General features: G+C 32.7%; 43 protein-coding genes and 14 pseudogenes (1 of these 57 cut by a window edge). 16 read left to right on the top strand and 41 right to left on the bottom strand.

Annotated features, from left to right (window positions below):
- Window positions 1-436 precede the first annotated feature (436 nt).
- A complete protein-coding gene (locus tag JFU18_RS28490; RefSeq protein WP_201034985.1) occupies window positions 437-1,819 on the bottom strand; it encodes an alpha/beta hydrolase in 1,383 nt (460 codons plus the stop codon).
- A gap of 256 nt (window positions 1,820-2,075) precedes the next feature.
- Here JFU18_RS28490 and JFU18_RS28485 point away from each other — a divergent pair, with 256 nt between their 5' ends.
- Window positions 2,076-2,492 carry a hypothetical protein gene (locus JFU18_RS28485; protein ID WP_242486497.1) on the top strand — a complete coding sequence of 139 codons (417 nt, stop codon included), beginning with the start codon at window positions 2,076-2,078 and terminating at the stop codon, window positions 2,490-2,492.
- Between the two features lie 1,053 nt (window positions 2,493-3,545).
- Window positions 3,546-4,619: a tyrosine recombinase XerS gene (gene xerS, locus JFU18_RS28480; RefSeq protein ID WP_002169382.1), complete on the top strand. Its 1,074-nt coding sequence runs from the start codon at window positions 3,546-3,548 to the stop codon at window positions 4,617-4,619.
- A 319-nt stretch (window positions 4,620-4,938) separates the two neighbouring features.
- On the opposite strand, the pseudogene JFU18_RS28475 reads toward xerS, so the two are convergent.
- From JFU18_RS28475 to JFU18_RS28405, 17 genes and pseudogenes are all read right to left on the bottom strand, one after another.
- Window positions 4,939-5,131: pseudogene (locus JFU18_RS28475) on the bottom strand (IS4 family transposase); the annotation flags it as partial.
- 138 nt (window positions 5,132-5,269) lie between these two features.
- Entirely contained in the window at window positions 5,270-7,471 is a 2,202-nt protein-coding gene (locus tag JFU18_RS28470; RefSeq protein WP_201034986.1) for a M60 family metallopeptidase, read from the bottom strand.
- A 1,232-nt stretch (window positions 7,472-8,703) separates the two neighbouring features.
- Window positions 8,704-8,795: pseudogene (locus JFU18_RS28465) on the bottom strand (IS6 family transposase); the annotation flags it as partial.
- Between the two features lie 71 nt (window positions 8,796-8,866).
- The gene (locus JFU18_RS28460) at window positions 8,867-9,364 is read right to left on the bottom strand and encodes a DM13 domain-containing protein (protein ID WP_201034987.1); all 498 of its coding nucleotides are present in this window, start codon (window positions 9,362-9,364) and stop codon (window positions 8,867-8,869) included.
- A 76-nt stretch (window positions 9,365-9,440) separates the two neighbouring features.
- On the bottom strand, window positions 9,441-10,520 hold the full coding sequence (locus JFU18_RS28455) for a sensor histidine kinase (RefSeq protein ID WP_201034988.1): 1,080 nt from the start codon (window positions 10,518-10,520) through the stop codon (window positions 9,441-9,443).
- On the bottom strand, window positions 10,517-11,230 hold the full coding sequence (locus JFU18_RS28450; protein ID WP_002069741.1) for a response regulator transcription factor: 714 nt from the start codon (window positions 11,228-11,230) through the stop codon (window positions 10,517-10,519). The genes JFU18_RS28455 and JFU18_RS28450 overlap by 4 nt, the downstream gene beginning before the upstream one ends.
- Before the next feature lie 779 nt (window positions 11,231-12,009).
- Window positions 12,010-14,265, bottom strand: coding sequence for an N-acetylmuramoyl-L-alanine amidase family protein (locus JFU18_RS28445; RefSeq protein WP_201034989.1), 2,256 nt, complete (start codon window positions 14,263-14,265; stop codon window positions 12,010-12,012).
- Window positions 14,266-15,674: 1,409 nt separating this feature from the next.
- Window positions 15,675-16,580 (bottom strand): alpha/beta hydrolase, encoded by a 906-nt coding sequence (locus JFU18_RS28440; RefSeq protein ID WP_063225932.1) that lies wholly within the window; start codon window positions 16,578-16,580, stop codon window positions 15,675-15,677.
- Between the two features lie 128 nt (window positions 16,581-16,708).
- A pseudogene (locus JFU18_RS28435) lies at window positions 16,709-16,960 on the bottom strand (helix-turn-helix domain-containing protein); the annotation flags it as partial.
- Between the two features lie 66 nt (window positions 16,961-17,026).
- Window positions 17,027-17,311 (bottom strand): annotated as a pseudogene (locus tag JFU18_RS28430) (integrase); the annotation flags it as partial.
- A 579-nt stretch (window positions 17,312-17,890) separates the two neighbouring features.
- Window positions 17,891-18,078, bottom strand: a pseudogene (gene hfq / locus JFU18_RS28425) (RNA chaperone Hfq).
- Window positions 18,079-18,393: 315 nt separating this feature from the next.
- A pseudogene (locus JFU18_RS28420) lies at window positions 18,394-18,501 on the bottom strand (IS6 family transposase); the annotation flags it as partial.
- 193 nt (window positions 18,502-18,694) lie between these two features.
- The gene (locus JFU18_RS28415; RefSeq protein ID WP_201034990.1) at window positions 18,695-20,062 is read right to left on the bottom strand and encodes a family 8 glycosyl hydrolase; all 1,368 of its coding nucleotides are present in this window, start codon (window positions 20,060-20,062) and stop codon (window positions 18,695-18,697) included.
- 395 nt (window positions 20,063-20,457) lie between these two features.
- Window positions 20,458-21,222: an ADP-ribosyltransferase gene (locus JFU18_RS28410; protein WP_201050430.1), complete on the bottom strand. Its 765-nt coding sequence runs from the start codon at window positions 21,220-21,222 to the stop codon at window positions 20,458-20,460.
- A gap of 881 nt (window positions 21,223-22,103) precedes the next feature.
- Window positions 22,104-22,358, bottom strand: a complete 255-nt coding sequence (locus JFU18_RS30435; RefSeq protein ID WP_085313117.1) for a SunI/YnzG family protein — start codon at window positions 22,356-22,358, stop codon at window positions 22,104-22,106.
- A 104-nt stretch (window positions 22,359-22,462) separates the two neighbouring features.
- Window positions 22,463-22,585, bottom strand: coding sequence for a hypothetical protein (locus tag JFU18_RS30260; protein WP_274606755.1), 123 nt, complete (start codon window positions 22,583-22,585; stop codon window positions 22,463-22,465).
- 293 nt (window positions 22,586-22,878) lie between these two features.
- Entirely contained in the window at window positions 22,879-23,721 is an 843-nt protein-coding gene (locus tag JFU18_RS28405) for an arylamine N-acetyltransferase family protein (RefSeq protein WP_201033336.1), read from the bottom strand.
- A gap of 748 nt (window positions 23,722-24,469) precedes the next feature.
- Here JFU18_RS28405 and JFU18_RS28400 point away from each other — a divergent pair.
- Window positions 24,470-24,661, top strand: coding sequence for a hypothetical protein (locus JFU18_RS28400; protein WP_201033553.1), 192 nt, complete (start codon window positions 24,470-24,472; stop codon window positions 24,659-24,661).
- A 6-nt stretch (window positions 24,662-24,667) separates the two neighbouring features.
- Here the strand turns inward: JFU18_RS28400 and JFU18_RS28395 are convergent, their stop codons facing one another.
- From JFU18_RS28395 to JFU18_RS30595, 3 genes are all read right to left on the bottom strand, one after another.
- Window positions 24,668-26,398, bottom strand: coding sequence for a methyl-accepting chemotaxis protein (locus JFU18_RS28395; protein ID WP_201034992.1), 1,731 nt, complete (start codon window positions 26,396-26,398; stop codon window positions 24,668-24,670).
- 330 nt (window positions 26,399-26,728) lie between these two features.
- Complete coding sequence (locus tag JFU18_RS28390; RefSeq protein WP_172805416.1) at window positions 26,729-27,580, bottom strand: IS3 family transposase; 852 nt, start codon at window positions 27,578-27,580, stop codon at window positions 26,729-26,731.
- A 23-nt stretch (window positions 27,581-27,603) separates the two neighbouring features.
- Window positions 27,604-27,924 carry a transposase gene (locus tag JFU18_RS30595; RefSeq protein ID WP_374101406.1) on the bottom strand — a complete coding sequence of 107 codons (321 nt, stop codon included), beginning with the start codon at window positions 27,922-27,924 and terminating at the stop codon, window positions 27,604-27,606.
- A 313-nt stretch (window positions 27,925-28,237) separates the two neighbouring features.
- On the opposite strand from JFU18_RS30595, the gene JFU18_RS28385 reads away from it, so the two are divergent.
- Complete coding sequence (locus tag JFU18_RS28385) at window positions 28,238-28,519, top strand: YolD-like family protein (RefSeq protein WP_002187202.1); 282 nt, start codon at window positions 28,238-28,240, stop codon at window positions 28,517-28,519.
- Between the two features lie 461 nt (window positions 28,520-28,980).
- On the opposite strand, the gene JFU18_RS28380 is transcribed toward JFU18_RS28385, so the two are convergent.
- Window positions 28,981-29,586, bottom strand: a complete 606-nt coding sequence (locus JFU18_RS28380) for a cupin domain-containing protein (RefSeq protein ID WP_201034994.1) — start codon at window positions 29,584-29,586, stop codon at window positions 28,981-28,983.
- A 361-nt stretch (window positions 29,587-29,947) separates the two neighbouring features.
- Between JFU18_RS28380 and JFU18_RS30060 the strand changes: the two genes are divergently transcribed.
- From JFU18_RS30060 to JFU18_RS28370, 3 genes and pseudogenes are all read left to right on the top strand, one after another.
- The gene (locus tag JFU18_RS30060; RefSeq protein WP_242486498.1) at window positions 29,948-30,169 is read left to right on the top strand and encodes a hypothetical protein; all 222 of its coding nucleotides are present in this window, start codon (window positions 29,948-29,950) and stop codon (window positions 30,167-30,169) included.
- Window positions 30,170-30,380: 211 nt separating this feature from the next.
- Window positions 30,381-30,608: pseudogene (locus JFU18_RS28375) on the top strand (DinB family protein); the annotation flags it as partial.
- 320 nt (window positions 30,609-30,928) lie between these two features.
- Window positions 30,929-32,359 carry an IS4-like element ISBce2 family transposase gene (locus tag JFU18_RS28370; protein WP_080019313.1) on the top strand — a complete coding sequence of 477 codons (1,431 nt, stop codon included), beginning with the start codon at window positions 30,929-30,931 and terminating at the stop codon, window positions 32,357-32,359.
- Window positions 32,360-32,645: 286 nt separating this feature from the next.
- Here JFU18_RS28370 and JFU18_RS28365 read toward each other — a convergent pair whose 3' ends face one another.
- From JFU18_RS28365 to JFU18_RS28355, 3 genes are all read right to left on the bottom strand, one after another.
- Window positions 32,646-33,533, bottom strand: coding sequence for a DMT family transporter (locus JFU18_RS28365; RefSeq protein ID WP_374101407.1), 888 nt, complete (start codon window positions 33,531-33,533; stop codon window positions 32,646-32,648).
- A 144-nt stretch (window positions 33,534-33,677) separates the two neighbouring features.
- Window positions 33,678-34,424 (bottom strand): SDR family NAD(P)-dependent oxidoreductase, encoded by a 747-nt coding sequence (locus tag JFU18_RS28360; protein WP_002144105.1) that lies wholly within the window; start codon window positions 34,422-34,424, stop codon window positions 33,678-33,680.
- Window positions 34,421-35,161, bottom strand: coding sequence for a 2OG-Fe dioxygenase family protein (locus JFU18_RS28355; protein ID WP_201034996.1), 741 nt, complete (start codon window positions 35,159-35,161; stop codon window positions 34,421-34,423). The genes JFU18_RS28360 and JFU18_RS28355 overlap by 4 nt, the downstream gene beginning before the upstream one ends.
- 751 nt (window positions 35,162-35,912) lie before the next feature.
- Between JFU18_RS28355 and JFU18_RS28350 the strand changes: the two genes are divergently transcribed.
- Window positions 35,913-36,434: a GrpB family protein gene (locus JFU18_RS28350; protein ID WP_201034997.1), complete on the top strand. Its 522-nt coding sequence runs from the start codon at window positions 35,913-35,915 to the stop codon at window positions 36,432-36,434.
- Between the two features lie 145 nt (window positions 36,435-36,579).
- A pseudogene (locus tag JFU18_RS28345) lies at window positions 36,580-38,013 on the top strand (IS4 family transposase).
- A 377-nt stretch (window positions 38,014-38,390) separates the two neighbouring features.
- On the opposite strand, the gene JFU18_RS28340 reads toward JFU18_RS28345, so the two are convergent.
- The 4 genes from JFU18_RS28340 to JFU18_RS28325 form a co-directional block, all read right to left on the bottom strand.
- Window positions 38,391-40,220, bottom strand: coding sequence for an FtsX-like permease family protein (locus JFU18_RS28340; RefSeq protein WP_201050428.1), 1,830 nt, complete (start codon window positions 40,218-40,220; stop codon window positions 38,391-38,393).
- A gap of 16 nt (window positions 40,221-40,236) precedes the next feature.
- Window positions 40,237-40,998, bottom strand: coding sequence for an ABC transporter ATP-binding protein (locus JFU18_RS28335; protein ID WP_201034999.1), 762 nt, complete (start codon window positions 40,996-40,998; stop codon window positions 40,237-40,239).
- Window positions 40,999-41,282: 284 nt separating this feature from the next.
- The gene (locus JFU18_RS28330; protein WP_201035000.1) at window positions 41,283-42,359 is read right to left on the bottom strand and encodes a sensor histidine kinase; all 1,077 of its coding nucleotides are present in this window, start codon (window positions 42,357-42,359) and stop codon (window positions 41,283-41,285) included.
- Entirely contained in the window at window positions 42,356-43,042 is a 687-nt protein-coding gene (locus tag JFU18_RS28325) for a response regulator transcription factor (RefSeq protein WP_201035001.1), read from the bottom strand. Before JFU18_RS28325 ends, JFU18_RS28330 begins: the two co-directional genes overlap by 4 nt.
- A 397-nt stretch (window positions 43,043-43,439) precedes the next feature.
- On the opposite strand from JFU18_RS28325, the pseudogene JFU18_RS30590 reads away from it, so the two are divergent.
- The 3 genes and pseudogenes from JFU18_RS30590 to JFU18_RS28315 all read left to right on the top strand — a co-directional run.
- Window positions 43,440-43,667, top strand: a pseudogene (locus tag JFU18_RS30590) (nucleoside/nucleotide kinase family protein); the annotation flags it as partial.
- Between the two features lie 314 nt (window positions 43,668-43,981).
- Complete coding sequence (locus JFU18_RS28320) at window positions 43,982-44,509, top strand: hypothetical protein (RefSeq protein ID WP_201033357.1); 528 nt, start codon at window positions 43,982-43,984, stop codon at window positions 44,507-44,509.
- A 100-nt stretch (window positions 44,510-44,609) separates the two neighbouring features.
- Window positions 44,610-45,794: pseudogene (locus JFU18_RS28315) on the top strand (response regulator); the annotation flags it as partial.
- 183 nt (window positions 45,795-45,977) lie between these two features.
- Here the strand turns inward: JFU18_RS28315 and JFU18_RS28310 are convergent.
- Window positions 45,978-46,277 carry an ArsR/SmtB family transcription factor gene (locus JFU18_RS28310; protein ID WP_201035002.1) on the bottom strand — a complete coding sequence of 100 codons (300 nt, stop codon included), beginning with the start codon at window positions 46,275-46,277 and terminating at the stop codon, window positions 45,978-45,980.
- Between the two features lie 570 nt (window positions 46,278-46,847).
- Here JFU18_RS28310 and JFU18_RS28305 point away from each other — a divergent pair.
- On the top strand, window positions 46,848-47,240 hold the full coding sequence (locus JFU18_RS28305) for a nuclear transport factor 2 family protein (RefSeq protein WP_201035003.1): 393 nt from the start codon (window positions 46,848-46,850) through the stop codon (window positions 47,238-47,240).
- Between the two features lie 39 nt (window positions 47,241-47,279).
- Here the strand turns inward: JFU18_RS28305 and JFU18_RS28300 are convergent.
- From JFU18_RS28300 to JFU18_RS28285, 4 genes and pseudogenes are all read right to left on the bottom strand, one after another.
- Window positions 47,280-47,671: pseudogene (locus JFU18_RS28300) on the bottom strand (SMI1/KNR4 family protein).
- 14 nt (window positions 47,672-47,685) lie between these two features.
- Window positions 47,686-47,925, bottom strand: a pseudogene (locus JFU18_RS28295) (HNH endonuclease); the annotation flags it as partial.
- A gap of 486 nt (window positions 47,926-48,411) precedes the next feature.
- The gene (locus JFU18_RS28290) at window positions 48,412-48,924 is read right to left on the bottom strand and encodes a helix-turn-helix domain-containing protein (RefSeq protein WP_002187134.1); all 513 of its coding nucleotides are present in this window, start codon (window positions 48,922-48,924) and stop codon (window positions 48,412-48,414) included.
- 21 nt (window positions 48,925-48,945) lie between these two features.
- Window positions 48,946-49,296, bottom strand: a complete 351-nt coding sequence (locus JFU18_RS28285) for a zinc-finger domain-containing protein (RefSeq protein WP_033707514.1) — start codon at window positions 49,294-49,296, stop codon at window positions 48,946-48,948.
- Window positions 49,297-49,529: 233 nt separating this feature from the next.
- Here JFU18_RS28285 and JFU18_RS28280 point away from each other — a divergent pair, with 233 nt between their 5' ends.
- On the top strand, window positions 49,530-50,573 hold the full coding sequence (locus tag JFU18_RS28280; RefSeq protein WP_201033363.1) for a tyrosine-type recombinase/integrase: 1,044 nt from the start codon (window positions 49,530-49,532) through the stop codon (window positions 50,571-50,573).
- 211 nt (window positions 50,574-50,784) lie between these two features.
- Window positions 50,785-51,121: pseudogene (locus JFU18_RS30430) on the top strand (helix-turn-helix domain-containing protein).
- Window positions 51,122-51,631: 510 nt separating this feature from the next.
- On the opposite strand, the gene JFU18_RS28270 reads toward JFU18_RS30430, so the two are convergent.
- From JFU18_RS28270 to JFU18_RS28255, 5 genes and pseudogenes are all read right to left on the bottom strand, one after another.
- Window positions 51,632-51,910 (bottom strand): AbrB/MazE/SpoVT family DNA-binding domain-containing protein, encoded by a 279-nt coding sequence (locus JFU18_RS28270; RefSeq protein ID WP_201033364.1) that lies wholly within the window; start codon window positions 51,908-51,910, stop codon window positions 51,632-51,634.
- Between the two features lie 71 nt (window positions 51,911-51,981).
- A complete protein-coding gene (locus tag JFU18_RS30425) occupies window positions 51,982-52,209 on the bottom strand; it encodes a hypothetical protein (protein ID WP_002187128.1) in 228 nt (75 codons plus the stop codon).
- Between the two features lie 25 nt (window positions 52,210-52,234).
- Window positions 52,235-52,674: pseudogene (locus JFU18_RS28265) on the bottom strand (hypothetical protein).
- Between the two features lie 824 nt (window positions 52,675-53,498).
- Window positions 53,499-53,711 (bottom strand): DUF3006 domain-containing protein, encoded by a 213-nt coding sequence (locus JFU18_RS28260; RefSeq protein ID WP_088030770.1) that lies wholly within the window; start codon window positions 53,709-53,711, stop codon window positions 53,499-53,501.
- 2 nt (window positions 53,712-53,713) lie between these two features.
- Entirely contained in the window at window positions 53,714-55,099 is a 1,386-nt protein-coding gene (locus tag JFU18_RS28255) for an S-layer homology domain-containing protein (protein WP_201033365.1), read from the bottom strand.
- A gap of 179 nt (window positions 55,100-55,278) precedes the next feature.
- Between JFU18_RS28255 and JFU18_RS28250 the strand changes: the two genes are divergently transcribed.
- A complete protein-coding gene (locus JFU18_RS28250) occupies window positions 55,279-55,986 on the top strand; it encodes an IS6 family transposase (protein ID WP_201035004.1) in 708 nt (235 codons plus the stop codon).
- A gap of 246 nt (window positions 55,987-56,232) precedes the next feature.
- Here JFU18_RS28250 and JFU18_RS28245 read toward each other — a convergent pair whose 3' ends face one another.
- On the bottom strand, window positions 56,233-57,444 hold the full coding sequence (locus JFU18_RS28245; protein ID WP_201033367.1) for an aminotransferase class I/II-fold pyridoxal phosphate-dependent enzyme: 1,212 nt from the start codon (window positions 57,442-57,444) through the stop codon (window positions 56,233-56,235).
- 95 nt (window positions 57,445-57,539) lie between these two features.
- A protein-coding gene (locus JFU18_RS28240) for an MFS transporter (RefSeq protein ID WP_201033368.1) crosses the window boundary here: on the bottom strand, window positions 57,540-57,671 show its end. Its footprint extends 1,071 nt past the window's final position; only the last 132 of its 1,203 coding nucleotides appear in the window; its start codon lies off the right edge, out of view — the gene reads right to left on this strand; it ends in the stop codon at window positions 57,540-57,542.

Genomic DNA, 57,671 nt, shown 5'->3' with positions numbered 1-57,671 from the left:
ACGATAGTGAGATAAACCTAGTCATATCAAGTATTATCAATCCAGGTATCCTCTTTTGATAATATTGTTGTTTGACACATTAGAAGGCTTTTGAATGTCTCATATACACTTATCAAAATTAAAAAACATCTTAACGTTGTTAAAATATGAGTATTCTCTAAACTAGAATCCTTACCGTTGTAAATCTGCATTTTCGGGACGCTCAGCCTATTGAAAAAGTAATAAAAAACACTCCTGAAAATTTTGTAATGCAGTTATAACTGGATAGCAATGGGTGCTACCCCATTATAAAGTAGTGAAGAGTCCTGGATGTTCAGGACTCTTCACTACTTTAATTACTATTATGTATATATTTTTTTATTTCTCTCAGGATCCTCCGCTTTAGTAACAACCCCTTCACGCAATGATGATTGCATGAAGATTTTTGCAAGTTTACTTATTTTTTTGTCTCATTGACCCAGTTAATAATGTCCTGAATGACGTACTCGGGAACATTTGCAGGTATTTCATACTCACTAGGAAGACTTAAATCACCATCTCCTTCTGTAAAGGCATGGTTCAATTTCGGATATGTTTTGAACTGAATATTCTCGCGGTTTGAGAGTCCTTCTTGCCATCTTGTAAATTCATCTTTTACTGTTACTTGATAATCGCGTGCTCCTTGCAGAATCAATAATGATTCTTTAAGTGTTTTTGCTTCCTCAACAGGACGCCAGCGAGCAACATCATACATGAAATGCGGGGATGGATAATTGTAACCGGCTGGTGGGTGGTCTGGATCAAAAGTAGGATCCTGGTAATAGGCGAATTGTCTTTTTAGTTCATTGATTACTTCCTTTGGTGCCCCGAGGTATTGATACTGATCAATGAGTACATCAGTTATAGGTCGTGCGGGTGGTGCTAGTAATATACTGCCTCGAACAAGTGAAGAAGGTGCTTTGCTCAGAATACGCGGCATCGCGCCACCTCCTTGGCTATGTCCGAGAATGAAAATGTTACTTGGGTCAATGCCTTCCTGCTGCGCTGCTGATTTTGCTGCGTATATGGCATCTTCTGTTGTATCTCGGTCTAAGGTAATAGGTTCCTCACTCATCTTTAATGTGTGTTCTAAGGAACGTTTTTCATAGCGTAAGACTGCAATTCCGTTAGATGAAAGGCCCGCTGCAAGGTCTCTAAACAATTTTGTCCCCATGTTTGTACTATCACGATCATTCATACCAGAACCATGAACAAGAACAACAACGGGCACCTTTTCACCAGGCTTATGTTTCGGAATCGTTAACGTGGCTGGTAAAGGGTATGTAGAATTTCCAATTACGATTTCTCGTTCTTGATAGGAGTCAGGTCGATCATAGATAGGATGCGGTATGGCATATGTTTTTTTAGGTGTCCTTTGCCCAACTTCATCTACTTTCTCGCCTGGTGTGAATTTAAGCAAAACTGGAATCGTAGTTCCTTCGAACTCTATTGGCATCTCAACTGTCTGATGAACCAAGTTACGTTCTTTTACTTCTGCTGTTCCTATGTTTTTAATCCCACCACCACTACTTTGTGTCCACCAATCTTGCAATTTTTGTGCAGTAAACTTCGATTGAAAAGCAGCGGATGTTAATTGCAGGGCTTCTGCATATTTACCATGCTGGAGATATTCAAAAAATAATGTTGTACGATCGGTTAAAGTGATTTGTTTCTTTTCTACAGATTGTTCCGCGCGTGTATCCGCGTGAATAGGCGATGTAATTGGAAAAGATGAAACCCCTAAAGATAAGAGAAGGGTAATGGAAAGTGCTGATTTTTGTATGTTCCGTTTTTTTGTCATGTTTTAACCTCCAAAATGCGATAGTAAGAAATAGGGATGGTAATTAGTGGAATGGTGCCCTCTTGGAGTTTCGGTACATGTAAGGGGGAATCCTGCATAAATATCATAAAAAGCACGTTTGAAAGAGTAGGGGATTATAGCAACGTATAGATACACGAACCCGCGATATACCATAGAAATCAATAGTTTTTCAGACAACTATTACAACCTCGTTATGATGTAGGGGAAGAAAAGCAATAAGAGATGGAGGAATAAGATGAAGAAATTTTTGTGGATGATTTCTACAATGTGTATCGCTTTAGGATTGGTAACAGGGTGTAGCAGCAAAGGTCACGTTTATACTCAAATAACATACGAGGATAAGGAGTTTGACCAGAAGATAGGAAGCGAAACAAAGGGAAATAATAATGAACAGGATAATTATGAAACCATATCCGTGCCTGTAAAAAAAGAAGAGTATACGGGTAAAATACAGCACCCAGAATTGATTGAGCAAACGATGAGGCCAGTACCAGGGGAAAATAAGAAGCAATACAAGAACAAAATCGTTAAAGCGACGATATCATTTGGTGGAACTATGGTTAGTTATGTTGATACATACGAGTCATGTGGTGTGAGTTTTTATTGTAATCGTGTAATAGTAGGGAAAGGTAGGTTGCTGGAAACCCGCTGATATAAAGGTATCCACAATCAATTACTTATATTCAGTTTACATAACATATCTTATCAGAAGTTGTGGAAATTAAAGCGAAGTCTGTCTCAAAATGAAAAGAATTCTTATCTTATTGAGACGGTCAAAAGAATTTAAAAGCTATGTTTTCAATTCTGTATTATAATTAAATTGGGCTCAACTTTTACATAAAACAAGAGTAATAAAGAACATTTTTGAAGTAAAAAGCAATAAAAGAAACCATCTCTTTCGATATTATAAACACCTCAGTTTCGAGTATAATACAGCCGATTAAGCCCTAAGGGCTTAACTTAGCTGTTTTGTCTTAAATTTATCTAATTTTGAGTTTTTATGTTGTTTACACTCTATTAGTAAATGGACAATAAACAAAGATATGTAAAAGCGGACAGAGCTGGAAACAAAAAATATTACTTACTGATGAAAAGTGAATAATGAATTCTGTTGGATGAACATAAAAGAATGGAAAGAAGGGAGAAAAACATACCCCAACAACTTCGCACGAAATACCAATTTTACGCACAATAATACGATTATATAAAAATCAAATACAGTAACTAGGGATTTCAAGCCCAAGTGCATGAATCTTAGTATATTGGTATACGCCATATAATTCATATTTTATATAAGAATAATCAAATGCTGAATTACTCATAAACAATTTTTATAGTGAATTACATTTTAATTTATAAGAGCTTTTCTTGTGTTGATCTAACTAACTCCTGATTAACCTTGATTAAATTAACCAATTCACATTTTATAACGACTTTTAAACTGTGTTTATGTATTCATTTTGTTAGAATTTATATTTGAAAATCGTTTTATTTTATATACATATATAATTTTTATCGCCAAATATGAATTTATCACTTGGTTATCTATAAATTTTATTAGAATAATTACACTTTCCCATTCAATTTCGAGTGAATTTTAGTATTTCATAATTTAATTATGTAAATAAGTTCGTGTAAAAATTGAATTTAACGCGAACTTGTGTTCGTGTATTTTTTCTGTTATAGTATATATGAGGTGATTTTTATGGATTACAGCAAGCAACGTCAAAAATCAGTACATCGTAAGAAATTATACGAGAATTTAAATGAAATGCCCTTTTACATAGAAGAATTTGTGGAGTACAAAGAATTGCATGATGCCTCTCCCTCCACCCTACTGAATTATGTATATGATTTTAGAGTTTTCTTTAATTGGCTATTATCTGAACAAATTATTGAATTTAAGCCCATTAAAGACATATCCTTCTCTGATTTGGAGAATTTAAAGAAAAAAGATGTTGAGAACTTTATGAGGTTTTTAAAACTACAACAAAATATGCAGAATTCCTCTGTTAACAGAAAAATTTCAGCCTTAAAGTCTTTATTTAAGTACCTTACCTCCCTATCAGAGAATGATGATGGAGAATGTTATTTTTATAGAAATGTAATGGCTAAAATTGAAATACATAAAGATAAGGAAACATTAAATGCCCGTGCAAAACGTATGAGATCTAAAATATTTCATAATGATGACGATCAAGAGTTTTTGAATTACATTAAGTACGAACATGAAAAATCTTTAACAAAACATCAGTTGTTCTATTTCCTAAGAGATAAAGATCGTGATGTAGCTATTCTTTCTCTCTTTCTTGGTAGTGGTATTCGTGTAAGTGAATTGGCCGATCTTCGTATGGAAGATATAAACTTAAAAGAAAGGCTAATTGATGTAATACGAAAAGGAAACAAAGAAGATTCTGTATGGATTACTCCAATTGCATTGAATGATCTTGAAAATTATATGGAAATTAGAGATAAAAAATATGCTCCAGGGAAAGAATTAAAAAATGTATTCTTATCGAAGTATAAACATACTGCACAGCCTCTTTCAGTTAGGGCTATCCAAGATATAGTAGAAAAATATACTAAGGCCTTTGGTAAAAGAATGTCTCCTCATAAATTAAGACATACATTGGCAAATAAGTTATATATGGAAGAAAAAGACTCGTTACAAGTGATGCAGCAACTTGGGCATACTAGCCAAGATACGGCCTTATTATACACACAGCTTGGAGAAACAACTATTAAAGATAGCTTAGGCAGAATAGGAAAGAATAAATAATAAAAGTTCAGCAATTTTACATTGCTGAACTTTTATTATTTTCCCTATACTAGGGTTAAAATGATATGTATTATTCGTTTCGCATTTGATTTTATTATGTAAAAAATATATAGTTTGAAATCTACATTAATTGGAATATAAAAACGCTCTCTTAGTAGATATAAATAAAAATTTTAGATTTCTACAATTGTTGTTTACGTTAAATCAGTATTTAACGTGAAGATGAGAAAGCACGTTGTAAATTATTTTCTCCCCTCTTGTAGAAAGACATGAAAATGGATATTTTTTAGACAAGAAAGTGGGTACTTTTTTATAAAGAAATTGCTTCAGTTATATATCTACGTAATACACTCTGTAGAAATAAAACAGCACATCGATTAAAATGTTGATTAAGTCCTTCTGAACTCATAAGTGTAGCTGTATTTACATAAAGCTGACTACATAATCAAGTAATAGAATCGCTGTAGTTCTTTAGCGAACAAATGAAACTCATCCCGAATCGATAGATTCATACAAAAACGCCATCCTTTCTGTATATTTCTACAAAAAGAATAGCGTTTTTTTGTTTTATGGATACACTTTTTTAGCTTGATAGCGACGTGCTATACTTCTCAATCATTTGAAGATCCCCCAGCCATTTGTGTAAACGATTAATATCCCCAAATGTCTACTTCAGCTGCTGAAGCAAATCCATTTTGTCCATTCGTTACTTCCATTTTTACATACTTTGCAGTAACTGGGGTAAATGTTGCCGTTTTCTTATCACTATTATTTCCCCATGTTCCTGATGATACTTTGTCATATTTAACGCCATCTACACTCGTATAAATATTGTAGCCTAAAATGCGGCCGTTCTCTGACCCGTCTTGTCTTGGGAGATAGTCAACTTTTGAAATTGTTTGATTTTTATCAAGTTCCAATGTTAAATTGTAAGGATATTGATTTGGTGTCCAACTACTATGCCAAAGTGTATCAGGTTTTCCATCGATTGCCTTACTCGCTGAACCACTGGATTCCTCACTATTTGAACTTGCTTTCATCGTATTTTTAGGCAATACGTATGGTTTAACAGATGGAGAATCAGTTAGAATATCTACTTCAGCTGCTGAGGCAAATCCATTCTGTCCATTCGTTACTTCTACTTTTACATATTTTGCAGTAATAGGATCAAATGTTGCGTTTTTCTTATCACTATTATTTTCCCATGTTCCTGATGATATTTTGTCATACTTAACGCCATCTACACTCGTATAAATATTGTAAGCTAAAATACGGCCATTTTCTGACCCATCTTGCCTTGGAAGATATGCCAATTGTGAAATGGTGCGTGTATCACCAAGTTCTAGTGTCAAATTGTAAGGATATTGATTTGGTGTCCAACTACTATGCCAAAATGTATCTGTTTTTCCATCTATCGCCTTACCAGCTGAACCCGTTGATTCCTCACTATTTGCACTTGCCTTCATTATTTTTTTAGACAATACAGCAAGTGGTTTTACAGGTTTAGCATCCGTCGCTGCCCATATAGGTGCAATTAATGTTGGGTTATTTAAAGCTTCTACTTTTTGTCTCGTTTCTTGGGTTGCCTTTAATCCCCACTGATCAAAAAACGGAAGTAAATTTTGTTTTGCTATTTTCGATGTATTGTAAATAAATGCCTGTATTTTATCTTCGTCTGTTTTGGGAAGTTGATCCTCTGGTATCTCACGATATAATTTGTGAAGATTTGGATAAAAATCATCCCCATATGCCAAATGAAGCTGCCAAAGCATAACAAGTTTTACAAACAGGTCGTCAATATTTTTATATTCTTTATTCGTTTGTTTTAAATACGCAAAAGCTCTATTATAATCTCCCTCTGTATCTAAACGTGTTGGTTTATTTGGATATATTTTCTTGAATGCCGCTAAAGAATATAGATTATTAGTTACTTCACCCATCCCTCTTAAATCATTCCACGTCCATGGATATTGTTGTCGTGCATGTCCTGCTTCATGCATTTGTCCCCATCCAAACTCATTGACATTTAAAGTACTTTTGATAGCTTCACCAGCAGTCGTAAATACGGCTCCATCCCTACTTGCATACATGTCCCAACTTTGTGCATTAGGGTTTTCTACAAAGGCCCAAATACGACGAGTTGAACGATGTAAAGGATTAGGATCTGTTTCAGATAGCCCCGATATATTGTCTTGCGCTCGAATCATTTCATCATATTTATTTAATAGTGGCACAGGATCTTGATTTACAATATATTTATTGGCACTATCACGAGTTACAGTTAGTACTGCTCGTTCTGATTTCAATTGTACTGCATGTGCATCTGGATATTTGTTCATCATGGCAATCCAGTCTTCTTTCGTGTGTTTTCCTAATTCAAAGAATGGAATAGGACTACCACCTTGTGTTACCTGCACCTTAACTGTTCCTGTACCTTGATAATTATCAAATCCTAATACGCCGCCGTTTGGAGAAGAGATGGTATTAGAGCCAGGAGAAAGATCAATTTCTTTTCCCCATTCTTTATCATATTGATGTGTCCCAATAATGGCTCTAATCTTTTGCGTTCCTGATACTGTAATAGTAACCTGTTCATTAGGTTTTACATAAATTCCTGTTGGCATATAATTTTTTTGTTCACCTCTTTTTTCTCTTTTTGCTTCATCCCAAAAACTTCCTGTACCTGGAAGGTCGAACTCTCTTTGTTCAAATTGAGTTACAGTTTGTGTAGTTTCAGCATGTACATCTAAATTGTTTGTCATAATAGGTGCAAATAACGTGGTTGCTAAAATAGCGGATGTCGCAAACACCTTTATTGTTTTTTGTAATCTACCATTTTCCCTTCTGTTCATATAAATCATTCCTTTCGTTCAAATTCGTTATTACTTACATACGAAATATCAGTTTTCTCACTAATGCCAAAAGTGGATTTATTAAATGCACACTTATTTTAAGCAATGTTGATTATATTTTTGGATGAGTACAAAAAAGCATAGTAACACTTCAAATTCTTTTCCTAATTAATTTAGAAACACATTACCTTCATTGATTTCTTAAGTCACTCCTCTAAGTAAGAATTTAAGATAAATGTCCTATCTCAAAGCACCTTTCCTAATTTTAGGATTACGCATTAAGTATAATTCAAAAATAAAGTTATACAATTGAGAAAAATAAAAAATGTTAAAAATTTACACGCGCTTAAAATTTTTAACATTTACTGAAAAATAAAGTGTTATATGGGGATAAATTTAATAGATATATATGATGTTAAAAAATATTTTAAATAGAGTATTTTAAATTCATAAAAGTAAAAAAGATTACGAAATTTTATTTTTTATAGATATGGCGGGTCAATATACGAATCGTCGCCGTACTTCTTAGACGAATGAAGGGGTTTTATCAAAAAACAAAAATCCGATTTTAAATTATATTAGAAATAAAAGTAAGTCTGTAACCTATTTTTACACATATCTCGGCTGTACCCCAGGATAGTTCATTTCCATTCAGGAAATCTCCACTTTGGTGTCTTCATATTAAGAAGTACCCACTTTCTTGTCACGATATGCGGACAAAAAAGTGGGTACTAAATGAACTACATTTGTTGGTAATTCAACATTTTACGCTAGAAAATTAGTTCCTACTTTCATGTCTTTCTACACTTATCTTGTTGTTGTACAAGGACAAGAAACTCTAAACTATTTAGACAAGAAAGTCTGAACTTTCACTTTTAGATATTGGCTGGGACAAGAAAGTCTAAACGGAATTTTTATAGATTTACAGAATTATATTCATTTAATCTTGTGTAAAAAGACATGAAAATGGGTACTTTTTATAAAGGGATTGCTTCAGTTATATATAATTTAAATATATTAAAGAATTATTCATTCTTCTCTATTTATCTATATCAATTCATTTGTATATTTTCATTTTGCTTCTGGTGAATAATAAGAATTAAATCAACTTGAAAGAAATCGTTTAGAAAAACTCACAAATGATTCAAAAGGTCTATATATTTTTGAAGTACTTTAAAATGTTATCTCGAACTTTTTGACACATTGTTTTTTATAGAAATACCATGTTCCTATAGAATTTCAGACACATCGCAATAGCTTAAAGAAAAACAACGGCTACCACGATAATATCTTTCTTGAACTGTTTTCCTTTAAAATATCTCATCTGTTATACTCCTCGTTTGCTTGTTACAGAGTTTAGCTTACTTTAAAAACTTTGCAACAGAACCCTCTTTCTTATTTTTCAAAATAAGCCGCACCAAAGTTTTCATTAAACCTTTTACACCATATAGAAACCGAACCGTATGTACCTACATCTATTCCTTCAGGAATTCCATAGTTTTGGTCTCCTTTGTTTCCCTTTAATTTTCCTAATTCAATATACTGATGATTTTTCACGTCTTCATTATTTTTCAAATGGTTTGTAGGAACTAATACAACTCGAACATCTGGCCCGTTAGATGTTGAAAAATTGGAAAGTCGTAAAACGCGTTTTCCATCCGCTAATTGATGGATTGTTGCTCTTCCAGTTGTTTCATGGACACCATTTTGAAACTGCCCTTCACTTATTACTCGTTTTTGTTGTTGTTTTGTTTCGTTTGATTGTATTTCTGTTTGTGGCAATGCTTCATTCACTTGCTTATCAATAAATAATTTCTCGGGGCGGAACAAAGACCATAAAATTCCCCCGACAATAATAAAACCTCCTATAAGCAATACATGTTTTCTTCTCATAAAATAAAAAACCTCCTGTAACATACTGTGTAGTAGTATGTTAACAAGGAAGTCTTTCATTTCTATAATATAAGTATTACAAAAGTCTTTCAGCGGTCTTATTTTTTTCTGATGTGATGGGAAGAGTAAACCAAAATTCACTTCCTTGTTTGCCGTCTAAACGATCTCTCACACCAATTTCTCCACTATGCATTTCAATCAATGATTTTGTAATGGCTAGTCCGAGACCGGATCCTCCAGATTGTGAACTTCTTGATTGATCTGTTCTAAAAAACCGTTCAAATACGCGTAGTTGGTCATTTGGAGTAATTCCTTCTCCTTCATCACGCAAAATGAATTGGACTTGTTGCTTTTGCTTATTTTCCTCTAAAATCAGCTGGATTGTTCCAGAGACAGGTGAATACCGGATTGCATTATCTAACAAATTACTAATGACCCGTGCTATTTTACACGGCATAATTAAAAGTCGAGGTAATGTCTCAGGAACCTCCAATTGTAAATCGATCTGTTTGTTTGCTAATAAGACAGAATGTGCCTCTAGTACATTCAATAGGACTTTGTCCATATGTATTAAAGTTGGATGAAAATCTACTTGCCCAATTTCTAACTTTGAAAGGTCAAATAAGTCATTGATTAATCCACTTAATCTTTTTATTTCTTTTAAAATCGTAACTAAGTACTGATTTTTCATTTCAGGATCTTCAATCAGATTATCTTGTAATGCTTCTATCATCAATTGTATGCTAGCCATAGGTGTTCGTAAGTCGTGTGAAATATTCGTAATGAGCTCTTTACGTGCTTTTTCCCCTTCTTCTAACTTAGTAAACCCTTCTTCCAAATTTTTGGCCATCTGTTGGAAGGCTGTTGCTAATTCTTTAAACTCCCGTGGTTCTTTTCCAATTATATACCTTGTTTCAAATTGTCTATCGCTAAATTGTTTCGTTAGTTCAATTAAATTTTGAATGGACCTCATGATAGGGCGTGTCATTAACCAGTAAATAAACGTTGAAATAATCAGTCCTACAACCGCAATTACTGTTAATAACCGTGTTTGTTCTGGTTCAAGTAACATTTGCGTTTCACTATACCATATAGCAATTACCAGGATACTGGTACTTAATAAATTCATCAATAACAATTGAATGCGTAATCTCATGTTTCATTTCCTCCATTTGGCTCAAAGCGATATCCTATTCCCCAAACAGTATGAATCCAACGATTCTTTATCGTATGCTTCTCCAGTTTGTCACGTAAACGACTCACTAACACGGTTACTGTGTTTGTGCCCCCTTCATGTTCAAAATCCCAAATAAGTTCAAGAAGTTGCGAACGAGAAAATACTTGTTTTGGATGCTGTGCCATGACATAAAGTACCTCAAATTCTTTCACCGTTAATTCCACTTTATTTTCACAAACAAGTACACATCTCGTCTTTGGATAAATTTTCAAATCTGGAAATTCTATTACTTCTGATAGGGATTCTTTTGCTTGTATCGGTATTTGATTGCCTCTTCTTAGTATAATTTGAACCCTTAATACTAATTCACGAGGTGAAAACGGCTTTGTTACATAATCATCTGCTCCCATTGTTAAACCTAAAATTCGATCTCTTTCCTCTCCCTTAGCAGTTAACATAATAATAGGAACATTTGATTGTTGACGAATTTCCTCACATAATTCCCATCCATCTTTTTTCGGCATCATGAGATCTAAAATAATTAAATCTGGTTGATATTGATGAAATACATCCCAGCCTTCCATTCCATTCATAGCTGTATATACTTCGTATCCTTCTCTTTCTAAATACCGTTTGCATACTTCTCGAATGTTTTCTTCATCTTCTACGATTAAAATCCTTTTTTTCATATATAATCCTCGCTTCTTGTGCATAAATCACAATTGAAATGTTTCTTTTATCTGCTTTCATCTAATAAATCTATGGAACTTGGAGATGCAGATGTTATCACTGACAGTATTAGTAAGTCGGAATCCAACACTTTGATCTTATATTCATTAAAAATTATTAAAGGTGATTCTATAATTCAGAAGGTAATTTTAACACTTGATTACTTGTATGACTAGGTAAATTCTGTTTATATATCATTCCTAAAAGAATAAATACTGAGGAGTCTTCAGTTTGTGGCGTATGGAGTAGGGGTAACAAATGTATAGAAAGACTTGTTATATTTATAAATCTATATATACCCCCTATTCATATGGATAGAGGGTACATATATTGCATGACTCTTTACTTAATACTTTCTAACTCCCATTTGTGATTATTGCCTGGTGCAGTTGTATTCTCAGGTTTTAAAATGAATTCACTAGAAGCTACAACTGGGGCGCTACCATTATCTGCAACAGTACTAGCCTATTATTAACTAACTTTTCACCTTGTAATATCCATTACTATCAAAGACGAAGGTCCTACGGCCATTCTCGACTTGTTGTTTCATGGACATTAGAAATGTACTTCTTCACATGATTAAATTCTTAAAAGAATATCAACGCCCACTCTTTAACCCATTTTCTCATTCACTGATTGGAAGCCTTGTTTTTAGTTTTTCAGAGTTATATGATCCAGTTAGGTTGAGGGATCTCATTTAGAGAGTCATATTTATAAAAAACAGACTCTTTTTGGATTATTAATAACCTTTGTGTCCATGACTGTCAAATTTATAAGTCTTCCAAACACCTTTCCCATTATCAAGTTCAACAGTGGTGTTTTGATAAATTGAACCATCTTCTTTGGCATAATAAGTAAAGTACCCGTAATAAGGGAAATGGTATCCACCACCAACAGAGAACCATCCTATCTTAGCTGCTCCAGAATCATCGAAGTAATACCATTTACCATCGATTTCTTGCCACCCTTTTTGCATTACGCCTTTATTATCGAAGTGGTATATTTTACCATTTTCTTTTTTAAACCCTGTCAACATAGCTTGTCCGTCATTATTAAAATAATATTTTTTTCCGTCAATATTTTCATAACCATCAAAAGTGTAGTGCTTACCATCTTTAAAATAATAATTCTTTCCATCAATTATCTTCCAACCCGAATAGGAAGCTCCATCCTCTAAGCTATAATAGTGCATTGTGACCTTTTCAGTTCCATCTGATTGGGGGAAAGGTCTCTTTCCAGTGAGTCCTGGCTTTCTAACAGAACCGTCTTTCTCAAAGACTACGTGTTTCCCGTTAAGAGTAACAGTAGTAGTACTAGCTAATGCTTTCCCATTCAGATCTGAAGCCCTCTCAAGCACGCCTTTGTTGGAAAAGTGAAGAATGACATGTTGGTCTTCTAGACGCATTTCATTCTTTGTAACTGCGAAATCTTTAAAATAGTAAATTTTACCTTCTATTTCTTTCAGACCTTCTTTAACAAACGCTCCAGAAGCATCAGAATATTGCTCATCTTTCCAGGCTGATCGCTGCAGAACACCAGAATCCTTGAAATGATAGACCTTACCCTCAATCTGTGCATCAGATGAGTTTGACGACACTACCAGGGAGTTAGAATGCGGAGCAAAATAATACGTATTACCCTTAATTTCCTGCCACCCCTTCAAAAGAACTCCTGAAGCATCTGCATAATGATATGATCCATCTCGTTCTATCCAACTATTCGTTATTAATTTTCCAGAAGAATCGTATGCAGTCCATATAGAGCCATCACTTTTATCATTAGCTTTGAACTCTACTCTTCCATCATACTTCTGTCTATCATGTTCTTTACCAGGGTACCAGTCTATTAACCAGTTGTGAACTTCATCATTGGTTTTTGCAGTGAAACTAATTCCAGATCTGAAAGAATTAGCACCATCGTTTTCCTTCAGGAAGCCTTGAATGTATGGATTACTAGTCAGACGTACTCCATTCTTGTTTACCAAATCAAACTGCCATTTATTAAGAAAAGCGGGGGCTGAGACAAGTTCAAACAATTCATCGTCACCAATCGAATCGGAATATTGAAGAACATTTCCTTCTTTCCCTGAAAGATATTTTGAACCTGCTTTTACCAATACTTTATTGCTTCCTTTTTTATAGGGGATAATTTGATAGGATTCACCGTGATTTAGTGAGCCAAATGCTGCTTTAATAGGTGTCTCTAGGGTATTGGTGATCTCTGCGAATACATTACTTGACCGATTATTAAAATCTGCTTGAGCTGTAGGGTTATTCGTAACATAATTAGAAAGAACTTCTCTACCTACTGGATGTGAAGTCAATGTTGCTACCTTCTTTTGTTCATCTGTTAAGTAAGAAAAGCGGTCCACCCCTAATCCTTTAAAACCGTCAAGAGAATCTGCTCCAAATTTCTTCTTATAAAATTCGTCAACAAGTACTTTATTTTCACCGGATGTTTTTTCTACGTATATGGTGATACCTTGATTAAGCGCAACCCCGGTTTTTCCTTCATCCAATTGCGCTTTTGTAATGTAAAGAAGATCGTGCTCTGATACAGATTCTGCAAAGGGTTTCAAATCTACAATTGTACCGGGTTCTGTAATCTTAAGCTGTTGCCCCGATTTTAAGTCTTTCATCTCACTTTTTCCATCTGGATATAGTACTTTAATCGTTCTAGTGAAATTGGAATCTCCTTTCGTATGATGCATAGAAATATTAAATTCCCCAGATTTAAAGTTAGGAGCTCTGTAAGACACATTCTCTGCATAGGGGCCAGTGTAATTAGATAAGTCAGGCTCCCCTACAGATATCCCAAGCTTTTCATAAATATCAGCTACAATACCTAATGAAGTAATAGTCACATCCAACACCGTGGCTAAACCTGCGCTAGCTTTGTTCTCTGCAACAGGGGCTAAAGAAAAGAGAATACCTAATGCCGCTGTGGCAGGAATTAATTTCTTACCAATTCTAATTGTTTTAAAGTTTTTTTTCATTTTTGTTTTCCTCTCTTAGTAGAATTTAGTTCAGATTGCCTTGACACAATGCTGTTCCTCACTCTCTACTTGTAATTTTTATTAACGACTGATATAACATCAATATCAGTAAGTTCATCTTAGTTTAAAAATCTTTCATTTCTCTTTCACAAATGTTACAAAAGTCTTTCATAAATCTTTTTTTATTTTATGTATATTATGTTGCTTTTATGGGGGGTAGTTTGAGTGAAACTAATTGGGGTCTTATCAACAAAATGCGGTTGTACAAGTACATGAAACTCCAAACCATTTAGACAAGAAAGTCTAAACTTTCACTTTTAGATATTGGTTGGGACAAGAAAGTCTAAACTAAATTTTTATAGATTTAAAGAACTATACCCATTTAATCTTGAGTAAAAATAAAGGATTCTTACTGTAAGATATCTATCTATATTTAAAAATAATATATATGTTTGGAATGTACATATAGCTATACGTAACTATTAATCATAAGGATATCCATCCGTCTCGATTAGTCTCCAACATCTTTTCTTTTTAAAGTGGCTCAAATATGAATTAATGTGTAATTTCTATATAACAAAGAAAAAAGCACCTACTTTTATAGGTACTTTATTGTATCTGATTAATTGTGTATCTGGTTGCAATTGAGATTACCCCTAAAAGCAATATGCCAACTATTACTTCACCTGGTGTTGTCCAATTGAACATACTTTTCACCCCCTACTCAAATAATAGGGAGGAAAGATTACAAGCATTTTAAAATCCTATTATATTAATGTTAATTTTTATTTATATTTGTTACAAAGAAAAGAGCACCTGCAGGTGTGCAGGTGCTCTTGATAATGATTTATATAAGTAAGACCCAAAATATAATAAAATTCCTCAAAAATGTGTTCAGGTAAATAAAAGAACCCACTGGAGTTTGGGTTCTTTCAGAAGTGATGATGTTTTCTCGGCTTAGGAAAGTGAGAAAATACAAAAATATAATACATCGAGATTTAGAAAATTTCAATACTTAAATTTGAGGTTAAAAACTCAAATTTAAAAGGAAAGAGAACCCAAATGGATTCGCTCTTCTTTGGGTACTGCCAGCATACTAACATAAAACCCACGCTAAGGAAAAGAAAGATTGATATAAAAGGCGTTCTAACGTAACAAAAAGGATTATGATAAATAATGTTACGAATTATTTTTGATAAAGTACTTTGTTACAGCTAAATTGGCTAAATAAAGGCTAACGCTTCATGAAACCAATGTTATAACAAAAGCGTTCATTTTAGTTACAACCCTTAGCGTACAAAAATTAAGGTTTTCGCTTCCCAAAAATGTCTTAACGTGGGTTTTATGTTATTTAGTTGGCGGGACCCCATTTTCAGCTTGTTTTAATTACTTTTTTACTGGATATCCACTCATTTGCCCATGTATTGGTGGAAAAATTCTATTTGTTCGTTGTTGAGTATTGTTGCTTCGTCTTTTCTTAAGTCCAGGTGGAATACATGACCGCTCGCTTTGTCATTATGACCATATTCCTTGTAAATATAATGAAGTCCTTCAGATTCTAATTTACTAAGGAAAACAGGTTGAATCCCAACCAATCCATCATTAACACTGCAAGTCACAAAAGACGGAGGAAAAGATGAAGTAATGTTTGACTGAAAATCCATTTCCTTTTCATATTTATGAATTTCTTTTCCAAGGTAGTCCTTCATCAAAGCATTTAAAAGATTCCTGTACCATTTTTTCGTTTCTTTGTTTTTTATTTTATCGAGAGGATCATACATTCCGTGGTTTAATCCCATTGCTTTTATTCTTATATCAGGCATTTTGAAGTCAAACAGTTTTGCATACTTTAAATTAGTTATAATTGCTGCATACTGACTTGCAATCTGTGCTCCCGCTGAATCACCTACAATGAACAAATTATTTAAGTCCATATGAAACTTTGTTGAATTATTCTTCACCCAATGAAAAACTGAATTTACATCTTCCAGAGCCGCTGGAAATTTATACTTTGGTGCAAGACGGTAGTTGAAGTTTACTACCGTAAACCCGTACTGGGCTAAATTCATGCAGTAAAATTGATAAGCTTCCTTGTCCCCGTACACCCAGCCACCACCATGAATCGATATAATTACTGGCAAAGGTTTTTCCGTATCCTTTGGATAATACACGTCAAGCAAATGGTCTTCACTTTTATCCCCGTAGTAATCAAGGTTGTCAAACCTTTCAATATTTTCTGGGGTAGTTAACCCTTTATCTCTTTTAGCATCCCCCTTTTTAAATAACACATTTAATAAAACTGATGTTAATGACATTTCTTCACACCTCTTTTTGTAAAATGAGAATTACTTAACAGATTATTTTGTTTTGGGATTATATTTCGATAGAAGAAATAATTTATTCTTGTTCTATTAATCTGCCCCTTTAATGGAATAAGGAGTGATTATTTGTTCCCTTCAGATAGCTTTCTATATAATGAAGCTCTAGATACATTTGTAATTTCACAAATTTAATTTACAGTCATATTTCCTTCTTTGTATAGCTTTACTGCATAATTGATTCCTGCTTGATTTTTATGATATTTCTTTAACCGAGCCTTAAATTCCCCTTCTTTCTTAGCCAACTCAATCCCTTCACGTTGTCGCATACGAATAAGATCTCGCTCTAATTGGTTAACACCAGCCATTAACGTAATTTACTAGGTGAATACCATTTTAATTCGGAGAAAATGGTCTCTTTAGATTCGTTAAAACCACTAAAACTTTCTTAACGTTGTAAAAAACGGGTGCATCGTCAGGAAAATGTGCTTAGCGTTGTAAATCCGCATTTTCCTGATGCTACCCCAATCATTAAAATACTCTTCATAATCCTCTTTACTAAGTGTTGTCCATATATTGCGTAATGGAAGCTTTTTAGACTTTTGCAACCACTGACCAAAATCTTCAATATCATAAGCATATCGTTTAATTGTGGAAGGTTTTCTTCCTTTATCTAATAAGAAAAAAGAAAAATGCTGTACTGTGTCTTGGAACTCTTTTGTTGGCATAACCTTATCATCCTCATTTTTTCTTTTAGTATATCAAATTTAAAATCGCTTAAAGTATACAAGCTCTTCTAAATTCATACGTATCGTTCCTAAATATTTTAAACAAACGTCTTCGTTTACTAAAGTAAACCTTAATAAATGAAAAAGATAAGATCGGCGAATACAATCTTATCTTAAGCATAAGGGAAAAACAATTGACAGAAACCAACTTGGGTGTTGATAAAATCTACATAATACTTATTATTGGTAACTGCGAAAACATAAAGATAGTCCTGAAGATTACTTTATTAATTTGAAGTTATTTACCTGTTTGTAAAGGTATACCTTTAAGGACATAACTTTAATCCTTATAAAATCAAAGTTTATCACGTTTATAAACATATCAAAAAGCATTTATAAACGTTTATTAAGTCTCGACAACCTTTATAAATTCCTTAGCGTACAATTTTCTTAAAATGATATGGTGACCCCTTATAGGGATCGCTATATTTTATGAGACAATACTTTCAAAATTTTAAGAGAACAGGAGTCAAAATTGACTCCTGTTCTCTTTTGTTAATTATTAAGAAGACACTATTTTTACATAGCAATTGTAGATATAGCTTGTTTATAAATTAATTGTTGTTTCCCATTAACCAACATAAGTACAGTAAAACGATCTACCCCAACAATTTGTCCTGGTATTCTGACGCCGCTTTTTAAAAATAGAGTAATATTCTTTTTTCTTTTTTTAATCGCTCATAGCTTTCCTCTTGAAAGTCCCACATCTATTTCTCCATCTCCTTTAAATAAACAATCAATTCATAATAATAATTGTATCAGCTTAATTCCGACTGTGGCCACTAGGAATTAAAAATAACATGATGCTCCATTGAAGGATCTATTATAAAAGAAAAGCAACCATCCCCAAACCCTTCCAAGCTTGGAAGGGACTCGCTCGGCGCTAGCCAGGCAAACAGGTTTGAAAGACCTTCAAACCTATTTGCATAGGTTCAAGCGTTTGAGATAGGCGAATCCGTCCATTCCTTATCCTCCCTCGTAAAGAACGCTCAGTCCGGTACCATGGACAGATACAATATGTACTCCACCAAATCACGAAAGCTTAAGTTGTACCGTAGGTACCAACGTACAGTTAACAAGATGATGTCCGGTTGATAATGTTTCCACTTAAATATATTCTCCTTTTCCATACTGATCACGTACCTTTTATAGAGTAGTACTATCAGTATGTCCAAGTTTGATAGACCATTTTCGTATACTTCAAAGTTTTTGCACCAGAATCAGAAATGCTAAGTTGTTAGTGATGAGTACTCCCTCTCATATAAACAAGAAAATGTGTGAACAAAAAACGTAGGAGTATGTAGTCCTACGTTTTTTTATAAGCTATTCCTTAAATTCAGACTGAACTTCTGAATTTATTTGGCTTTGTATATTCTTTTCATCAGGAATCGGCTTCCACCAATTCCCAGTTAAGAATAACATGGTCAATAGATTATAACTATCACTGAAATAGCTTTCTTTCTTATTCTTCATCCAATCCCAACCGCTATTCACCCAAGCTTGATTGTTACTATTGGTTGTACCAGCGGCAATAAATGGTGAAACGAATACAGCTGTTGGATAATCACCAATATTTGTTCCATCTAGGCTATAACCGTCTACAATTTTAGATGGATTACCTTTTGTTTTATTTTTTATCCATGTAGTAACCTTCTCAGAAATCACTTTACTTCTCTTTTCTCCATACATTGCATAGTCCATAACAATTCGGAGTGGTACACGACTCGCATTATAGTAATATGCATCGGTATGTTTTGATTCATCTAAAAAGTTTTTAGGTGCAGGTTGTGGTGGGTTTTTCACAACAAAATCAGAAATCAATCCTGTAGTTGGAGAGTATTTATTTGTAAACTGTGTATAAGTATTGTAGAGATTGTCAACAACATGAAGCCAAGTTTTATCCCCTGTAAATTCATAGAACGCTCTTAAATGAGACATCATCCAATCGGAAGGTCTAGTGTCAAATGTACTTTTGGAACCCCAATCACCTAAATTCAAACTATTATTTTTGGTCACATTACTAGCCTTAATACCTTTTGTAATCATATTTTGAGCTTCTTTCAAATAGTTGATTGTGCCATTTGATCCCCATTGCTTATGAGCAAGAAGAAGTGAGTAAGCAATGTCTAAATCCCCATCTGTCGCAGAATCAAAATGCCCTTGCGCTTGTTTGCTATCGGCTACAACCCAACCCATTAAATTTGGGTTTTCGGAACTTTTAAAAGCTCTCGCTGTCTTAAATAAGCCATTATAAATAGTTTGGGCGTTTGAATCATAACCTGCCATTAAGACCGTGATTATCATACCATAACCTTGTCCTTCTGAAGTTCCTAACGGTTTAAAACCATCCGCATTCCCTGTAATCTCTCCTTTGACATAGTAGCCACCTGGTAGTGAAGAAAGATCATTCTTTAGATACTTCTTTTTCCAATTGTTATAATAATTTATAACTGAGGTATTCAAACTTTCTTGCGAAACATGATTTGGTTTAATAACACCAGAGTAGTTTACTTGCTGTGGAAAGGGTTTCATCTCTTTAGCAACAGCTGATACTTGGGAATAATTTGATATAGTTGAAGTGTTTCTTAATGAAGTACTGTCTAAAACCTCTGCAGAAGTACAATTAGTATAACTTGCTAATCCTATCCCAAATGCACATATAACGGTGAATATCTGTTTTTTTCTGCTCATTTTTTCTGCTCCCTAAAAAAATATTTTTAAATACAGACACGATCCTATGAACACTACTCTACTAATATTTCCATTCCATTTTACTTATGATGTAAGTTATGGTCCCTGTAATAGAAATTCAAGTTATCATGGATAATAACCACGTAAGTTTATATACGCTCATGTGTTCCCGCTATCACAGCAGCCACTAATAGACCAAATGTACTTTCAATATAACAACTCTATCAAATTTCATAACATGTTAACGTAAGATATGTAGTGCTGCTGTACATCCGTCAACTTATATATTCATACCATTCCATTCCATCAATTAAAGTCGCGTTACTGTCTATTTATATAAGTTTCAAAACTTATATTAGAAGGAAGCTTTGAATAATACGAAGGTGATTTTGTTATTACCTTTTTACTAATGCCTCAATCTTTATATGCTTTTCATCATTACTTAATTCCATTTTACTTATAATATAAGTTGTATTTCTAGGTAGTAAAAACTCATATTGTCCTGGATAAGAACTATGTTTTTCTATATATCCTCCGTGTGTTCCAGCTAATGTTTTAAATTCTATTTGGAAAACTTTTGTGCTAACTATTGGAGTATTAGATAGCAAAGAAGTACTTATATATCCATATTCCGTTTTAGATTTCCCTTTATATTTTTCTTTCAATTTATTAAATTCTTCTTTATCGATTTTACCATTTTTTATTAATTTATTAGGGTCATCCATAAATGCAATAGGGTCATCTCCTCTGAATAAAATTACATCCTCAGGTATCTCCCCCCTATTTAATACGCTGTCTAAAGCTAGAATATTATTTTTGTCGTTTGGATTTTTAATCTTTGTTATGTCTCCTTTGTTATCTCTAAGTGGTGTATTAAATTTCCCAGCATATTTTGTATAGCTATTTAAAACAGTCTGTTCATTTTTGTTCGGTTTCCATTTATTGTATTGTTTTTCTCCCCATTTTTTTGCTTGTTCTGGCGTTTCACACACTTTATACTGTCCTTGTTTCTTACATTCAGTTGATTCTTTTGCCGCTACTTGATACATATCTTTTTCTTCTGAAAGTGAATCAGCATATGCACTGTGACCACTTCCACCGAATAACATTGATGCTGTTACAACAGCAGTTGATAATAAACCTAGTGAACGTTTCAACATTACCACTCCTTAAAATTTATTTACATAACAAACGTACTCTTTTTTTTTTAGTTTCGTAATACTTTTAAATATTTTTCAAAAGAAGTCTGACCTGATATGTTTTTTATATTTTTATAACATAGGATATTTTATATAAATAATTTTCGAAGATTACAGTAACTGATACTCACGAAACTCAACATAAATGAGAAGGAATACATAAGAGAATTAAAGTCATTATTCGTTAATTATCTTGATATTTATACAAATTAATTAAATATTAATATGAAGTTAGGGTAACTATACATATTTTCTAGGAATTAATTGAGAAATAGTTTTATGTATATGAAAAACTATAATGTAATAGTAATATCCTTTTATGATTCCCAGATAAAAGAAATACAAAGATAAAAAATAATAGACTCCAAAAAACATGTTCAACATTCGTCTGATTTTATATTTCCCACTATTTTTATAGGAGAATCTTGACAAGAGGTTTGGCCAAGAAATGTAGCTATTAATTTTGATGCCCGGACAAACTATTAATGTACTTATGTCATTGATAGTTGCATGTTAGTAAGAGTTCATAAAAATGAAATACATTTAAACATAAAAATAATAGCCCTCCTAATTATAGGAGGGCTATTATTTCTCATATCAGTAAATCCGATTTTATACTAGTTTATACAATTGAAATCAGTATATTTCACGAACATTACATTATTATTGGTTAAGTAGTTTAGGGTTTCTTGTCGCAAGTTCAAAAGGTTTAGACTCTCATGTCCTGTAATTGAGACAAGAGAGTACCTACAGAATTTTTGATAATGTTTATTTATCAACGTTTGTTAATGAGATTTTAGTTTAGACTTTCATGCCGTTCTACACTTCTTATTAGAACTGTATTACTCAATATTAATTTCTTCTAAGATTATAGATGGATTAACAACAAATATAATGAAGTTTAAGTTTGTAGTATGTATTAGTATTCTATTCTTCGAGGAAGATGGAGTTCCAATATAAACAACATGATCGAGCTTATTATGAGGAACGTCATTCGTAGATATAGTAATTATATCTTTTAAAGGGATGGTAATCTCTGCTGATTGCCATGCAATCATTATACTATCTTGGGACTTTGTTATGCTAATTCTTGACATTTTATATCAATCCTTTATTAGTTTTAGATAAATAATTAACCAATTATCTAAATTATTTTAAATTAAACTATCTATTATGATATACGGATTTTAAAAACTTGTGCTTATGTATGCAAAATTACATGTACAAATTCCTTGTTTCCATAAAAATACATAACATAAATAGAAAATAAGATACCCATAATTCCACCGGTAAGTCCTAATATGTATCCTGTTGTTCTTCTCAAGATTAACACTCCTTAAAATACAATATTATTCGAAATTATTCTATTAAAAGTAAAATACAAATCATTTACTTTTATAGCTATATTAATTTATAATTTTATGAACGAAAAAAGCACTCTTTCGAGTGCTTTTTCTAATACTGCATAAAAAATTATGCTTTTCCACTCTTAAAACATATTGTAAATAAAGTATACTAACTATCTCAATTGAAATTATATAAAGGTATAAAAATGTAATTTTATTTAAACAAATCTATTTTTAAACGACAAAGAAATTTTATATGAGTTAGTTTAAGCTAGCCTCTTTCTAAAATTTTATCGAGGTATTTATCTAGAGAAATATTAAATACTTCTTTAAGAATCTGCTGATATTCTTCTTCATTTATAGTTCGTTTACTTTTTTGGCCTTTTCTTGTTTCTGTAAAACTTTTTTTAGTAAGTGAAATATGTCCATCTTCAATTAATTTGCAGACAATGTATCCTTTGTTAAAAGGTGATTCGGGGTGCTCTACAATAATATTTTGTATAGCATTTACTTTGTTTGTATCTATTTCATCTAATGAAAACGCAAACCCAGTGCACCATGTATTAGTAGGTTCAGAATTAAGGAATTGGGCACTCTCCCCATTTTCTCCTTTTTTCATTTCTAGTAGGTAAGTTCCTTTTTCAGTATTCTGTTTACGAATACGATATTTTCCCGTTTGAGATGAGATCACTTCACCGCTAAATGGAACTGGGTGTAATGGAAGATGTGAGGCAAGTCCCCCATCTATGATGTATTTTTGATTATTATAATTTAAAATAATAATCACATGTCCATCGTCAGGCTTCCACTTATCACCACCTAAATCGTAGACCGTACCAGATATGCGATAGACATCAAATCCACAATCAAGTAAAAAATAATATAATACGGTATTGAGCTCGTAACATAGTCCTCCGCGTTGAGTTAATAGTAATTTTTCTTGAACATTCTTTCTAGTAATTTTCCGGATATTTTTGTTCATAACGTCTAAATTTTCATAAGGTATTACATATGCCATTTGCTGAAGAATTTCATGTAAATTTTCAAAGCTTACATCTTTTTTTGGAGTTATCTGTAGCCGTGAGAAAAAATTTTTTTGTAAATCAGTCAACATCACATATCACCTTCCGTTTATGGAATATTTAACCATCTCACATAATGATACACTAAATAAATATATAATCAAGTGTAATAAAATCAAATTATTTTATGGCTTGTTTTTACATAAGAAACCTCACCATATCAAAAAAAGAAAATTGTAAGCTTAGACATAATTCGGGCAAACTTTCATCTTCTATTGATGTTCTTCTTATTCACAGGGCAATTAACTTTTGCTAGCTACTTTTTTATTTTCTGGAAAAATATACTTATTTATCCCTTTTTTTATATAGTATCTTTAATAATCATTTATGAAAAAGGCGAAAACAATACTATTGGTTTTATCTACCCTTGTTGTTCAATACAGTAATGGTATCCTTAATAGAGTCTTATATTACTTAAATATGAGGGTGAAAAATTAATTTTATAAGAAAAGAGAACCCATATAGGCTCTCTTTCCTTGGCATACTTACAACATGGAGAATGTTGAGACAACTCTTTCAAAACTTTATTAGGGGAAAGTTTTAAAAAATGTACTCACAATTATTTTTGCATAAATGGAATATAAAGTAAATTGATATAAAATTTTCTAATCATTTGTAATTTTCTGTTAGTTATTACAACCCTTGTCTACAAGAAGGTACTAACGTATCGCTATTAAGTTAAAAAAAATTCTCCAAAACGAAAAACGGTCTTCCTTCTATCTAAATGGAAATGAAATACAGACCATGTCCTATTTTTCAGGGGTAAAATGAGGAATAAATTTGTACATAACAAGTACGTTAATGATAGTAAGAGCTTTCTCATTTACAGTACCTGCAGCATGTGGAGATAATGGTGACCCAAAAGAATTTACTGAAGCAAATTTTGAAGGTGCAAAAGGCGGTAACACAAAACATATAAAAAAGTACAGGTCTTTAATTGATAAAGGACCTGTACTTTTTTGTTTTATTTGATATATTTTATTTCTTATCATCTTGCTTCTCAACAATAAATTTTGAAACTAATTTCGATAAAGCTTCTACTTTTTCTTTTATTTTTTTAGACTGATTCGATATCTCTTCAATTGATGCTGCTTGTGATTGGATTGAATGTACAGTTTGAGTTGTTTCCTTAGCTACTTGCGTTGCAGTTTCAGAAACACTCGACATAGAGGCATTGACTTCTTCTGTACCGGCAGACATTTCTTCTGTCGCTGCAGATACTTCTTGAATTTGGCTAGTGATTTTATTAATAGCCACCATAATAGACGAGAATACTTGATCTGCTTTATTAGCAGTTTCTTTTCCTTCCGAAGCTTTTTGTTGGCCTTTTTGCATTGCATCAACTGTATCTTTTGTATCTCTTTGAATTAATTGTATTAAATTATTGATTTCACTCGCGGATTTTTTAGACTTCTCAGCTAAATCGCCCACTTCTGCCGCCACCACTGCAAATCCTTTCCCATTTTCTCCAGCACGTGCAGCTTCAATTGAGGCATTTAAGGCAAGAAGGTTTGTTTGTTCAGCAATATTAGTGATAGCATACAGAGCTTTATCAATTTCCTGCGTACGTGTAACAAGCCTATCTATTACTTTGGATGTTTCTTCAACAACCTCATGAATACTAATCATTTGAAGTATAGATTGTTTTATCACTTCACTACCAAAATTGACTTGTTCTGTAGTTGTGACAGCCACTTCTGTAACCGTTGCTGAAGATTCAGCTACTGTTTGAACTCCAGTCGCAATTTCTTCCATTGATGATGAACTTTCTTGAATACTAGTAACTTGTCCTTCTATTTTTTTATCTACCTCGGAAATAGTTTGAACAACCTCACTTGATATATTAGATGCTCGTTTTGTATCTTGCAACATACCATCGGTAGAAGAAATAACCTCTTGTGTTGTGATTTTCACTTCTCCAATTAATTGTTGTAAGTTATCCAACATACTATTAAAAGACTTCACAATGCTTCCCAATTCATTATTTGATTTATAAGAAGTGCGTATTGTTAAGTCACCTTCAGATACTCGCTCCATATCTCTTTCTAATAATACAATTGGTTGTTTGATTGCACTTTTAATGATATAACCAATAAAAATGACTATTGCAATTGCTATAATGGAGATACTAATAAACAGCAGCATGGTATTTGTTGCACTGTCAGTATTATTTTTTTGTAATTGATCTGCATTATTATTATTAAATTGGATAAGTTCACGAATTGCCTGAATTGACTTTTTCATATTAGGATCAACCTCTTTTAGGTAATAAGCATATGCTTCTTCATTATTAGATTGTCCCAAATCTTGTACTTTCTTCAGTTGTGTTCTTAATTCTTTAAATGTTGTATAAAATGTTGTATACAATTCTTTTTCTTTATTAGAACTAACTCTAGTCTCAAACTTCTTTAATAACTGATCAGTTTCTGTACGAGCTACATCTATTTCTGTCAAAAGCTCTTTTATTCTTTTTTCATCTTTTGATAGAATAGTTTCCTTTACATTCATATTGATAAGATAATAATTAGACTCTATTGCTCCTATCCACTGAATTGGTAATAAACTATCTTCATACATAGTAGTAGAAGCATACTCACCTTTTTTAAGACCCCAAAATCCTAGTATAGATAATATTATACAAGCGACACTTGCTATAACTACCAATACGTTTAATGTTGTGCCAATTTTACTGTTTTTTAAAAACGACAATTAAATCCCCCTCATTGTTATATATTGATTAAATGATAATTATATAAAAATACACGACAAAATGCGACATTTAATTATTTATATCCATTGGAAAATCCGTAAAAGCTTTTCTAAAATAACGTAACTATTTATTTTAGAATTGATACATGTTTTAGGTTTAATCAATTTCTGTAGTGATAATGTAGTAGTTAAATCTGAATTTAACTACTATTTGCATGGTGTAAGTTAATCTCCCCTCCTATCACTGTGCAGTGACATAAACCTCAAATTATTTAAATAAAAAAGCCTATACTTGGTCTTATCCCTGTCAAGTAGACAATATTAAAAAGACTAAGCAGCCATCGAGATTCGATATTCTATCGGAGCTCGGTGGTTGAGTCGTTTTTGGAACCGTTTATAGTTATAAAAATAAATATACTCTTCAATTGCTTGTATTAAATCTGCTTCTGTTTTAAAATGATTCAAATACAACATTTCCGATTTAAAATGGGAGAAAAATGACTCAATACAGGCATTATCATGGCAGTTTCCTTTGCGAGAGTGGCTGCCAATGATACCTAAACCTAAAAGTCGTTTGTTGTAGGCGTGAGATGTGTACTGGAATCCCTGATCTGAATGGAGAATGGTTCCACGCACATCTCTTTTTTGTGCCAACATTTCAATTGTATCTAATACAAGTTCATTATCGTTGCGCTTGGATATTTTCCAAGAAACAACTTCGTTATTATAAATATCTTGTACAACAGAAAGATACCGAAATCCCTCTTGGAATCGTAGGTAAGTAATATCTGTAACAAGCGCTTCATTTTGTTGGCGATCTTTGAATTCACGGTTTAAAACATTCGGAAAAACATTGGAATAGTTCCCTTTAAAGAAGCGACGCTTCTTTCGAATAATAGATTGAATGTTGAGCTCGCTCATTAAGCGATATACTTTTTTGTGATTTATAAAGTATCCCTCTTCCTGTAAAGCGATTTTCATACGTGGATAACCATATTCCTTGTGCCTTACGTGAATAGATTGTATTACTTTTTTTAATCGTTTCTCGGATTCTAGTCGTATGTTTTTCATACTTTTTGTATGAATCCACTTATAGTAACTTGAACGATGTACACCCGCAAATTTCGTAAGCCATATAACTGGATATTTCCCCTTTAATGATTCAATGATATGATATCTCACCGTATATTTTAGTGCACCTCCATTTACAGATTCGGATACTGCTTTTTTAAATATTCAACCTGTGCCTTATAGTAGTCACGTTCCTCTTCAATCGTCTTAAAATGAACGCGTTTGCCTTTTAGAGGATTTGATATACCTTTCATTCCACCATTTTTTCCACGAGTATCTGTAATTTCACCAGATTCTTTATATTTTCCCACCCAATTTTTTAGTTGTGTAGAGCTTCTAATCTGATATTTTTCTTTTATCATATTATAACTTCCTTCTCCGTTTAAATAACTTTGAACAGCCGCTAACTTTAATTCTTCTGAATATGTAATAAATGTTGAACCTTTTTTAGTCATGAAAAATCCCCTCCAAGTAATAGTGTAACATCCATGTATGTACATGGTCTTTTTACACTGTCTACTTAAAGGGGATAATATCAAACCCGGTCTGTTTATAATAAAACATGCATGGAATTTTTATAAATGCATAAAAAATACAGATAAATCCTCAGACATTGATTTTTAGTTCAATACGTTTATTGATTCAACAAAATGGTAATGATTGTTGAACAAGAAGTAAAAGGTTGCTACATATTAGTCATATATAATATGTAGTAACCTTTATTCTTTATGATTTTTACAATTTAGGTCTTGATAACCATTCGCAGTAATGCCTGAACAGTGTGCTGTTATTCGTGAAATCATCAAAGAGAAAAATAAAGTAACTTGGCCGATCTTAACCACTGAAGAAAAAGAACTGATCGAGAACATGCTATTATGTTCCTTATTATCTGAAGAAGAAATACTAATTACATATTATGAAGACGATTATTTACTCACTAGCTATATGACTGTTGTTGATATTGATCCGTTAAATAGTGCTGTAGTATGTACAGATGCATTTTACAATAGACTCATACTGAAGTTTATAGATATTATTGATGTAAAATGAACAACTAAGGCACTACTTATGTACTTTAAATAATGTTTATTCCAAACGGTTTTAAAAATTTGATACTTCAATTGTTCATTTGTATTGCATTTATTGCGGAATTATTTAAAATATGAGATAACAAAAATAACCTTTATACAATGAAACTTTTAATTTATATCAAGACATGTCGTTCTTCCGGCGCCTACAATTTACAGAAGTAGGTGACATACTTTGATTTTTATAAAGTATAAGAAGCCGTCAGAAGAAGTAGAGATTGAATTTCGATGTAATTGCGAAAAAATAATATCATTACTTTTGGAAATACAACTTTATTAGATTTTCTTGCAAAGTCTTTGGGTATATATTCATAAAAAAAGAATGCACACAGATTAAAATGTGCATTCTTTTTTTATTCACAGTACATATGTTTATTTCATTGCTCTTTAAAATACAGTTATAGATTTTATAATAAAGCTTGATTAATAACTAACTGTATTCTTATTGCTATGACTATAACTATAACTTTCTTCCATAGCTAATGCATCTGTTTTAGTAACATGAACGGTACCAAATGGATGATTTGGAGGAGCATATATCGAGTAAAGTTTTAATGGAATATTACCTGTATTAGTTACATTATGCCATGTTCCGGCAGGTATCATTATTGCAAAATCATCATAGGCATTTCTTTTAAAGTCTAAATTATCTTTACTCTTGCCCATTTGAACAATCCCCTGACCTTGTTCAATACGTAAAAATTGATCAACATTGGGATGTATTTCCAAACCGATATCTTCGCCAACATTGATACTCATTAAGGTGACTTGTAAATGTTTACCTGTCCATAAAGCAGTACGATACGTATTGTTTTGTTTTGTTGCTTCATTTATATTAACCACAAATGGTTCTGATCCATAATCTGTTAACGAAATACTTCCAGCACCATCGGAAAAACTAAAAGAATCAAATCTGTTTGCATACTCTATCTCATTGGGCAAAGTCCAGTAAACAGACGGTCTTCCATAGTTATACATAGGTACATTAACATAATAAGGATATGGATACATAAAAGGAATATAGTACATTTTTCTCAACCCTTCACGATTTTATAAAATTATCCTATGCACTGGTTAAGTGAATGTACTTAGATTAAAGGTAACTTTTGTAAAGAAGGCTTTTTAGCCTAAAAGGGGTACGGAAACAATTATGGATTTATCAAAATTAAATTCAACAATTTAATTTTGATAAATCCATTTTAGAGCTTCTAAAGCCTTTAAAATAAACAACTTGCTATATTATTAATAGAGTATACTCTATTGATAATGCTTGATATGACTAGGTTTATCTCAATATCGTTATAAATCTGCATAATCCTGACGTGACCCCGTTTAGTTTTTAGACATATAGTATAAATGTTTATTTAATTATTAACTGAGGTGAATTATTATGATAAATCCTTACTGTATTAAAAACAGGGCAATAGGCGGAGTCTATACAACCCATGGAGCTCAAGCAACAATGCATGCAGTATATCATGCAATGCAGCATATGCCATACTATCAACATCCAGCTATACCTTATTATGAAACCATACAATATCATCCCTCTATAGAATATACACCTCAAAGTATATATCCTACTATTTTTACAACAATTCCAATTTATTAACCATCCTCTTGTTTTTAATTGCTTTTAAACTGTACAGACCCCCCCACCCCCCTCACTTTTTGATTATAGCTACACTCTCCATTCGCGCCTATTTTCCAATTACTCCGTTTTGTAATCTAATTCAGACCATTGTAAGAATCAGAACCATAACTGATCAAGAGCTTTGTTAAATGCTCAACATGGTATTTCTCATCACGGCTGATAACACTGAAAACTAGCTTCACAGTATGAAGAATGGATGAATAGCCAAAAAGATTTAGAACAAAAAATTAATTTGAATAATCCTTGGTCAGGTGCTAGAGAGACTGCATACTCAGAAATTTTATTTCATGTTGCTAACCATGGTACCTATCATCGAGGTAACATAACAGCCATGCTAAGACAACAGGGGCACGCTTCAACAATGAATGACCTAGCTTTATATTGGTATCAGAGTTAGGGCAAATAGTACTTGTAAATTAATGATGGTTCATATGAGAATCCAATAAAATATTTATCTGTTTTCTATAATAAATGTCCTTTAATTAAACTAACGGGGGCATTAGCTTAATAAACCAAATTAAAAAAATCGGCTCCTTTACGTAAAGGAATCGATTTTTTTGCTACAGTTTTCTTAACGCTGTAAATCCGCATTTCCCTAACGTTACTCCTGGTAGGGGTAGCACCACACATCCATCAACTTAAGGATTTAGACTATTCTTAAACTTAAAAGCACGTTACTATTCTCTTATGTTAATGAGAAAGGGTGACGTGCTTTTTATGAATATGCATCAAAAACAAGAGCTGTCTTTATTTGCCGAAGAGTTATATCGATATATGTCTCCCGCTACACTTAATCAATTAGCTATAGAAGCAGGTGGAATGAAACGAAAACGTAAGTGCCATGGGCACCATTTTTTATCTTTGTGTGTATGGTTAAATCAACAAATCGCTACAACCTCTCTTACTCAACTTTGTAGTCAATTAGAAACTTCAACAGGAATTTTATTAAGTCCTGAGGGACTTAATCGACGATTTAACTCGGCTTCTGTAGCCTTCTTTCGAAATGTATTTACTACACTTCTACAAGCTAAAATTGGAGGATCATCTACAATTTCTCATTCTCTTTCTGCTTACTTTGAGCGGATTCGCATCCTTGATTCTACAACCTTTCAAGTTCCAGATCGATTCGCAGCTACTTATCCTGGTGCCGGAGGCTGTAGTCATACAGCTGGTGTGAAAATTCAATTAGAGTATGACTTGTTGAGTGGAGAGTTTTCTGATGTGAAAATTGAACCAGGAAAACGGAGTGATCAGGCATATGGGGCGACTCGAATGGACATGACACAAAAGAATGAACTATATATTCGTGACTTAGGGTATTTTCGTTTACAAGACTTTAAATCGATCCAAGATAAGGAAGGGTATTATTTATCGCGTCTTAAATTACCAACTAAAATATATAGAAAAGAATTCGAAACAGTGGTATTTAAAACAAAACCTGCTCAATTGAGACCGGTATATATACAAATTCATTTGGAAGACATCATGAACCAATTACAACCTGGCCAAGTGTATGAATTACATGATGTATATGTAGGGAGCAAAGACAAACTACCCACTCGCATTGTGGTTTATAGATGTACAGAGGAGCAAAAACAGAAACGTCTACATGATCGAGCTATTCGTGAAAAGAAAAAAGGGATTACATATACAGAGCGTACGAAACTTTTACAAGGAATTACGGTATATATGACAAACATTCCTACGGAATGGGTACCGAAAGAGAAAATCTATGATTTATATTCACTGCGTTGGCAAATTGAGCTGTTATTTAAAATATGGAAATCTTGGTTTCGAATTCATCGTTGTAAATCTATTAAACAAGAGCGATTAGAATGCCACCTTTATGGACAACTCATTAGTATCCTATTATGTTCTTCTACTATGTTTAAAATGAGAGAACTCCTGTTACGTAAGAAACAGAAAGAACTAAGTGAATATAAAGCGATGTACATAATTAAAGATTATTTCTTACTTTTTCATCAAGCACTACATAAAAACACCCAAGAATTATCAAAGATTCTCCTTCGTCTGTTTAACCTCCTACAGCGAAACGGACGAAAATCTCACAGATATGAGAAAAAAACAGTCTTTGATATTTTAGGTGTTGTGTATGAGTATACCACTTCTGCCCATCAGGTAGCATAGCGAAAAATTTGAAACCCGTCAGGGTTTATTTGATGTGCCTACTTTTATAACATCTATAACAGATAATAAAAAACTACGTGGAAAGACCGCATTTTGTATAAAAATATACGTTATGTTGATGGATGTGGGGTGGCACCACATGACAATCAAGCTAAGTTTTCATGATGCCCCCAAAACAAGAATTTCGTGAATTTTTACTGTTTTGGGGTGTTTCTTTTCACTAGATTGATGGACATGTCCTGCTACCCCAATTATGTAGCAAGTGTTTTTTTATGATTTGATTGTTTTACAATACACGAGCGTCGTCTTCTATAGTTTGTTTTTTTAATTTTTGGGTCTTATTTTTAGATTTTTTGAAAGTTAGAGCCATACCAACAAAAATTAGAGTAATCCCTGATACTTGCATTAAAGTTGGTCGGAATCCTGTAAGTACCGTGTCCAATAAAATTGCTACAGCTGGATCTAAAAAAACTAATATCGAGATTAATTTTGTTGATAAATCACGTAAGCTATCAAAGAATAAGTAGTATACCAATCCTGTATGGATAAGGCCGGTTGCTATAATATACGTCCAATTACTTTGAGTCAGTTCATGGAATGCATCAAAATCTATAAAGGGTATTAGAAGAAAAATCCCTAAAAATGTTTGCAAAAAAGTCATTGCATAAGCACTCATGTTCTTAATACCTTTCCCAAATAAAGTTGTAAATGCATAAAACAGAGCTGCGAGAAGTCCCCAAACCATGCCAGAAGACATTAACGAGTCGAAAGAGAAGTTTTTGTTTATGCCAGCGATTAATAACGCTCCTACAAAGCAGATAATGATAGAGATAACAGATAATACTGTTAATTTTTCTTTAAAAACAATACTTCCAATGATAAGTACAATTATTGGAGCAAGGTGATAGACTGATATTGCAACTGTGACTGACATATTTTCAAACGCTTTAAATAAAAATACCCAATTAAATACAAGGAAAAATCCACATATCAAGACTTGAATAACTTCTTTTCGTTCCCATTTATCATGTTTGTACTGTCCAGTAATTAGCCAGCATAGACTTAAAAATATTGTAGCAAAAATGCATCGTACAAATACCAACTCAAATGAAGGTAAATTTGTTTGTACGGAAAAAAAGCCGACTGAACCGAAAATAACCATTGATATTATCATCTTCAAAGCCGGTAATGATTTTCTCTCAATAGAATTTTGTTGAATCAATTTAATCCCCCCGTTAAATATCTAATTTTTAGTAAGAAAAGCACCGTCCTTCTATAAAGGGCAGGTGCTTTTAATTTATCTACAAAAAACACTTAATTATAAATTCTTCCCAGCTGTCCAACCACCATCTATGACAAAGTTGGAACCTGTAACAAAGCGAGCCTGATCAGAAATTAAATATTCAATACACGAAACAATATCCTGCGGTAGTCCCCACGTATCTAAGGATTGATTGCTTTTTATAAGGGATACCAAACGCTCATCACTAAAATATTCTTCTGTAAGCTCTGTCCTAATGACACCGGGAGAAATACTGTTCACTCGTATGTTCTGCTTACCAAATTCCATAGCCATCTGTTTAGTAAGTCCAATTAGAGCATGTTTTGATGCAACATAAGCTGCTCTTTCAGGTTCAGCCATTAATCCTGAAACAGATGCTATATTTACTATGCAACCTTTTGTTTTAGACTTGTACCAACGCTTAGCAGCTTCCCTTGAAAGAATAAAGGGTGCTACTAAATTAACATCTATTACTTTTTTAAATAGATCATCAGAAAGTTCTAATACAGGTGTTATTTCCCTGATACCAGCGGCGTTTATAAGTATGTCGGGACAAAGGGTATCTGTATCCAATTGTATAAAAAGATTATTAATCTCATTGCTGTTACTTAAATCTATTTGTACTAACTTAAAAGACGTATGTGTTTTTGTATAGTCTACTAATTTATTTGTATTAATATCAAGAGCTATTACATTGAATGATTTTTCTAAAAAATATTCAATGCAAGCATTTCCTATACCACTGTTGGCGCCTGAAATCATAATAGTTTTATTTTTTATCATTTTGGCTCCTTATAAGAAAACGTTACTAATAAAATGTCACGTACGGCTTCTGTATTACACTCTGTTCCTAGTGGTGTTACAGCGTGGAATACCTTTTGTCCAAATACTAAAGTTTCTAGGGGATCCTCCAAACTTATAAACTTGTTAATTTCCCTAGGGCTGTTTGCAATTAGATTGTCTCCGCCAAGAGCTGTATTACTTAAATTCATGAGATGTAAAAAGACAATCGGCTCATCATCCTTATGTAGCCAAATTGGAGAGCTAAAAGAAGGGTTTTCTCTCGTTGCCTTATATCTTACTTGATGTAAACCTATAATTATATCCTTACTTGTATCAAGTATGTTTGTATTAAATGCAAATTCACTATCAAAGCGAATAATTTTCTCAATTAATGAATTATGTAAAAATTCATCTGTTATACTGTTGAAATTTCTAATTTTCCCACCATCGTCATAATTATATTCTTCAGATTGGAAATATCCATTGTCTGTATCTAGAACATAATCTGAAGCACCAGCGTATTTTATATATCTTGAATAGGCTCTAGCGCGACATTCGCCATATGCGTCGTTTTGTAAGCTGTAGTAGTCTAACTGTGCTTTCGTTAGTAATGCCTGATCTTCTTGATCTTGTAAAAAAATATCATTAGAGATTTGAATGTATCCATTTGATTCGAATTCATGTACATTTTGTTCTACGTCAAAACTGCTTGTCTTATTAGAAACTGTTGTTAGCATAAGAGCACCTCAAACTTTCAAATTATATTTTCCCCACTGTATATTCAGAATGAAGCATGGGTTGAGGAGTAATATGTTTAATAACCTTAAATATAACTTGTTAAATTAATACACAACATTAACTATCCATTAACTATTTGGTTATTAATCACTCCTATTACAGTATAAACCATATTAGAGAATTTTTGCAAAATTTTTTCGAATTGTATGAAATTTTATTTTAATTAGTTTTCTATTCTGACTCGCTAGGCTTTTTCTCTTTATTCCCCATTTTTGCTTGTCCCTCCAAAATGTAAGATGTATCATTCAAATGAATTTTTTTCAAATAACGTCTATTAATCCATCTGTATAAATATATGTATATAAAGACGAGAATTGATTTTTAAAAAAGGGAAAATATTACCTTTTATTAATAGAATGTTTCATCTCCATATTTTTATTATTAAAAAAACTAAGTGTTAAATCAAATGCAAATATTCATATCGTTATTTCTTAATTATAAAATACAAAGAACCACCACTGCTAAATGGAACGCTATGCATGACCACCTTCATCCTAGTCCAGCGCTAATCTATTAGCAAAACATTGAACCCTTATTTCGAATGCCTTCTCTTTTTATCTTCTTTTTTCAACAATCTTTTGCTAATTTAATATTCAGTTGTATGTAGTGTTATCACCCTTAAATATATTTCCATGTAATCTAAATTTGATATTATGTTCAAGCGCAAAATACATAAGGGGGATTAGGAATATGGAAAGACCAGTTGTTATTGAGGAGTATACACCGGATTGGGCACTACAATTTAAAGAAGAACAAAGGCTTCTAATAGGTACAATGGGAGATAAAGCTATTACAATTGAACATATTAGAAGTACATCTGTTGAAGGATTAGGAGCTAAACCAATATTAGATATTATGATTGGAGTTCATAATTTAAAAGAAGTAGATGAGTTTATTGAACCTTTAAAAAAGATTGCATATGAATATGTATTTCATAAAGAGTTTCCAAACAGAAGGGTTTTTAGAAAGGGATTATGGAGAGCGGGAACACATCATTTGCACGTTTATGAACTAGGGAGTGAAGAATGGAACAGTAATATCTTATTTAGAGATTATCTAAAAAACCATCCTGATACACTCCAACAGTATTATCAATTAAAACAAAAATTAGCTGAAAAACATCATCATGATAGAGTCGCATACACAAATGAAAAAGCGCCATTTATAACAGATATTATTCACAAAGCTAAAAATGAAATTAACCTCCGCTAACGAATATCATGTAAATATATAAAGTTATCAAACGACTATATGAGGTACCGTCGCATCACCATAAAGATAAAGTTTTACACTATCCATTAAGTAAAAAAGACGTTATTCTTTTTGTAGAAATATACAGAAAGGATGGCGTTTTTGTATGAATCTATCGATTCAGGATGAGTTTCATTTGTTCGCTGAAGAACTACAGCGATATTTATCTCCTCATATTCTTCAACAACTTGCACAAGAGACAGGTTTTGTAAAACGTAAAAGTAAGTATGGCGCACGAGATTTGGCTGCTTTATGTATCTGGATTATTCAATAGGTAGCAAGCGATTCTCTTACTCGATTATGTAGTCAGCTTTATGCAAATACAGCTACACTTATAAGTCCAAAAGGACTTAATCAACGTTTTAACCGATGCGCTGTTTTATTTCTACAGCGTGTATTTTCCCTTTTAATTAAAAGCCAACTGAACGATTCTTCTCAAATCTCAAACCAATACATTTCTTATTTTCAGCGTATACGTATTTTAGATGCTACTATTTTTCAAGTACCCAATCATTTGGCTCCTATTTATCCTGGTTCAGGAGGATGTGCACAAACAGCTGGTATTAAGATTCAGCTAGAGTATGATTTACATAGTGGAAAATTCCTCAATTTTCAAATGGAACCAGGTAAAAATAATGATAAAACCTTTGGTACAGAATGTTTGGATACCTTACGACCAGGAGATTTATGTATTCGAGATTTAGGATACTTTTCTCTAAAAGATTTAGACCAGATGGATCAACGAGGGGTGTTCTATGTTTCACGGTTGAAATTAAATAATAGAGTATATGTGAAAAATGAATCTCCAGAATTCTTTCGGGATGGGACAGTAAAAAAGCAATCTTTATATGCTTTACTTGACCTTGAACATATCATGCATCAGATAAAACCAGGAGATACTTATGAAATTCGAAATGCCTATGTTGGACAACAAAAATTACCCTCACGAGTTGTAATATACAGACTCACATCAACTCAAGTTCATAAACGTAGGAAACAGCAAACTTATGTTGAAAAGAAAAAAGGGGTTACTTACTCTGAAAAAAGTAAACGTTTAACAGAAATCAATGTTTATATTACCAACATCCCATGGGAAATTGTTCCGATGGAACATGCTCACGAGATTTACTCTCTACGTTGGCAAATAGAGATTGTATTTAAAACATGGAAATCTCTTTTTGGTATCAATCATTGTCACAATATTAAGCGAGAGCGTCTAGAATGTCATCTTTATGGACAGTTAATCGCTATTTTTCTTTGTTCTTCCACTATGTTCAAAATGCGACAGCTGTTACTACAGAAAAAACAAAAAGAATTAAGTGAATATAAAGCAATTTATATGATTCAAGATCATCTGTACTTAGTATATGAAGCTATACAACAAGACACCCAAGAAGTATCAAAAATTTTTCTTCGTCTGTTTGACCTCTTACAGAAAAACGGACGGAAATCCCATCGATATGAGAAAAAGACAGTCTTTGATATTTTAGGTGTTGTTTATCAGTGCACTATATCCAATCTAAAGCAGAAAACTGCATAACCTTTAAAAATACACCTTATCAAGGTTTATTTGGAATGCGTATTTTTAGAAACAAATAAACAAAATATCAAGGATGTAGGCAACAAGAACGGAAGTTCATGAAATACCTAACCTTTGCTTGATGGGCATGTATAATGCCCCCCTTCTAGTGAAGATCCTTGCGTAAACCTACTTACACATGTCTTTACGAACGCAAAAGAACAGACTATTGAAATAGTCCGCTCTTAGGGTAAACCATATAATTTTAGAGTTTTTACACTAGAACCATTTGTTTATGGATCGTAGTGCTAGTCCATATATTATTTCCAAACCCATTCAGAATGATTAATAAATGGGGTCAGATTATGTTGATATTTCGTATAAATAATATCATTAGATTAATTTTCTTTCGGAAGTACAATTCCTTTATACAATTGAACTGTAATCAAATAGTAAATCGAGTAAATCACTACGAAAATAATAATTGGTAGCCAAATACGAAAGTACGGATCAGCCAAAAGAACGCTGAACATGTTCATACCAACTAATACATGAACAATACCCACAATTGCTGGGACTAAAAATATAAAGAATAACTCCTTATAAATCGATTGTATTAATAACTCCCGGCGAACACCGATTTTACGAAGCATTTGATAACGTGTACTATCTTTGGATGCACCGGATAGAATTTTAAACATTAAGCAGCTTGCCATCATTGCTAAAAATGCAACTCCAACGAAAAAACCCATAAACATTAGTCCGCTGGCAAAATCATGACTCACAATATACGCTTGATACTTACTATCCAATTCTTCCGCTTTCACATTTTTATATTTTGATATCTGTAATTCATCAAGTTTTTTCCATTCTTTTATGTATGATCCAAAATCATCTGTTTTCCCCATAAACACAGTACTTTCTTTACCCTTCAACCCATCGTATATGGTTTGATTTACAATTTTCATTTCATAATCAGGATATAAATAATTTGGCTGGATCGTTCTGAAAGCCTGGATCCATTGTTTTGTGTCGGTCTCTCCTTTAACCCATTTTATTGAAAATGCACCAATGGGTAATCCTTCTGAAACTTTTTCTATTTTCATACCTTGCAAGAAAGGGCGATTTTTTTCTAAATCTTCTTTAAGATAATAAACATACCTATCATCAACTTTGTAATGATATTCAAGTTTTTCTTGAAATAAGATACCACCCAAAATTTTCTTTTCTTCCGCTGTTGGATTATGAATGACTGAATCGTAAATTCGCATTTGATCTGTCATTTTTAGGATGTTGCTTTTAAATGCCATACCACAAGCAATTCCACCAGCACCAAGAGCCACTAAGATTGCTACCGTTGCAAGCACATTTGTTAGACCATTAATGCGGAAATTTAATTGTGCAAAAGTAAAAGCATTGAGGCCTTTTTCACTACGTTTTTTATTACTCTTTAACTTGTTTATCATAACTGGGAGAAGTGATCCAAATATAAGGTAAGTACCAACGGTTGCTGTGATTAATCCAACGGCCATTAATCCCAAAACAATTAGCGAATTTGCATGAGAAATATAAATCAGTGATGCATAACCAATACCTAATAAAAGAATACCAAGGAATGCAACTACAACTGTCATTTTTCCTTTTACGGCGACACGTTCTGTTTGTGCATCTGCATGTACAAGTTGCAGTACAGAAATACGCGATAATTTAATACTATTCATAATTGCTGATACTATAAATAGTGCAAAGAAGAAGACGCAAGTAATAGTGATAGATGGCAGATAAAATGCTTTATAACCTTCACCAGTAAACTCGAGTTGTTTCATTAATAACTGACCGATACCTTCTGCAAGTCCTACACCAATTGTAATTCCAATCAAAAGAGATGTGGCACCTAATATGATTGTTTCGATAAACATAAGTAAGGTAACTTTATGCTTTTTTGCTCCTAACATCATATACATACCAAATTCTTTTTGGCGAAGAGCTGATAAGAAAGAGTTTGCATATAAAATATAGAAAAATGTGATAACCGCTAACAAAAAGGAACCAATTTTAAATACAGACACAATATCCCTAATAGAAGAGTTAGATTCAAGGAACGTTTTATTGGATGCTAGCGTTTGAAACATATAAAAAGTCGAAATAGAGACAATAAGACCAACAAGTAAAACAATATAATCTCGCAACTTACTTTTTAGGCCTGACATGGAAAGCTTAAATAACATGATTGAACTTCCTTCCTTACGCTTTTTGTGTGCCTAAGTTTGCAAGCACGTCTAAAATTTCTTTATAGAATTCTTCACGGGTACCACCACGATGAATTTCTTTATATAACTCACCATCTTGAATGAATAAAATACGCTGACAGTAACTTGCACTATATGGATCATGCGTAACCATCATAATGGATACACCTTGTTCTTTATTTAAGTTTGTTATCGCATCCAGTAAACTTGCTGCATTTTTAGAATCAAGCGCTCCTGTTGGCTCGTCCCCTAAAATAATTGCTGGCTCATGCACTAACGCACGTGCTGCTGCTGAACGCTGCTTTTGTCCACCAGATACTTCAGATGGATACTTTTGAAGGATTGCTGAGATTCCTAACATATCAGCTACCTTTTCTACTTTCTGTCCAATATTTCGTGATGGGACACCTTGAAGTGAAAGTGGAAGTGCAATATTTTCGTAAATAGATAAATTCTCTAATAAGTTAAAGTCTTGGAAAATGAATCCTAATTTTTGCGAACGGAAATCAGAAAGCTCACCTTGCTTCATTTTCGTAATATCCGTTCCTGCAACTTCCACAACGCCGCCTGTCGCTTTATCTAACGTTGAAATTACATTTAATAATGTTGTTTTACCAGAACCAGATGGCCCCATAATACCGACAAACTCCCCCTCTTGAATTGAGAATGATACACCTTTTAACGCGTACGATTGATTCTCACCTTTTTTACCGTACAATTTTTGAATGTTTTTTACATCTACAACTGGTTTTATCATATATATCCTCCTATGTTTATTTTTTCATTTCTTTAAAATAAGCTGCTATTCATATTTGCTACTAACAAAATAGTCATGTTGCATCTACCTTTTCCATAAGGCTGTCACGATGTATCCAATTGAAAGCTGTAAAGAAAATTTTATTTTTAATTTCTCCACTCACCTCATTGCTTTGAATACATACATGATAAACTATGAAAATTAGGAAACACCCTGTAAAATCCTTAAGAATTCTTAAGTTTTATAAAAAAAAGCTTATGGAACCTGTAATTCCATAAGCCAATCTATTTGATTGGATGTTCAACAATAAAGGATATCCAACCTTCTTTATATTCTGCATGTATATTACCATGATGAAGTTCAACAATTCTTTTTGAGATAGCAAGTCCCAGTCCATTTCCTTGATCATTTTTTCTTGCCTTATCACCCCTGAAAAATCTTTCAAACAATTTATTAGGGTCGCTAACAGGCGGCTTCTCGACTTTATTTGATACTTTCAAAATTGCTTTGTTACCTATTAATTCAAGACATACGGATAATTCGGAAGGTTTCATGCTGTACTTTATCGCATTCATAAACAGATTTTCATATACACGTACCATTTTTTCTACATCCATGAAAATAGGTATTGTTTCTTCTGTTATTGATTTTTGAACGATTAAACTTTCTTTTTCAAATATAGGAATGTATTCTCCAACTATTTGCTCCAACAAACCTGATAAATCAACTTCATTAAAGTTTAACTTAGCATCTATGCCTGATAAACGAGTATATTCAAACAGCTCATCAATTAAATATTTCAGTCTCTGTGACTTTGAATAAGTGGTTTCAAGGTATTCCTGTAATTGTGTTTTACTGTTGTATTGCCCTCTTTTTAATAAATCTATATAGCCAATAATAGATGTTAACGGTGTGCGTAAGTCATGAGATACATTGGTTATAAGTTCATTTTTTGTACGTTCTAATCGTCTTTCCTGTTCAAATGTATTTTCCAATTCCTTGGACATATAGTTGATATTTTGAGCAAGTTGGGTCAATTCGTCCTTCCCCTTAATCCCAATTGTCAAACCCAGTTTTCCATTTGCAATATCATTTACATTATCCGAAATGAGCTTCAAATATACTATTTTCTTTCGAACCAATATCAAAAAAATTATTATAAAGTTAAAGATTGCGAACGCGAATAAGAACAACAATACCAAATTGAATTCAAACATACCAAATTCTTCGCGTTTTACAAAAAATGGATCTATGACGTATGCCAAAATGAGGATTGTTAAACCAAATGAAATAAAAAAACTAACTGCAACAGCACCAAGAAGTTTTATAATGATCTTATTTCTAAAACTAACATTCTTCATATTTTATATCCAATTCCCCAAACAGTTTTAATATAAATAGGATGTTTAGAATCCTCTTCAATTTTGTCTCTTATTTTTGTAATATGCACCATGACGGTATTATCCGATTTATAAAAAGCATCTTTCCAAACTGCTTCATATATTTTTGCTACACTCAGGACAATCCCTTTGTTACGGGCAAGTAGTTCGAGTATATCAAACTCTTTTGGAGTTAGACTCGTTTCCTTTCCCCTTACCCATACTTGACGTATATCTGTATTCACGGCTAAATCACCAATTTCTAGGATACTTTTATTATGATCTATTGACGTATTGTATTTTTTAAACCTTCTTAATTGGGATTTTACCCTAGCGATTAATTCCAATGGGTTAAACGGTTTTGATAAATAATCGTCGGCACCAGAGGCTAGACCCTGAATTTTGTCTATATCCTCTGATTTTGCAGATAGCATAATGATAGGCATATTGCGGTCTTCCCTAATCTTCATGCAAGCTTCAATACCATCCATATCCGGCATCATAATATCCAAAATAATAAGATCAAACTCCTTTTCTTCTAACAGTTGTAAAGCTTCCATAGCATCTTCTGTCTTTTGATTTTTCAGTCCTTCATTTTCCAAATATACAGAGATAAGATTTCTAATCTCTTTATCATCATCAACAATAAGAATTTTTGAATCCATATTATTCCTCAACATTTTTTCTCGTATTGAACAACTAAAGACATAAGCAGGGGAAACATTTCTATCTTACTTTCTTCAAATTAATTCCTTCAATTATTTTTTTCCAATAAACCTTGAATTTGGAAGGGCTGCAACAACTGATTTCTAGTTCATTATATACATAAAATTAAAAAGGTTAACTATTTTCATACTTAACCCCTCACAGGTTTGAATTCATAATCATATACTAGCATCCAAATCTTAAGAAAAAGGGGAAAAAGTTCTTAAGAATTCTTAAGCTTTCTACAGCACTTTGTCATAAGAATATGTGGTGAAAGGGAAATTAAGTTGTCTTAGTTTAAAAAAGGTAGAAAGGATAATGAATTGACTGGATAAATGGGAATGTTTAAAGCAACAAATAAAAGAAAAGTATAAAAAGCATAATGTAGATAGGCCCTTTGTTCTTGCGATAGATGGTTTAAGTGGTGCTGGGAAAACGACACTAGTACATCAACTAAAAAATATCTTAGATAATATAATACTTATCCATATAGATGATCATATTGTTGAGAAAGCTAAGAGGTATAATACAGGGCACGATGAATGGTTTGAATATTATCAGTTACAATGGGATACTAATTATCTAAACTAGTCATACGTTTTTTTATTTCTTTAAAGACTATTTAACCATTAAGGTACCAGGCTAATTATTCCTGAGGATTAGGTGTAATAGATGCCGGAGCTGGTCCGCAAGTTACTGCAAAACCAAATAGTACCACTGGGTTTACGGATGTATGGTGACCCCTACTTGCTTGTTTTTTTATATAGGTCTATCAAAATACACATATCTCATTATTCTAATAAAATCTATTTTATTGATAAAATTTCACATCAATACCAAATTAATGGGAATAGGTGTAAGATTAATTTGTAAGTAAATTTTATTAAGGAGTGATAATTGTGAAACGAGTAATTGGTGTACTTTCCACAGGTTTATTAGCAGGTGCAATGTTATTTGGTACTTCAAGCCCTCAGGCGTATGCGGAGTCCCCATCAAAGCCATACCAGGTAGTAACACCTGGAATTAATGGTGAACAAGCGACTATTGGTTTTGACGAAAAGTCAGATTTTGAAAATTTTTTAACTGCACATCCAGTTCCTAAAAACTTCAAGATTCAACCTTTAGCTCAAATTTATTCTACTTTTTATTACGATAACGATTTGAAAGGTTCAAGTTTTACTGTAAATGCAAGTAGAAACCCAGTTATTATTGCAAACTTTGGTGGTTCAAACAATGATAATGTTTCCTCTGTACTTACACATTCTTTTGGAGATTATACAACTATCTATGAACATAATAACGCCCAAGGACATGCACTTGCTATTGTAAATAACGGCGGATATATTAATTTGACTAGTTTTAGTTTGGGGGATGGGGCTAGAACTTGGAATGATGAGGCTTCTTCAGCAATTGTGAAATCTAATTGAAATTTGTGAATCATACATTATAAAAAAGCCAGCATAAAGCTAGCTTTTTTATAATGTATGATGTGGGGTTATGTTAACCAGGGGTACGGAAACGATTCAGGCCATTATTATGGGGAAGGAAACGTTGCGTACCGAACTTGCTACTGAAATGGGTATACAGAGGCTAGATTCTCTGCTTGAAATGGGACGTAAAAGCATCGAGGACGTGAGAGGTTACCTACATCAAATGGATTCTCCGTGTCAATCGCCTTCCTTGATTCAATCTCTACAAAATCTTGGAGCCGAATTTAAGGAGCACGCTCAGGTAAATGTAAGTTTTAGGATGTTCGGAGAGGAATATCAACTATCTCGGCAAGCGAAGATCGCATTCATTCGTTGCTTACAAGAGTCCCTAACGAATGCAGTACGTCATGGTCAGGGGACTGAAATTATAGTTTCATTGCAGTTTGAACAACAATATACGAGGTTAGAAGTTCAAGATAACGGAAAAGGAAATGTAGAATGGCAGGAAGGCTTCGGTATGAATGCGATGAAAGAACGGGCCGTGAATTTGCAAGGTCAATTGTCTGTATGTACAAAGCCAGAGGAAGGAATGCTTGTTACATGTACCATACCGCGACAAACTGAAATAAAAGATGGACTTATTCGTTTGTTAATTGTAGATGATCAGCCATTTGTTCGGGAAAGTTTGAGGACACTACTCGATAGATATGAAGATTTAAGTGTAGTCGGTTTGGCTGAGGATGGCAATCAAGCCATCGATTTGTGTGGGCGCCTTCAACCCCATGTTATACTTATGGATTTAGATATGCAGCACATGGATGGAGTCGAAGCAACCAAAAAGATTAAGCAACAATGGCCACATATCCGCGTATTGATTTTTACAACTTTTCAAGATACCGAACAGGCGTTGGAATCGCTTCGCAACGGTGCGGATGGTTTTTTACTCAAATCTATTGAAACATTGGAGCTAGCTAATACGATTCGACTTATTCACAAAGGTGGGACACTGATTGATCAGGGAATGTCTCACAAAATATTTGAGAAGTTTGATGAGTAAATCGAGACACCACAATCAAAAGAAAATGCTTATGAGCTAACAGCTAGAGAGATAGAAATATTGCAGTTAGTAGCAAAAGGACTTCGATACAATACGATAGCTTCAAGGCTATATTTATCGAATGGTACGGTCAGGAACTATGCTTCAACAGCTTACACAAAGTTAGGAGTGCGTAACAAGGAAGAAGCTGTCCACAAGGCTCTAGAAATTGGAATTATTGAATAAAGTAAGCTCATTCTTTCATTTTTAAAAGACTTAAATTCTATAACATACGCTTTAAAACCTTTAATACCTAGAACAAGGACTATAATTATAGAAATTATACTATATCGTATTTATGTTTTTATAAAATAAAAAATAGGTGAATTGTAATCCCTGTTTGGGTATATATCCACCTATTTTTTTAATTTAATTAGCATGACCTAGTATTTGTATGATTTTATCAGCTTTGGAGTTTTGAATATGATAGTACATCTCTAACCCTTTTCTTTCAGCTTTCAGTGCTTTCCCTTTCATTTTGGATAAATGTTGCGATACTGTTGATTGTGGAATTTCCAAAATATTAGTTAATTGTGTTACATTTAATTTCTTGCTCTTTACCAATTCACTAACAATTTGTAGACGTATTGGATGAGCCATAACTTTTAATAGTTCAACGTTTTCTTCAGAAACTAAACCTTTTACACTATCATTATTAAATTTGTTCATAATACTACCTCGCATTCAATTTATATTTTATTCGAATTTTTAATGTATATTCCTAATATTATTATATTAAAATTCTTTGTGCGTTTAACTATAAATTAATTATATAATTTCAACTTGTGCTATGTGCGGAGTTAATATGTGTTTGTCGTGAAGTTTTTTGGATGTGTTTAGTAATTAAAAAAGCTACAAAGAAATTTTATCTCTTTGTAGCTTTGAATTAATGAATTATGCAGTATAAAAATACTAGTGCCATCAATATACCCATTTTTAAAGTAAAGATAAGTGAATCCGATTTTATGATTTTAAAAATGAATGTGTCTGTTATACCCCTATAACACTGACTCATCAGATCATGCTCTGACATTATTATTATACTAGTGTATATAATTGAAATCAAAATTATAGTAATAGGTAGATTTCCCCTACTTCCCTTCACTTTTAATACCTTTAATATCATAAAAATAATATCTAAAAATATATAGTTTTACCGTTTTAATTATTATATACTTATACAAGTAATATAGCCCTTTTTAAGAGTTAAAATTACGTTATATATAAGGAGTGGTTTGAATGAAGAACAAATTAACGCGAATAATCATGTTGATGGCGGTAATGACTTTATCAATTACAGTATTAGCAGCATGTGGAGATAATCGTGACCCAAAAGAAGTTGCTACAGCATATTTTGAAGATGCAAAAGACGGAAATGCAAAAGATTTTGGAGAGTTATTCACTCCAGAAGCAAAGAAAATAGTTGGTTTTATTGGCGGAAATGCAGAACTAATGAAATCAGTTACTGAAGATCTTAAAAGCTATAAGATTAGAAAAGTTGAAGAGAAAAACGAAATCGCTACAGTAACTGTTGATGCTGTGTATAAAAAAGATTCTAAAAACGATTATAAAAAAGTAATCGTAATTGGATTAGAGAAAACCGACGAAGGTTGGAGAATTAGTAAATCATAGAAAAAACGGTCTAGAATTCTAGGCCGTTTTTTATTTTCCTCAATCTTCGTCTTCGAATTCACGTAGATTATCAAGTAACTCTGTGAATGTAGAGCAAACAGGATATATTGTTTCCTCTACTACCTCTTCCTCATGATCCCAAAATACAATTGTTGGTGAATCAGTGCTGTTTCGATAATCGAAGCATAGAAGATTGCCAAATGGATCTCTAGCAAAAGGATATATTTTGTCAGGTAATCTATCTTTCGTATTATTATATGTTTCTAGAATGGAATATTAAATGTATCTGGCGTTGGATATCCACCATCATATTTTTGTACACACTCAATAAAATCATTAGGAAATTTAATATTAAAGTATTGTTCTAATTGTTTTATTTGGCCAACTGTTACTCTTTTTTCACTTACATTAATCCATGTAATGTGATTCATGACTAAGTACCTCCCTATTTATCGTTATCTTTACCCCAAATTTTATATCCACCTGTATGACCAGTATCATGATGAGTCTGATAATCTACAAGTTGCATCCTTCCAGTGTCTTGATGATGATGCCATGTATAATGCTCTGGAGTTTTTCCTATTTTAAATAATTGAATTTCTTCATCCATAAATTTTAAAGCCAATTCAGTCTTTTCATAATCTATTAGTTTAGAATTTTGAAAAGATTTTAGTTTACTATAATCTAAATATGTATACTATATTTCTTGTTTTTTCATAATTTATTATAGTTTGATATGCTGTTTTTTATTATGTAAATTTCAAATAAAGCTTGTATGCTTTTTGATGTATTCCGTGATATATGTCTGCCCGAACTCTCTAGCATTCTCATAGGCCTACCAAGTTCCAAATGAAGTCTTTGTATTTATAATCCTGGGATCCTTACCTCTCATTTCTTTCTTTACACTTTTTTCAACTTAAATAAAACGCTCTTAAAATTATCCGTTATCTTTCCCTCTATTTTCTATATTATATATATAAACCCTTTTTTGTAATTACAATGAATTTTTTTTGGAACGGACCCAAAAAAACGACCTCTCAAATTCATCTGTAAACAACATTGTCATCTTAGGTAATGCATTTATACCTGATAGTTAAAAAGTCTCTTGAAAATAAAAACAGACCCCTTATAACGTTTTTGTGTTTTTAGGGGTCTATTCTCACTAGAATTTCTATTCTTCTATGTCTTCTTTTACTTCTGCAGATAAAATGTCTTCAGCAAACTTCTTGTAGCCATTATATCCTTTCTTTGCAGCCTTTTTCTTTATTGCTTCTACTACCTTTTCATCAAGGTATAGACTTAAATGCTGCTTTTTTTCTTTCGACTCCTCTTTTGATCTATTTTCAATTCTTTCTTTGAAAATTTCCAGATCGTTTTTTAAGTACAATCGTTCAGTAGATTTCCCTTTAGCAATCTCTTTAAAGGGCAATATCCCATCTTTAGCTGCATTATGAACGTAAGTCTTAGATTTATTTAGAAATTCAGCCGCTTCTTTTAATGTTAAAGAGTCTTTGTATAATTCCTCTAACCTTTTTACATCTTCTTGCTCAAAACGATATCCACCATCTGCTTTCCAGGTATCCAGATTGATAGGTTCGATGTGTTTATACTTAATTAAATAGCCTAATTGATTTTTTGTTAAACCTACCCTATCGCATACCTCTTCTAAAGATAAATAGTCCATTTCTCACCTCATCCGAAACTTTCATTCTAGCTGTTGTTTAAATTTTCTTAGTTGATACTTTGTTAAACCTGTTTCTTTTACTACATCTGTGATTGAGTACTCCTTATACTGCAGATACTTAAATGGATTTTCCATATAACGTTCTCGTACCTTATTAAATGTACTCTTTTTCGATAAAGAATTCAATTTCTCTCCTTTCTCTCGGATGGAATCGAAAATGGGACAACCTTTGCAATGTTTGTAGTTTCTTTGTTTTGCCTGTTCTTGCTCATCTGTACAATTCACTGATAGGTTGTTCAGAGGGCAAATTGAACAATGGGTATCTTCTAAATTATAGATTTCATGTAAAATTTTCCGACGAAGATTAGTCAAAAAAATCTCCTCCTACCGCACCTGGATTGAAATGTACAAAAAAATAAATTAAACATTTCCATTATATATCATATAAACAGAAACGTTAAATATTAAGATAAAAGTATATATTTAAACATTTCATTTTATACCACAATAAATAATGCATTTATTGTGGTATAATTAGAATCATAAAAATTTATATAAAAATTATTTGTTTAAATATTTCATTCTACTAAAGGTTGTGTTTAAATTTGAATATTATAAATTACGAACATAGTAACCAACTTGTAAAATCAAAATCAGATTTTTTTGATAGCAGTCATTTTGAAAAAATTATGGGTATGGGCATCAGGAATATTGACTATTCTAAATTAAGTGAAGAATCATTGGTTTATTTATTTCTACACGATGAACCTTCTTTAACGAAAAAAAGAAGTGAACGAACAAAAAAAATTTATCTGCATGACCTGTCTCATTTTCTTCACTACATAAAAGAAACAATCGGAACCATTCACGATTTATCCCATAATGAGATGGAAATCTACTTCTATCAACTAAGTAAGAAGTATGCTGCCACTACATTACGTCGAAAGAAAACGGTAGTCCAGCAGTTTCTAAAATACGTTTATGATAACACTGGTCTCTCAGATGACTATAGTAGTCGTCTCAAAAAAGTATCTGTAAAAAAAGAAGAGCTGGTCAATCGTGACCTCTTTCCTGAAGAAGTAAATGAAATACTAGATGCACTGAAGAAAACAAATTTCTTTATGTATACATTGTTTTTCCTTCTTACGACTACTGGACTCCGGATTGAGGAAGTTGCAAACGCAAAATGGGCAGATCTTGTATTCCATTCCTCATTAAATGCTTATCTCTTGCGTGTAGTTGGGAAAGGAAATAAAGCCAGGGAAGTTCGTATTTTTGAAGATGTACTCGACGATATCTGTCGCCTTCGTCAATTGCGTAAACAAACAAGTGAATTGGACGCCTCTAGTACATCTGCTTTTCTACCTAAAGCCGATGGCTCTTACTATAGGGCCGACTACTTATCAAAATATGTAGCAGAAAAGATTGAAGAAACAAACTTACCATTTTTACGTTACCGAAAGGATAGAATTACCCCCCATACCTGCAGACATTTCTTTGCGAATCATTTGATGGGAAAAGGTGTCGAACTTAAGAAAATACGTGACTATTTAGGACACGAATCTATTATGACGACGGAACGCTATTTAAGGGAACGTACAAGACGTCAAAACTTGGCCACAATAGATATAGGAAATTCATTGTTTTAGTAAACATATATAATAGGAAGATTCTCGATTTGATGTATCGATTTCTTCCTATTTTTTCGCGTATAGAATTATAAATGGCTTTCTATTATCACAACATCAAGACTAACTATTACAAATAAAAATAATTTATGACTTATTATAAGTCATAAGGATGCAATTTAACTTTTCTGTTTTACACTAACGTTATAAATCAGAAAGGAAATGTGATGATATGTCTCAACTAAGTAAGCGACTTGCTGAGTTGAGAAAAACAGGGATATACTCAATTCGATGTAGCATATCGCCTGAATATCGCACGTACCACATATGCCAATTGGGAAGATGGAAAAACTGACCCAGACCCAGACGCAGATTCAATCATGAGTATTGCAGACTTATACAATGTATCCATTGATGAATTGTTTGGACGAAGCGCACCTCTAGAAAGTAAATTAGAATCAATTAAAGTAGCAGCGTCAGATCTATCCCATCAAAAACAACAGGAAGTTTTTGATGTTCTTATTGATTATACTAATTTCATTAAAAAACATTTCACTAAATGGATTTAAGTTTTTCATATAGCACCTTTTATATGACTTGTGAACTTTTATTGTATTTTATTTTAAATTTATATATATCGAAAATATGATTTATTATGTTAGAATGATTGTGATATGAAAGATTGCTGATATATTTGTTATTGTGAAAGTAATGTTAGTAAAGTTATGGTGTTTCAAGTTGAAGAAAAAAGACATCTTATCGTTAAAGATGTCTTTTTTCTTTTTGTGGATGAATATATATAATTAGGTTAAATAAAATTTTTAATGTAATTAGCTATGTCACTAGAAAACAATGCCATAAATGTAACGATTATATACATAGGTAATAAAGATTTTGCTTTTTTTTCTCTCATCTGCTTCTTCTTTATGAAGAGTGATATTGTAAAGAGATGTAAATATAGTTCCGATAAAGACAAATACCAGGATTATTTTCTGAAGTAAGAAAGATTGTTCTTCAGCCATTTTTATGAGAGTTCCAACGTCAGCTTTTAATATGGTTTAGTGCTAAGTAAAATGATCTTATTTCACTAAGTGTTGCTGAATCTCCTTAATTAAAAGTTCAGCCCCTTCAGGACTAAGAGCAATTTGTTCATTACCTAATGAAATATTCTTTTCTGAAATATCACCAGTTATTATACAAGCATCATATGACTTGTATTTTTGTAATATTATCATCTCACCGTCAACAAATATTTCTATAGGATCTTTTTCTGCAATTCCTAATGTTCTTCTTAACTCTTTCGGAAGAACAATACGCCCTAATTCATCTATTTTACGTGTAACACCTGTTGATTTCATGTTATACCACCCTTTTATTTGTTTTTCTAAATCATTCAATTCTTTTAATAAATTTTCATGTTAGCTATAAATCACATATGGACAGATGGACTAAATGATGTATGTTTGTTATCATTTGCGTTTAATACTACAATTTTATCTACAAGATTAATAGCTTTATCCAACGAAATATTTTTTTCATAACATTTATAGCCTAGTTCCAAAGTTAAAACCGTAGCCTCACTTAACAGATATTGTTTTTGAATTTCATCAATTTCTTTCCCTGTTTTACGAATGTTTATATACTGTTCTATCGATATATTTTTATATTCCTCTCACTACAATTTATATATCTAAATTGCTATTATCATCTTTTATTTCGTTTTCTCTTTCTTTAGCTTCTAACATAAATTTAGCGTAAATCATTATCTTTTCTAGTTCATCTTTCTTCGCATTATAATCTGTGATATAACGTTCTTTTCTTCCTGGACTCATATATTTATTTTTTTCATTTCGTTTATTGTTTCTATATTTAAGATTTTTTCTTTTCCTTTTAGCTCATGTATGAGTTTTAAATTTATAGCTATACCGATGCTCCATAGGGTTAAACCGATAATGAAAGAAAGTAATAGATATACTGAGAGAGAATTATTAATGAACATGAAATAGAGAAAATAAATAATTGAGATTACCCACAAAAATGGATTGTAGTATTTTTGTATATTTTTATATTTTTGTATTTTTATTTCGTGTTGCTTTTTTCTCATTTCAAGAGTCTCTAACATGTATAATCTCCTTTTAAATAGTTTACAAAGGTCCATTTGCTAAATGCTCGTTTTTCATACGTTACCTTACTATGCTAGTACGCCACAATTTCGCCTAACAACGTATTAAATTTAATTATGGCCTAATCACTTTAACAATAGCAAACACCAGAAATAATCAAATAAACTTAAAACTATTACATGCAACGAGACCCCTGTATACTGACTAAATATTTCAGTGAATTTGTTATAAGTGACTTCGAATTTATTCTTAAAAATAAGTAAAATTACAGAACTAATTAAACATATAATTGCGCCGGTTAATCTTATGATGTCGGGAGTATAAAGTCAGGTTAGTTTTTAACCATAAGACAATACTCATCACTATGACAGTTGTAGAAAAGATGAAGATAGACATGATAAGAGATAAAATTCCGATAGTCACAGCATCTTCATTTTAAAGTAATAGTTCTTATACATCAATATCAAAAACTTTATATATAAATTTATAGAAATCAATTAAGGTTATTATATAACTATGAATAAGTTAAAGGGTGTTCAATATGACTAAAAAGAAACAGTTTGAACTACCTCCACATTCACTTCGTTTAGAAGTGGGGGATTCCTTACGGTTAGAAGCCTTATCGCTTCATTCTTTAAATTAATACTTGCGTTAATATCCCTATCATGATGTGTACGATAAGAAGGGCAGTCCTATTTACGTAGATTCAGATTTTTAACATTTATATAAAATAAAATTTGCTTAATTGTAAATAAAGCCTATGTATATGTGAAAGAAGAGCCGTCCTGTCGGGCGGCTCTTCTCATTTTAATATTTAATTTTGCTATTCAAATAGTTTATCCATTAAATCTTGGACTTCACGTCTTTTTTTATCTGTTTCGTTCTTATCGATTGTATACTTATCATCCTCAATAATAAGAACGTCACCTTCTTTTGCAGTAGAAGGGAGTTTAGATTTAGGTACATCAATTGTGGAGTTATTAATTTCAATAACTGCTAGTTCTCCTTCAAAACGGTCAATAATACCTCTTTTCATAATTATCTCTCCGTTCTTACAGAAACATTCGAACCATCGCTGTTAACAACTACTGTTCCATTTAAATCAGTTCTATAGACCTTAACAGACATTGCAGATAACTTAGCTAAAGTTTCTTGTGTTGGATGTCCATATCGGTTACCTGCACCGGCACTGATTACAGCAATGCTTGGCTTAACTGCATCTAAAAATGGTTGAGAAGAAGAAGTCTTACTTCCATGATGACCAGGTTTTAATACATCAGATTTTAGGTTAGAACCATGCGCTGCAACCATATCTTTTTCACTTTTTGTCTCAGCGTCGCCAGTAAATAAGAATGATTTGCTACCATGCGTTACTTTTAACACAGCACTCCATTCGTTTAAGTCGTCACCATATTCTTTAACAGGAGCAAAGAATTGTGAGTCTAAACCATTGATTGGTAAAGTTACACCAGTTTTTGCTTCTTTAATTGTTAATCCTTTGTTAGCTACTGCAGTTAAAAAGTCTTTATACGTTTGTGTCGTATGACTTACTTTAGGAGCGTAAACATTTTTTACATTCATAGAATAAAGGACCTCATCTAATCCGCCTACATGATCGGCATCAGGATGAGTAGCAATCATATAATCAATTGTGTTGAATCCCAATCCTTTTAGATAATTCGCCACTACTTTACCTTTTCCATTGTTACCTGCGTCAATGAGGATTGTTTCTCCACTTGGTGACTTAATAAATGTAGCATCACCTTGTCCCACATCAATATAATGAACCTCTAAGTTACCCTGAGGCTTAGGAAGAGAAGGACGGAAACTTGGTTCTAATACACGAGCCAAGAATGCAGCGAATTGTTCACGAGTTACTTTTACGTCTGGACCAAATGTACCGTCAGGTAATCCAGCAGTAATATTGTTTTGAGCTAGCGTTTTGATGTATTGGTAACCCCAATGAGTAGATGGAACATCAGGGAAATTGACGTCCGCACCTGTAGGCTTCAAATCAAAAGTTTTAACAAGAACTACTGCCATTTCTGCACGAGATAATGAGCGGTCAGGGAAGTAGTTTTTCTCACGTTGTACAATGTTATTATGTGCTAACTTATGTACAGAATCATAGTAATAGATACCTTTGGTTACATCAGAAAAGATATGATTATAGCTAGATGGTTTTTCTAATTTTAACGATAAATCTAGCATTAATGCCATTTGTCCGCGAGTTACATTGTCACTTGGCTTAAAATGTCCTTCTGGAGTACCATTAATAATGCCTTTTTCTGATAAATAGTTAATCTCTTTAATTGCCCAATGGCCAGCTTGGACATCCGGGAAAGATTTAGCACTTGCAAGATTAGGGATGAACAATGATAAAACCATTACAAATGCTGTTAGTAACAAGCTTAACTTCTTCAAGAATATCGCCTCACTTTATATGTTTTTTAACCTACTTAACTTTAGCATTTCTTACCAATATTTCAAAGTTTAATAGGATAATATAGAGGGTTCTGGTGCAAAAACTTCAAAATATCTAAAAAAAGTCTTTCAGACTTGGACATTCTGATACTATTACTCTAAAAAAGGATGTGATTGGTATGGAAAAGAAAAATCTATTCAAGTGGAAACATTATCAACCGGATGTTATATTATTAACCGTGAGATGGTACCTACAGTACAACCTCAGTTTTCGTGATTTAGTCGAAATGATGGAAGAACGCGGGCTATCCCTGACTCATACAACTATCATGCGATGGGTTCATCAATATGGTCCCGAATTAGATAAGCGAGTACGACTTCATCTTAAGTCAACCAATGATTCTTGGCGAGTCGATGAGACGTATGTGAAAGTCAAAGGTCAATGGATGTACCTATATCGTGCTGTTGATTCAAAAGGATATACAACTGATTTTCATCTAAGCAAAACAAGAGATCATAGGGCTGCAAAGCGTTTTTTCAAGAAAGCTTTGCAGTCTTTTCATGTTTCAAAGCCCCGTGTGATTACAGTGGAAAAAACCCCGGCCTATCCTATAGCGACTGAAGAGTTGAAGACAGAGAAAAAGATGCCTGTGGGCATCCAAATAAGGCAGGTGAAATACCTTAATAACATTGTAGAGCAAGATCATCGTTTTATTAAAAAGAGAGTTCGTTCAATGCTAGGATTGAAATCTTTTCGTACAGCTAAATCTATTCTTTCAGGAATAGAAGCGATGCATATCATTAAAAAAGGCCAACTTATTTTACGGGACAAGTCTGTCCAAAATGAAGTGAAGTTTATTCATCAACTATTCGGAATGGCTGCATAAGAATAGATTCCATTAGGAATCTATATACCTCTTTCAAATAAATACAATCTTTGCACCAGAACCAAATATAGAATAGCTTCACACAAAAAAACTAGAGAAAAGTTCTCTAGTTTTTTTCTACTACTGTGTAAGTAGTAGGACAAGTTAATATATACGTTACCAAGATTTTACATATTTTGCAATGCTTTTTTAAAAAGAAAAATAGAGGCAGTAAACTCAATAAATAACAGAACGATTAACATTAACTTAGTTAGTAGATAATACACCTACTTCATTTTTAATTATGTTAAACTCACGGCCAACCTTCTCGAAAATATTTAGTATTTCATCAATTTGCTCATCCGTGTGCGTAGCCATAAATGATGTGCGAAGTAATTCGCTTCCTTCCGGTACTGCTGGAGAAATAACTGGATTTGTAAATAAACCGTTTTGCATTAAGCCCTGCCAAAATGAAAATGCTTTTGTAGTATCACCTATAATGATCGGTATAATTGGTGTTTCTGTTTCACCTATGTTGAAACCTAATCTTGTTAATTCACCACACACTTTTTGGGTAGTTTGAGACAATCTATCGCGTCTTTCTGGCTCACTTTCTATGATATCCAATGCTTTTATTGTGGCAGCTACACTTGAAGGAGTCATACTCGCGCTAAAAATCATGCTTCTTCCCTGGTGCTGAATGTAATCAATAACATCGGCATCACCAGCAACAAATCCTCCTAAACTACCAAATGATTTACTAAACGTACCAGTAATCAGGTCAATATCAGGCTCGACATCAAAATGCTCACATGTACCACGGCCATTTTTTCCAAGAACCCCAATTCCATGTGCATCATCAACTAACACTCGTGCACCATATTTCTTTTTCAATTCTACTATTTCCTTGAGTTTTGCTAAATCGCCTTCCATACTGAAAACACCGTCAACGATAATTAGTTTCCCTACGTTTTCCGGGCAACTTTTAAGTTGTTTTTCAAGGTCTTCCATATCATTATGGCGGAAACGTTTCATTTTTCCGTATCCTAGACGTATACCATCTACAATAGAAGCGTGAACTGTTCGGTCAATAATTGCGATATCATGTCGTCCTAAGAGAGGGGAAATCGCACCTAAATTTGTCTGAAATCCTGTTGAAAATACCAATGCTCTATCTTTATGTAAAAATCTTGCTAACCGTTCCTCTAGTTCTTCATGAATAGATAAAGTTCCGTTTAAAAACCTTGAACCAGATGAAGAAGTTCCAAACTTTGCGGCTGCTTCCGCAGAAGCTTCTATTAAACGTACATCGTTAGATAGACCTAAATAATCATTAGAACCGACCATCAACATTTTATTGGAATCCACAACTATCTCTGTTCCGAATTTATTTTGTATCTTTTTGAAATAAGGATACATATTATTTTCTCGTAATCCCTTAACAAAATCCCAATCATAACACTTTTTAAATATGTCCATTGTTTTCCTCCAAATATCCCTGATATCATTTATTTTATAATTGCTAATTCCAATTTCCTTAAGCACAATAAAAACTAAGTTATAAGGCTATTATTCTATAAATAATTTTTATGTTCGGTCTTTTTTGTTTCGCCCTTCAAAAATCTTAATGCAATGCTGTAACATACCAAAATAGCACTTAGAATATAAAGAGCTGTTGATACATTAAACATATCTGCAAAAAAGCC

The organism is Bacillus sp. TH22, from assembly GCF_016651015.1.
Taxonomy (GTDB): Bacteria; Bacillota; Bacilli; order Bacillales; family Bacillaceae_G; genus Bacillus_A; species Bacillus_A mycoides.
This window is presented reverse-complemented; position numbering and strand designations above follow the sequence as displayed.

Excerpts from the sequence above, each read along its gene's own strand:
- JFU18_RS28365 (WP_374101407.1), bottom strand. The coding sequence starts at position 33,533 with ATGATAATATCAATGGTTATTTTCGGTTCAGTCGGCTTTTTTTCCGTA.
- JFU18_RS28325 (WP_201035001.1), bottom strand. The coding sequence starts at position 43,042 with ATGGATTCAAAAATTCTTATTGTTGATGATGATAAAGAGATTAGAAAT.
- JFU18_RS30060 (WP_242486498.1), top strand. The coding sequence starts at position 29,948 with ATGATAAATCCTTACTGTATTAAAAACAGGGCAATAGGCGGAGTCTAT.
- JFU18_RS30595 (WP_374101406.1), bottom strand. The coding sequence starts at position 27,924 with ATGACTAAAAAAGGTTCAACATTTATTACATATTCAGAAGAATTAAAG.
- JFU18_RS28260 (WP_088030770.1), bottom strand. The coding sequence starts at position 53,711 with ATGAAAAGAGGTATTATTGACCGTTTTGAAGGAGAACTAGCAGTTATT.
- JFU18_RS28370 (WP_080019313.1), top strand. The coding sequence starts at position 30,929 with ATGAATATGCATCAAAAACAAGAGCTGTCTTTATTTGCCGAAGAGTTA.
- JFU18_RS28415 (WP_201034990.1), bottom strand. The coding sequence starts at position 20,062 with ATGAGCAGAAAAAAACAGATATTCACCGTTATATGTGCATTTGGGATA.
- JFU18_RS28330 (WP_201035000.1), bottom strand. The coding sequence starts at position 42,359 with ATGAAGAATGTTAGTTTTAGAAATAAGATCATTATAAAACTTCTTGGT.
- JFU18_RS28245 (WP_201033367.1), bottom strand. The coding sequence starts at position 57,444 with ATGGACATATTTAAAAAGTGTTATGATTGGGATTTTGTTAAGGGATTA.
- JFU18_RS28360 (WP_002144105.1), bottom strand. The coding sequence starts at position 34,424 with ATGATAAAAAATAAAACTATTATGATTTCAGGCGCCAACAGTGGTATA.
- JFU18_RS28250 (WP_201035004.1), top strand. The coding sequence starts at position 55,279 with ATGGAAAAGAAAAATCTATTCAAGTGGAAACATTATCAACCGGATGTT.
- JFU18_RS28355 (WP_201034996.1), bottom strand. The coding sequence starts at position 35,161 with ATGCTAACAACAGTTTCTAATAAGACAAGCAGTTTTGACGTAGAACAA.
- JFU18_RS28445 (WP_201034989.1), bottom strand. The coding sequence starts at position 14,265 with ATGAAAAAAAACTTTAAAACAATTAGAATTGGTAAGAAATTAATTCCT.
- JFU18_RS28290 (WP_002187134.1), bottom strand. The coding sequence starts at position 48,924 with ATGGACTATTTATCTTTAGAAGAGGTATGCGATAGGGTAGGTTTAACA.
- JFU18_RS28460 (WP_201034987.1), bottom strand. The coding sequence starts at position 9,364 with ATGAGAAGAAAACATGTATTGCTTATAGGAGGTTTTATTATTGTCGGG.
- JFU18_RS28310 (WP_201035002.1), bottom strand. The coding sequence starts at position 46,277 with ATGAACAAATTTAATAATGATAGTGTAAAAGGTTTAGTTTCTGAAGAA.
- JFU18_RS28405 (WP_201033336.1), bottom strand. The coding sequence starts at position 23,721 with ATGTTGACTGATTTACAAAAAAATTTTTTCTCACGGCTACAGATAACT.
- JFU18_RS28440 (WP_063225932.1), bottom strand. The coding sequence starts at position 16,580 with ATGTCATTAACATCAGTTTTATTAAATGTGTTATTTAAAAAGGGGGAT.
- JFU18_RS28305 (WP_201035003.1), top strand. The coding sequence starts at position 46,848 with ATGAAGAACAAATTAACGCGAATAATCATGTTGATGGCGGTAATGACT.
- xerS (WP_002169382.1), top strand. The coding sequence starts at position 3,546 with ATGGATTACAGCAAGCAACGTCAAAAATCAGTACATCGTAAGAAATTA.
- JFU18_RS28340 (WP_201050428.1), bottom strand. The coding sequence starts at position 40,220 with ATGTTATTTAAGCTTTCCATGTCAGGCCTAAAAAGTAAGTTGCGAGAT.
- JFU18_RS28490 (WP_201034985.1), bottom strand. The coding sequence starts at position 1,819 with ATGACAAAAAAACGGAACATACAAAAATCAGCACTTTCCATTACCCTT.
- JFU18_RS28380 (WP_201034994.1), bottom strand. The coding sequence starts at position 29,586 with ATGTACTATATTCCTTTTATGTATCCATATCCTTATTATGTTAATGTA.
- JFU18_RS28385 (WP_002187202.1), top strand. The coding sequence starts at position 28,238 with ATGCCTGAACAGTGTGCTGTTATTCGTGAAATCATCAAAGAGAAAAAT.
- JFU18_RS28335 (WP_201034999.1), bottom strand. The coding sequence starts at position 40,998 with ATGATAAAACCAGTTGTAGATGTAAAAAACATTCAAAAATTGTACGGT.
- JFU18_RS28485 (WP_242486497.1), top strand. The coding sequence starts at position 2,076 with ATGAAGAAATTTTTGTGGATGATTTCTACAATGTGTATCGCTTTAGGA.
- JFU18_RS28350 (WP_201034997.1), top strand. The coding sequence starts at position 35,913 with ATGGAAAGACCAGTTGTTATTGAGGAGTATACACCGGATTGGGCACTA.
- JFU18_RS30435 (WP_085313117.1), bottom strand. The coding sequence starts at position 22,358 with ATGTCAAGAATTAGCATAACAAAGTCCCAAGATAGTATAATGATTGCA.
- JFU18_RS28410 (WP_201050430.1), bottom strand. The coding sequence starts at position 21,222 with ATGTTGAAACGTTCACTAGGTTTATTATCAACTGCTGTTGTAACAGCA.
- JFU18_RS28450 (WP_002069741.1), bottom strand. The coding sequence starts at position 11,230 with ATGAAAAAAAGGATTTTAATCGTAGAAGATGAAGAAAACATTCGAGAA.
- JFU18_RS28470 (WP_201034986.1), bottom strand. The coding sequence starts at position 7,471 with ATGAACAGAAGGGAAAATGGTAGATTACAAAAAACAATAAAGGTGTTT.
- JFU18_RS28270 (WP_201033364.1), bottom strand. The coding sequence starts at position 51,910 with ATGAAATCAACAGGTGTTACACGTAAAATAGATGAATTAGGGCGTATT.
- JFU18_RS28455 (WP_201034988.1), bottom strand. The coding sequence starts at position 10,520 with ATGAGATTACGCATTCAATTGTTATTGATGAATTTATTAAGTACCAGT.